The sequence below is a fragment of the Mycobacterium sp. genome (assembly GCF_049647605.1).
In the GTDB taxonomy this organism is placed as follows: domain Bacteria; phylum Actinomycetota; class Actinomycetes; order Mycobacteriales; family Mycobacteriaceae; genus Mycobacterium.
In genome coordinates this window covers 1-56205 of record NZ_JBARXZ010000230.1, presented here as the reverse complement: position 1 = coordinate 56205, position 56205 = coordinate 1, and the positions used below count along the sequence as shown (strand labels likewise).

General features: G+C 66.0%; 56 protein-coding genes and 1 pseudogene (1 of these 57 only partly in view). 32 read left to right on the top strand and 25 right to left on the bottom strand.

Annotated features, from left to right (window positions below; all coding sequences use genetic code 11):
• Window positions 1-348, top strand: the end of a protein-coding gene (locus WBB07_RS28220; protein ID WP_526312836.1) for a GlxA family transcriptional regulator. It extends 618 nt beyond the left edge of the window; only the last 348 of its 966 coding nucleotides appear in the window; the start codon falls outside the window, past its left edge; the stop codon is at window positions 346-348.
• 121 nt (window positions 349-469) lie between these two features.
• Here WBB07_RS28220 and WBB07_RS28215 read toward each other — a convergent pair whose 3' ends face one another.
• Entirely contained in the window at window positions 470-1408 is a 939-nt protein-coding gene (locus tag WBB07_RS28215; RefSeq protein WP_526312834.1) for an iron-sulfur binding domain-containing protein, read from the bottom strand.
• Between WBB07_RS28215 and WBB07_RS28210 the strand changes: the two genes are divergently transcribed.
• Complete coding sequence (locus tag WBB07_RS28210) at window positions 1407-2024, top strand: carbonic anhydrase (RefSeq protein ID WP_526312833.1); 618 nt, start codon at window positions 1407-1409, stop codon at window positions 2022-2024. The two genes, WBB07_RS28215 and WBB07_RS28210, sit on opposite strands and share 2 nt — an antisense overlap.
• An 82-nt stretch (window positions 2025-2106) precedes the next feature.
• A complete protein-coding gene (locus tag WBB07_RS28205) occupies window positions 2107-2904 on the top strand; it encodes a hypothetical protein (RefSeq protein WP_526312831.1) in 798 nt (265 codons plus the stop codon).
• A gap of 26 nt (window positions 2905-2930) precedes the next feature.
• Here WBB07_RS28205 and disA read toward each other — a convergent pair whose 3' ends face one another.
• Genes disA through WBB07_RS28190 form a run of 3 tightly spaced genes read right to left on the bottom strand, consistent with a single transcriptional unit; the run spans window position 2931 to window position 6129 of the window.
• Entirely contained in the window at window positions 2931-4013 is a 1083-nt protein-coding gene (disA, locus tag WBB07_RS28200) for a DNA integrity scanning diadenylate cyclase DisA (RefSeq protein ID WP_526312829.1), read from the bottom strand.
• Entirely contained in the window at window positions 4010-5497 is a 1488-nt protein-coding gene (gene radA / locus WBB07_RS28195) for a DNA repair protein RadA (protein WP_526312827.1), read from the bottom strand. The genes disA and radA overlap by 4 nt, the downstream gene beginning before the upstream one ends.
• Window positions 5498-5553: 56 nt before the next feature.
• The gene (locus WBB07_RS28190; protein WP_526312825.1) at window positions 5554-6129 is read right to left on the bottom strand and encodes a copper chaperone PCu(A)C domain-containing protein; all 576 of its coding nucleotides are present in this window, start codon (window positions 6127-6129) and stop codon (window positions 5554-5556) included.
• A gap of 337 nt (window positions 6130-6466) precedes the next feature.
• Between WBB07_RS28190 and carD the strand changes: the two genes are divergently transcribed.
• From carD to WBB07_RS28160, 6 genes are read left to right on the top strand one after another with little or no spacing between them, the layout of a single operon-like run.
• Window positions 6467-6955 (top strand): RNA polymerase-binding transcription factor CarD, encoded by a 489-nt coding sequence (carD, locus tag WBB07_RS28185; protein WP_526312862.1) that lies wholly within the window; start codon window positions 6467-6469, stop codon window positions 6953-6955.
• A 5-nt stretch (window positions 6956-6960) separates the two neighbouring features.
• Complete coding sequence (gene ispD, locus WBB07_RS28180; RefSeq protein WP_526312823.1) at window positions 6961-7650, top strand: 2-C-methyl-D-erythritol 4-phosphate cytidylyltransferase; 690 nt, start codon at window positions 6961-6963, stop codon at window positions 7648-7650.
• Window positions 7647-8132, top strand: a complete 486-nt coding sequence (gene ispF, locus WBB07_RS28175) for a 2-C-methyl-D-erythritol 2,4-cyclodiphosphate synthase (protein ID WP_526312821.1) — start codon at window positions 7647-7649, stop codon at window positions 8130-8132. The genes ispD and ispF overlap by 4 nt, the downstream gene beginning before the upstream one ends.
• A 23-nt stretch (window positions 8133-8155) precedes the next feature.
• Window positions 8156-9601 carry a cysteine--tRNA ligase gene (cysS, locus tag WBB07_RS28170; protein WP_526312819.1) on the top strand — a complete coding sequence of 482 codons (1446 nt, stop codon included), beginning with the start codon at window positions 8156-8158 and terminating at the stop codon, window positions 9599-9601.
• Window positions 9601-10545 carry a 23S rRNA (guanosine(2251)-2'-O)-methyltransferase RlmB gene (gene rlmB / locus WBB07_RS28165; RefSeq protein WP_526312817.1) on the top strand — a complete coding sequence of 315 codons (945 nt, stop codon included), beginning with the start codon at window positions 9601-9603 and terminating at the stop codon, window positions 10543-10545. The genes cysS and rlmB overlap by 1 nt, the downstream gene beginning before the upstream one ends.
• Window positions 10546-10559: 14 nt before the next feature.
• Window positions 10560-11483 carry a glycerophosphodiester phosphodiesterase gene (locus WBB07_RS28160; RefSeq protein WP_526312815.1) on the top strand — a complete coding sequence of 308 codons (924 nt, stop codon included), beginning with the start codon at window positions 10560-10562 and terminating at the stop codon, window positions 11481-11483.
• Here WBB07_RS28160 and WBB07_RS28155 read toward each other — a convergent pair.
• Complete coding sequence (locus WBB07_RS28155) at window positions 11476-12720, bottom strand: SLC13 family permease (RefSeq protein ID WP_526312860.1); 1245 nt, start codon at window positions 12718-12720, stop codon at window positions 11476-11478. The two genes, WBB07_RS28160 and WBB07_RS28155, sit on opposite strands and share 8 nt — an antisense overlap.
• Window positions 12717-13643: an MBL fold metallo-hydrolase gene (locus WBB07_RS28150; RefSeq protein ID WP_526312813.1), complete on the bottom strand. Its 927-nt coding sequence runs from the start codon at window positions 13641-13643 to the stop codon at window positions 12717-12719. Before WBB07_RS28150 ends, WBB07_RS28155 begins: the two co-directional genes overlap by 4 nt.
• Window positions 13644-13714: 71 nt before the next feature.
• On the opposite strand from WBB07_RS28150, the pseudogene WBB07_RS28145 reads away from it, so the two are divergent.
• Window positions 13715-13982, top strand: a pseudogene (locus WBB07_RS28145) (hypothetical protein); the annotation flags it as partial.
• A 115-nt stretch (window positions 13983-14097) separates the two neighbouring features.
• Here WBB07_RS28145 and WBB07_RS28140 read toward each other — a convergent pair.
• A complete protein-coding gene (locus WBB07_RS28140) occupies window positions 14098-14856 on the bottom strand; it encodes a LamB/YcsF family protein (RefSeq protein ID WP_526312811.1) in 759 nt (252 codons plus the stop codon).
• A gap of 4 nt (window positions 14857-14860) precedes the next feature.
• Window positions 14861-15505, bottom strand: coding sequence for a zinc ABC transporter ATP-binding protein AztA (gene aztA / locus WBB07_RS28135; RefSeq protein WP_526312809.1), 645 nt, complete (start codon window positions 15503-15505; stop codon window positions 14861-14863).
• 51 nt (window positions 15506-15556) lie between these two features.
• Between aztA and aztB the strand changes: the two genes are divergently transcribed.
• The 3 genes from aztB to aztD are packed head-to-tail and all read left to right on the top strand — an operon-like array spanning window position 15557 to window position 19629.
• On the top strand, window positions 15557-17476 hold the full coding sequence (gene aztB / locus WBB07_RS28130) for a zinc ABC transporter permease AztB (RefSeq protein WP_526312807.1): 1920 nt from the start codon (window positions 15557-15559) through the stop codon (window positions 17474-17476).
• Window positions 17473-18375 (top strand): metal ABC transporter solute-binding protein, Zn/Mn family, encoded by a 903-nt coding sequence (locus tag WBB07_RS28125; protein ID WP_526312805.1) that lies wholly within the window; start codon window positions 17473-17475, stop codon window positions 18373-18375. The genes aztB and WBB07_RS28125 overlap by 4 nt, the downstream gene beginning before the upstream one ends.
• A 48-nt stretch (window positions 18376-18423) precedes the next feature.
• Window positions 18424-19629, top strand: coding sequence for a zinc metallochaperone AztD (gene aztD, locus WBB07_RS28120; protein WP_526312803.1), 1206 nt, complete (start codon window positions 18424-18426; stop codon window positions 19627-19629).
• A 24-nt stretch (window positions 19630-19653) separates the two neighbouring features.
• On the opposite strand, the gene WBB07_RS28115 is transcribed toward aztD, so the two are convergent.
• A complete protein-coding gene (locus WBB07_RS28115; protein ID WP_526312801.1) occupies window positions 19654-20793 on the bottom strand; it encodes a GTP-binding protein in 1140 nt (379 codons plus the stop codon).
• Between the two features lie 77 nt (window positions 20794-20870).
• Here WBB07_RS28115 and WBB07_RS28110 point away from each other — a divergent pair, with 77 nt between their 5' ends.
• From WBB07_RS28110 to WBB07_RS28095, 4 genes are read left to right on the top strand one after another with little or no spacing between them, the layout of a single operon-like run.
• A complete protein-coding gene (locus WBB07_RS28110; protein ID WP_526312799.1) occupies window positions 20871-21896 on the top strand; it encodes a metal ABC transporter solute-binding protein, Zn/Mn family in 1026 nt (341 codons plus the stop codon).
• Window positions 21883-22674: a metal ABC transporter ATP-binding protein gene (locus WBB07_RS28105; protein ID WP_526312797.1), complete on the top strand. Its 792-nt coding sequence runs from the start codon at window positions 21883-21885 to the stop codon at window positions 22672-22674. The genes WBB07_RS28110 and WBB07_RS28105 overlap by 14 nt, the downstream gene beginning before the upstream one ends.
• The gene (locus WBB07_RS28100) at window positions 22674-23534 is read left to right on the top strand and encodes a metal ABC transporter permease (protein ID WP_526312795.1); all 861 of its coding nucleotides are present in this window, start codon (window positions 22674-22676) and stop codon (window positions 23532-23534) included. The genes WBB07_RS28105 and WBB07_RS28100 overlap by 1 nt, the downstream gene beginning before the upstream one ends.
• Window positions 23535-23560: 26 nt before the next feature.
• Complete coding sequence (locus WBB07_RS28095; RefSeq protein ID WP_526312793.1) at window positions 23561-24658, top strand: Rv3575c family transcriptional regulator; 1098 nt, start codon at window positions 23561-23563, stop codon at window positions 24656-24658.
• On the opposite strand, the gene otsB is transcribed toward WBB07_RS28095, so the two are convergent.
• Both otsB and kstR read right to left on the bottom strand, forming a co-directional pair.
• On the bottom strand, window positions 24655-25398 hold the full coding sequence (gene otsB / locus WBB07_RS28090) for a trehalose-phosphatase (RefSeq protein ID WP_526312791.1): 744 nt from the start codon (window positions 25396-25398) through the stop codon (window positions 24655-24657). The two genes, WBB07_RS28095 and otsB, sit on opposite strands and share 4 nt — an antisense overlap.
• Window positions 25399-25425: 27 nt before the next feature.
• Window positions 25426-26031, bottom strand: coding sequence for a cholesterol catabolism transcriptional regulator KstR (gene kstR / locus WBB07_RS28085; RefSeq protein ID WP_526312789.1), 606 nt, complete (start codon window positions 26029-26031; stop codon window positions 25426-25428).
• Window positions 26032-26314: 283 nt separating this feature from the next.
• Here kstR and WBB07_RS28080 point away from each other — a divergent pair, with 283 nt between their 5' ends.
• Window positions 26315-28429: an acyl-CoA dehydrogenase family protein gene (locus tag WBB07_RS28080; protein WP_526312788.1), complete on the top strand. Its 2115-nt coding sequence runs from the start codon at window positions 26315-26317 to the stop codon at window positions 28427-28429.
• Window positions 28430-28470: 41 nt separating this feature from the next.
• Here WBB07_RS28080 and WBB07_RS28075 read toward each other — a convergent pair whose 3' ends face one another.
• Together WBB07_RS28075 and WBB07_RS28070 are read right to left on the bottom strand one after the other, a co-directional pair.
• Complete coding sequence (locus tag WBB07_RS28075; RefSeq protein ID WP_526312786.1) at window positions 28471-29043, bottom strand: hypothetical protein; 573 nt, start codon at window positions 29041-29043, stop codon at window positions 28471-28473.
• Window positions 29044-29064: 21 nt separating this feature from the next.
• The gene (locus WBB07_RS28070) at window positions 29065-30135 is read right to left on the bottom strand and encodes a 2Fe-2S iron-sulfur cluster-binding protein (protein ID WP_526312784.1); all 1071 of its coding nucleotides are present in this window, start codon (window positions 30133-30135) and stop codon (window positions 29065-29067) included.
• Between the two features lie 180 nt (window positions 30136-30315).
• Between WBB07_RS28070 and hsaA the strand changes: the two genes are divergently transcribed.
• The 4 genes from hsaA to hsaB are packed head-to-tail and all read left to right on the top strand — an operon-like array spanning window position 30316 to window position 33869.
• Window positions 30316-31500, top strand: a complete 1185-nt coding sequence (gene hsaA, locus WBB07_RS28065) for a 3-hydroxy-9,10-secoandrosta-1,3,5(10)-triene-9,17-dione monooxygenase oxygenase subunit (RefSeq protein WP_526312782.1) — start codon at window positions 30316-30318, stop codon at window positions 31498-31500.
• A gap of 13 nt (window positions 31501-31513) precedes the next feature.
• On the top strand, window positions 31514-32404 hold the full coding sequence (gene hsaD, locus WBB07_RS28060; RefSeq protein ID WP_526312780.1) for a 4,5:9,10-diseco-3-hydroxy-5,9,17-trioxoandrosta-1(10),2-diene-4-oate hydrolase: 891 nt from the start codon (window positions 31514-31516) through the stop codon (window positions 32402-32404).
• A complete protein-coding gene (gene hsaC / locus WBB07_RS28055) occupies window positions 32401-33300 on the top strand; it encodes an iron-dependent extradiol dioxygenase HsaC (protein WP_526312778.1) in 900 nt (299 codons plus the stop codon). Before hsaD ends, hsaC begins: the two co-directional genes overlap by 4 nt.
• Before the next feature lie 2 nt (window positions 33301-33302).
• Window positions 33303-33869: a 3-hydroxy-9,10-secoandrosta-1,3,5(10)-triene-9,17-dione monooxygenase reductase subunit gene (gene hsaB, locus WBB07_RS28050; RefSeq protein ID WP_526312776.1), complete on the top strand. Its 567-nt coding sequence runs from the start codon at window positions 33303-33305 to the stop codon at window positions 33867-33869.
• A gap of 8 nt (window positions 33870-33877) precedes the next feature.
• Here the strand turns inward: hsaB and WBB07_RS28045 are convergent, their stop codons facing one another.
• Together WBB07_RS28045 and WBB07_RS28040 are read right to left on the bottom strand one after the other, a co-directional pair.
• Window positions 33878-34114, bottom strand: a complete 237-nt coding sequence (locus WBB07_RS28045) for a fibronectin-binding protein (protein WP_526312774.1) — start codon at window positions 34112-34114, stop codon at window positions 33878-33880.
• A 9-nt stretch (window positions 34115-34123) separates the two neighbouring features.
• Window positions 34124-35026, bottom strand: a complete 903-nt coding sequence (locus tag WBB07_RS28040) for a LysR family transcriptional regulator (protein WP_526312772.1) — start codon at window positions 35024-35026, stop codon at window positions 34124-34126.
• A gap of 118 nt (window positions 35027-35144) precedes the next feature.
• Between WBB07_RS28040 and WBB07_RS28035 the strand changes: the two genes are divergently transcribed.
• Complete coding sequence (locus WBB07_RS28035) at window positions 35145-36503, top strand: MFS transporter (protein WP_526312770.1); 1359 nt, start codon at window positions 35145-35147, stop codon at window positions 36501-36503.
• Window positions 36500-37246 carry a 3-hydroxybutyrate dehydrogenase gene (locus WBB07_RS28030; protein WP_526312768.1) on the top strand — a complete coding sequence of 249 codons (747 nt, stop codon included), beginning with the start codon at window positions 36500-36502 and terminating at the stop codon, window positions 37244-37246. Before WBB07_RS28035 ends, WBB07_RS28030 begins: the two co-directional genes overlap by 4 nt.
• Here the strand turns inward: WBB07_RS28030 and WBB07_RS28025 are convergent.
• The 5 genes from WBB07_RS28025 to fadD3 are packed head-to-tail and all read right to left on the bottom strand — an operon-like array spanning window position 37243 to window position 42995.
• Window positions 37243-38394 carry a pyridoxal phosphate-dependent aminotransferase gene (locus WBB07_RS28025; RefSeq protein ID WP_526312766.1) on the bottom strand — a complete coding sequence of 384 codons (1152 nt, stop codon included), beginning with the start codon at window positions 38392-38394 and terminating at the stop codon, window positions 37243-37245. The two genes, WBB07_RS28030 and WBB07_RS28025, sit on opposite strands and share 4 nt — an antisense overlap.
• A gap of 5 nt (window positions 38395-38399) precedes the next feature.
• Window positions 38400-39368: an acyl-CoA dehydrogenase IpdE2 gene (ipdE2, locus tag WBB07_RS28020; RefSeq protein ID WP_526312764.1), complete on the bottom strand. Its 969-nt coding sequence runs from the start codon at window positions 39366-39368 to the stop codon at window positions 38400-38402.
• The gene (locus WBB07_RS28015) at window positions 39361-40320 is read right to left on the bottom strand and encodes an acyl-CoA dehydrogenase family protein (protein ID WP_526312762.1); all 960 of its coding nucleotides are present in this window, start codon (window positions 40318-40320) and stop codon (window positions 39361-39363) included. Before WBB07_RS28015 ends, ipdE2 begins: the two co-directional genes overlap by 8 nt.
• The gene (locus WBB07_RS28010) at window positions 40317-41459 is read right to left on the bottom strand and encodes an acyl-CoA dehydrogenase family protein (RefSeq protein WP_526312760.1); all 1143 of its coding nucleotides are present in this window, start codon (window positions 41457-41459) and stop codon (window positions 40317-40319) included. Before WBB07_RS28010 ends, WBB07_RS28015 begins: the two co-directional genes overlap by 4 nt.
• Window positions 41460-42995: a 3-((3aS,4S,7aS)-7a-methyl-1,5-dioxo-octahydro-1H-inden-4-yl)propanoate--CoA ligase FadD3 gene (gene fadD3, locus WBB07_RS28005; RefSeq protein ID WP_526312758.1), complete on the bottom strand. Its 1536-nt coding sequence runs from the start codon at window positions 42993-42995 to the stop codon at window positions 41460-41462.
• A gap of 111 nt (window positions 42996-43106) precedes the next feature.
• Here fadD3 and ipdE1 point away from each other — a divergent pair, with 111 nt between their 5' ends.
• The 4 genes from ipdE1 to fadA6 are packed head-to-tail and all read left to right on the top strand — an operon-like array spanning window position 43107 to window position 46866.
• Complete coding sequence (ipdE1, locus tag WBB07_RS28000; RefSeq protein ID WP_526312756.1) at window positions 43107-44255, top strand: acyl-CoA dehydrogenase IpdE1; 1149 nt, start codon at window positions 43107-43109, stop codon at window positions 44253-44255.
• Window positions 44252-45040, top strand: a complete 789-nt coding sequence (ipdF, locus tag WBB07_RS27995) for a (5R,7aS)-5-hydroxy-7a-methyl-1-oxo-2,3,5,6,7,7a-hexahydro-1H-indene-carboxyl-CoA reductase (protein ID WP_526312754.1) — start codon at window positions 44252-44254, stop codon at window positions 45038-45040. The genes ipdE1 and ipdF overlap by 4 nt, the downstream gene beginning before the upstream one ends.
• A gap of 41 nt (window positions 45041-45081) precedes the next feature.
• Window positions 45082-45696 carry a TetR family transcriptional regulator KstR2 gene (gene kstR2, locus WBB07_RS27990; RefSeq protein WP_526312752.1) on the top strand — a complete coding sequence of 205 codons (615 nt, stop codon included), beginning with the start codon at window positions 45082-45084 and terminating at the stop codon, window positions 45694-45696.
• Between the two features lie 21 nt (window positions 45697-45717).
• Window positions 45718-46866, top strand: coding sequence for a steroid 3-ketoacyl-CoA thiolase FadA6 (gene fadA6, locus WBB07_RS27985; RefSeq protein WP_526312750.1), 1149 nt, complete (start codon window positions 45718-45720; stop codon window positions 46864-46866).
• 9 nt (window positions 46867-46875) lie between these two features.
• On the opposite strand, the gene ipdC is transcribed toward fadA6, so the two are convergent.
• The 4 genes from ipdC to echA20 are packed head-to-tail and all read right to left on the bottom strand — an operon-like array spanning window position 46876 to window position 50325.
• Window positions 46876-47946: a (3aS,4S,5R,7aS)-5-hydroxy-7a-methyl-1-oxo-octahydro-1H-indene-4-carboxyl-CoA dehydrogenase gene (ipdC, locus tag WBB07_RS27980; protein ID WP_526312748.1), complete on the bottom strand. Its 1071-nt coding sequence runs from the start codon at window positions 47944-47946 to the stop codon at window positions 46876-46878.
• Window positions 47946-48692 carry a cholesterol ring-cleaving hydrolase subunit IpdB gene (gene ipdB / locus WBB07_RS27975; RefSeq protein WP_526312746.1) on the bottom strand — a complete coding sequence of 249 codons (747 nt, stop codon included), beginning with the start codon at window positions 48690-48692 and terminating at the stop codon, window positions 47946-47948. The genes ipdC and ipdB overlap by 1 nt, the downstream gene beginning before the upstream one ends.
• Window positions 48689-49570 carry a cholesterol ring-cleaving hydrolase subunit IpdA gene (ipdA, locus tag WBB07_RS27970; RefSeq protein ID WP_526312744.1) on the bottom strand — a complete coding sequence of 294 codons (882 nt, stop codon included), beginning with the start codon at window positions 49568-49570 and terminating at the stop codon, window positions 48689-48691. Before ipdA ends, ipdB begins: the two co-directional genes overlap by 4 nt.
• Window positions 49567-50325 (bottom strand): (7aS)-7a-methyl-1,5-dioxo-2,3,5,6,7,7a-hexahydro-1H-indene-carboxyl-CoA hydrolase, encoded by a 759-nt coding sequence (echA20, locus tag WBB07_RS27965; protein ID WP_526312742.1) that lies wholly within the window; start codon window positions 50323-50325, stop codon window positions 49567-49569. Before echA20 ends, ipdA begins: the two co-directional genes overlap by 4 nt.
• Window positions 50326-50414: 89 nt before the next feature.
• On the opposite strand from echA20, the gene WBB07_RS27960 reads away from it, so the two are divergent.
• The 4 genes from WBB07_RS27960 (at window position 50415) to WBB07_RS27945 (ending at window position 55897) form a co-directional block, all read left to right on the top strand.
• Window positions 50415-51173: an SDR family oxidoreductase gene (locus WBB07_RS27960; protein WP_526312858.1), complete on the top strand. Its 759-nt coding sequence runs from the start codon at window positions 50415-50417 to the stop codon at window positions 51171-51173.
• A 14-nt stretch (window positions 51174-51187) separates the two neighbouring features.
• Window positions 51188-52093, top strand: coding sequence for an SDR family oxidoreductase (locus WBB07_RS27955; RefSeq protein ID WP_526312856.1), 906 nt, complete (start codon window positions 51188-51190; stop codon window positions 52091-52093).
• 475 nt (window positions 52094-52568) lie between these two features.
• On the top strand, window positions 52569-52997 hold the full coding sequence (locus tag WBB07_RS27950; protein ID WP_526312740.1) for an MmpS family transport accessory protein: 429 nt from the start codon (window positions 52569-52571) through the stop codon (window positions 52995-52997).
• On the top strand, window positions 52994-55897 hold the full coding sequence (locus WBB07_RS27945; RefSeq protein WP_526312738.1) for an MMPL/RND family transporter: 2904 nt from the start codon (window positions 52994-52996) through the stop codon (window positions 55895-55897). Before WBB07_RS27950 ends, WBB07_RS27945 begins: the two co-directional genes overlap by 4 nt.
• Before the next feature lie 78 nt (window positions 55898-55975).
• On the opposite strand, the gene WBB07_RS27940 is transcribed toward WBB07_RS27945, so the two are convergent.
• A partial coding sequence (locus WBB07_RS27940; protein WP_526312736.1) for a DUF5078 domain-containing protein occupies window positions 55976-56205 on the bottom strand: 230 nt, incomplete at its 5' end.

The following is a 56205-nucleotide window of genomic DNA, read 5'->3' as shown; positions in this document are numbered from 1 at the left end:
CGTCATTCGGAAGGCTTTGCCCCCCAACTCGATTGGATCATGCAGAACCTTCAGCATCCGCACACCGTGGCCTCATTGGCGGCGCGAGCGCACATGTCGGCGCGTACCTTTGCGCGCCGCTTCGTCGAAGAAACCGGGCGCACTCCGATGCAGTGGGTCACCGATCAGCGGGTGCTCTACGCCCGGCGGTTGCTCGAGGAGACCGGCCTGGACATCGACCGGATCGCCGACAAAGCCGGATTCGGTACCGCCACGCTGCTGCGGCACCATTTCCGTCGAGTCATCGGGATCACGCCGTCGGATTACCGGCGCCGGTTCGCCTGCGAGGACTGCCAAGCCACTGCCTGAGCGGTCAGCTCAGCCGCCTCGTCCCTCCTCGGCATCGGCGCCTTCGGTGTTGTTTGCTCGGCTTCTCAGCCGCCTCGTCCCTCCTCGGCATCGGCGCCTTCGGTGCTGTTTGCTCGGCTTCTCAGCCGCCTCGTCCCTCCTCGGCATCGGCGCCTTCGCCCGCCAGCGCGAACCGGCCGTCGTCGGTCTGCTCCACCAGCCCGTCGACCAGGAGCGAGTCCAGCGCCCGGTCGCGTTGAGCGGTATCGGTCAGCCAGGCGACGTCGAGCTGCCCGCGGGTCACCGGGGAATCGTTGGCCCGCAACACATCCATCAGCCTGCCCCGTACCTGCCGGTCGGTGCCCGCATACTTCTGCACCCGCTTGGCCGGGCCGGTCGACGGTGGAAATCCGGCTGTCCGCCAAGCGCATTCCGATAACGGGCACAAACCGCAGCGCGGGTTCCGGGCAGTGCACACCAGCGCCCCGAGTTCCATCAACCCGGCCGAGAACCGCGGCGCTGTCTCTTCATCGGGGAGCAGCGCGGCCACGTCGGCCTCATCGCGTTTTGCCGACGGCGATCCGGCGTCGGCCAGTCCGTGCACCGCGCGGGCCACCACGCGCCGGACATTGGTGTCGACCACCGGCACCGACTGCTGATAGGCAAAACAGGCGATCGCCCGAGCGGTGTAGCTACCGACACCGGGCAGACTCAACAGGACCTCGACATCATCGGGCACCACGTCGCCGTGCTCGGTGGCGATCACGGTGGCGCATTCGTGCAACCGTTTGGCGCGTCGCGGATACCCCAGCTTTCCCCACGCTCGCAGCACATCGGCTGCACCTGCGGCGGCGGTGGCCGACGGAGTGGGCCAGCGGGCGATCCAGTCCAGCCAGATCGGTTGCACCCGGGCCACCGGCGTCTGCTGCAGCATGAACTCGCTGACCAGGATCTGCCAGGCGCTGACGGCGGGTTGCCGCCACGGCAGGTCCCGTCGTTCGCGATCAAACCAAGCCACCACTTCGGTGGCGCGAATACTCACTGGGTCCAGCCGGCTTTCGCAGGGCAGAATGTCGCCCATGCCGAACACAAACCCCGTGACCGCTTGGAAAGCACTCAAGGAGGGTAACGAGCGTTTTGTCGCAGGCCGGCCTCAGCACCCGAGCCAGAGCATCGAGCACCGAGCCAGCCTGGCGGAGTCGCAGCGGCCGACGGCGGTGGTGTTCGGATGCGCCGACAGCCGGGTCGCAGCCGAGATCATCTTCGACCAGGGGCTCGGCGACATGTTTGTGGTCCGCACCGCGGGTCACGTCATCGATTCCGCCGTGCTGGGATCCATCGAGTACGCGGTGATGGTGCTCAACGTGCCGCTTGTTGTGGTGCTCGGTCATGACAGCTGCGGTGCGGTCAAAGCCACCCTGGCAGCTCTGGACGGGGGATCGGTACCCGGCGGCTACGTCCGGGATGTCATCGAACGCGTCACGCCCTCGATCCTGCTGGGCCGGCGCGACGGGCTGCAGCGGGTAGATGAATTCGAGGCCCGCCATGTCGTCGAGACGGGTACGCAGCTGGTGGGCCGCTCCACCATGATCTCGGAGCGGGTGAAGTCGGGAAGCCTCGCGATCGTGGGTCTGACCTACCACCTGACCGACGGCAAAGTGGCGTTGCGCACCCACTTGGGTGACATCGGCGAATAGCACACCAGGGGAGATCCGGCCGGGCGGCGACACGCCGCTCCAGGTCGGACAGCTAGCAGTGACCTCGGCTTACCGTGTGAATGTGTTGGAATCCGAACCGCATCGTGAACTACCGGCGGAGATCTACCGTCGGCGCCGGTTCCTGGCGTTGGGCATCGCGGCGTTTGTTGTCGTCGTCGTTGCTGCCATCGTGCTGGTCATCGTCAGTGGCGGATCCAGCACCGAACCCCAGAACAATTCAGACGATCAGCCGAACACGGCGCAGGGCCCGCTGGCGCCGACACCGACACCCGAGGTGAAGTCCCCGGTTGTTCCGCCGGCTGAAGAAGCCCCGCAGCCCACGCCGACTCCGACCATGGCCGTTGTTCCGCCGCCGGTGCTCCAGGAGGGCGACGACTGCCCCGACTCGACTCTGGCGGTCAAGGGCATCACCAGTGAGCCGAACTACAGCATCGGCGATCAGCCCAAGTTCACCATGGTGGTCACCAATATCGGACTGGTCGGCTGTAAGCGCGATGTCGGCGCGGCGGTGCTCGCCGCCTACGTCTACTCGCTGGACAACCAGCGGTTGTGGTCGAACCTCGATTGCGCGCCGTCGAACGAGACGTTGGTCAAGACCTTTCAGCCCGGCGAACAGGTCACCACCGAGGTGACGTGGACCGGTATGGGTTCTGAGCCGCAGTGCCCGCTGCCTCGCCAGCCGATCGGCCCCGGTACCTACAACCTGGTGGTGCAACTGGGCAACCTGCGGTCGGCGACCGTGCCGTTTGTCCTGGCAGATCCCAATGCCGCGCCGCCGCCGGGAGATGTGCCGCCTCCGCCGGATGCCCTGCCGCCGGCTCCTGCACCCGGCGATCACCTGCCGCCTCCGGCGGGCTGAACCTGTCTCCAGCCGGCTGAGACCGCTCAGACCAATCGGTCGGCGATCGTGGATTCAGCCAGCTGCGACAGGCCCTCACGGACGTGGCGGGCCCACATGGCGCCGATACCTTCGACGGACTGCAGGTCGGTGGCGCTGGCAGCGAGCAATCCCTGCAGCGATCCGAACGTTCTGACCAGCAGGTCGACATGGGCGAACTGCAGCCTCGGTATGCCGGCCATCGCACGGTATCCGCGGGCCGACAGGGCGGTGTCCTGGGCTTCGGCGGTTGCCGGATAGCCGAACACTCCCGCCAGTGCGGTGAAATCGAGCAGTTCGGCGTCCGACAGGCTGTCCAGCGCGTCGAGGGTGTTACCCACCTGCGCTTTCGATGGCGGGTCGGGGTGTGCGTGGTAATCCCGCATGATCAGCTCCCGCGCGGTGTCATTGCCGCCGAGCAGCTCCTCGAGCTGCAGTCGGAGCTGGCGACCGTCGGTACCGAGCTCGTTGGTGTCGTTGTCGATCTCCAAGCCGATACGCCGTACCAACTCCAGCCGTTGGACGACGGTCATGACGTCGCGCAAGGTCACGAAGTCCTCGATCTCGGCGGTGGACAGCTGCCTGCTCACTTCGTCGAGGCGGGCTTTGTACCGCTCCAGTGTGGCGATGGCTTGGTTGGCGCGCGACAGGATGGTCGCCGAATCCGCCACCACATGGCGTTCGCCGGCGACGTACACCGTCACGATGCTCATCGAGTGGCTGACCGAGATCACCGGATAACCGGTCTGGATGGCCGAGCGTTCCGCTGAGCGGTGTCGGGTTCCCGACTCGTCGGTGGGGATGGACGGGTCCGGAACCAGCTGGACGTTGGCCCTCATGATCCGGCTGCCGTCGGTGGACAACACGACCGCACCGTCCATCTTCGACAGCTCGCGTAGCCGGGTGGGGGCGTACCGTACGTCGATGGCAAAACCGCCGTCGCAGATCGCCTCGACGTTGTCGTCGTAGCCGAGCACGATCAACGCGCCGGTACGGCCGCGCAGAATGCGCTCCAAGCCGTCTCGCAGCGCGGTACCGGGTGCCAGGCGCCCGACCGTTTCACGCAGTGTCGGCTTGTTGATCGGCGTCACAGCCAGTCATTGTCCCCTGTACCGCGGTTGTCGTGACCACCGTCCACCACTTTGAGCTCGGGCCGGGCTCCCAGCCGAACCTCCGGAGGTTTGCTGCTCGGCTGTACCGCGATGCTCAGCATCGCGCGCAGCGCTTCGCTCATCGTGGCGACCTCCATGGTGTGTATGGTCTTCGGCCCTTTTGCCCCGGGAGGTACCAACGCTCTGTTGAACCCGAGGCGGGCTGCCTCGGCGAGCCGCCGGTCCATGCCGGTGACGCGTCGCAGATCACCGGCCAACCCCACTTCGCCGATGACGACCGTGGCAGCCGGCAGGCACAGTTGCGCGTACGACGTCGCCATTGCCATGGCGACCGCCAGATCCGCGGACGGATCGGTGAGCCGCATCCCGCCGACCGTCGAGAGGTAAATGTCGCGGCGGCCGATGGCCAGTCCGGCGCGTGCCTCCAGGACCGCGGCGATCATCGCGACGCGGGACTGGTCGATTCCGCTGACCGCACGTCGCGGCGACGGCACCTCCTGGCCGATGAGGGCCTGGATCTCACCTATCAGCGGGCGCTTGCCGTCCAGCGCCACGGTGACCGCAGTGCCGGGAACCGGCTCGGGACGTTGGTCCAGGAAGAGTCCCGATGGGTCGGCTACTCCTTCGATTCCATTGTCGTGCAAGACAAAACAACCTACTTCGTCAGCAGCGCCGAACCTGTTCTTGACGCCACGGACCAGCCGCAGGGTGGTGTTGCGGTCGCCCTCGAAGTGCAGCACCACATCGACGAGGTGCTCCAGGGACCGGGGTCCGGCAATGGCACCGTCCTTGGTCACGTGGCCCACCAGGATGATCGCCACTCCGGGGCCGGCCGCGGATTTTGCATAGCCGGTCAGCGCCGTGGTGATGGCCCTTACTTGCGTCACCCCGCCCGTGACCCCGTCGGTGTCGGTGGTCGACAGGGTCTGCACGGAGTCGATGATCACCAGTGACGGCTTGACCTGTTCGACGTGCGCCAGCACCGTGTGGAGATCGGATTCGGCAGCCAGGTACACCTCGTCGTGGGTGCAGCCGGTGCGTTCGGCGCGCATCCGAATCTGGCCAGCGGATTCCTCGCCGGAGACGTAGAGCGCGCGCCTGCCCGACTGTGCCCACCGGTGCACCACCTCGAGCAGCAGGGTGGATTTGCCGACGCCGGGCTCACCGGCGAGCAGTACCACCGAGCCTCCGACGATCCCGCCGCCGAGTACGCGGTCGAGTTCGCTGACGCTGGTGGGAACGTGTTTGGTACGTGACGGATCGACGGCACTGATCGGCACGGCGGCCGATGTCGGCGCTATCGCACGGTGGGACGAACCGCCGAGAGCGGACAGCACCGCAACCTCGTCGACGGTGCCCCAGGTGCCGCACTCCGGGCAGCGGCCCACCCATTTGGCGGTGACATGCTGGCACTCCGAACAGCGATACTGAGTCCGCGTTTTGGTACCGCTGCCCTTAGCCACGCCGTGACCGTAGCTGGCCGGTGTGACAAGACACCGGCCGGACACGCACGCGCCGACTAGTGGCCGCTGCCGCTTCCGACGCCGGTGGAGGCCTGCCGCGGTGCGTTACCGGCCGAGATCGGAACCTGGATGACCTTCTCGCCGGCCTCCTCGAAGGTGAACGTGAAGGCGTAGGTCAGGCCGTTGCTGATCGGTTCCGTCAACGCTACGACGGCCTCGGCGCCGTCGGCGTCCTCGGGTAGCGCCACCAGCTGGTCGATGCCGTCGGGAAGGCCGACCTCGAGCAGCCCGTTGGCGGGCACATCGGTGTTGCCGGAGAGCGTCACCGTGCCGACATCGGTGGTGATGTTCATCAGTCGGTCGTTGATGTAGGGCGACTGGTTGGTCGCATTGAACATCAGCTGCACATCGGTGCCCGGCTGCAACGCATCGGTGGCCTGGATCGCCTCGATGTGCACGTTGCGCAGCATGATGTGCTCGATGGTGCCCGCGTTGCCGTTGGTTGCCGGCTCCTGTGTGGCGACCTGCGAGACCTGACCGGCGCCACAGCCCACCAAGGCGGCGGCCGCAACTGTCGTCAGGCCCGCCGTCAGCAGAGACGTCCGGAAGGTCTTCTTGATGGGCTTGTCCATCGGTACTCGGAGCCTCCTGTTAGCGACCGCCACGATTCAACTATGGAGAGTAGTAGGTGTCTCGCAGCTCTGGTAGGTCGGGCGGTGTCCAAGGGTTGCCAGCACGGGGCAACAGTCACCGGCGACGGCTGCATTCGCGTGGGGAAAGCTGCTCGGAAATGGTGTCGGAGAGGTCCGGAACGGGCCCTGAAATGGCTGGAAATCGGGCCGCTCGTTGCATGGTTTCTAGTCGCTGTCAACCCCCATGGGTGGCTGTTGAAGCCCCTGACCTGCGGAGTTGGAACACACTCGACCACGGCCCGTGATACCCTGGAGTGGCGAAAGGGGCTCGAATCAAATGGATTTTAAGGTCGGAGACACCGTTGTCTATCCACATCACGGTGCTGCATTGATCGAGGCGATCGAAACCCGAACCATCAAGGGCGAGCAGAAAGAATATCTCGTTCTGAAGGTGGCGCAGGGCGATCTCACGGTTCGTGTTCCCGCTGACAATGCCGAGTACGTCGGTGTGCGTGATGTTGTTGGACAGGAGGGCCTGGACAAGGTCTTCCAGGTGCTACGGGCCCCTCACACCGAGGAGCCGACGAACTGGTCGCGTCGTTACAAGGCCAATCTCGAGAAGCTCGCCTCTGGCGACGTGAACAAGGTCGCAGAGGTTGTGCGTGACTTGTGGCGTCGTGATCAGGAGCGTGGTTTGTCCGCAGGCGAGAAGCGGATGCTTGCCAAGGCCCGCCAGATTCTTGTGGGTGAGCTCGCGTTGGCTGAGAACACCGATGACGCCAAGGCCGAGATCATCCTCGACGAGGTTCTGGCCGCCGCTTCCTGACGGCCGTGCGCACCGTAGCGATAGTGCCGGCAGCCGGTTCCGGTGAGCGGCTGGCGGCCGGCATGCCCAAGGCGTTTGTGCACCTGGGGGGCAGCACCCTCATCGAGCGTGCACTTGTCGGGTTGAAAGAGTCCGGGGTGGTCGACGCGGTTGTGGTGGCGGCTCCGCCGACCCGCACCGATGAAGCCTCACTGATCCTCGGTCTCCCCGATTTTCAAGTCACCGTGGTGGCCGGTGGTGCCGACCGCACCGAGTCGGTTCGTAATGCGCTGGATGCCGTCGGTGATGCCGACTACGTCCTGGTTCACGATGCCGCTCGGCCCCTGACACCCCCTGCCTTGATCGCGCGGGTGGTGGCGGCGCTCGAAGCGGGCAGCACCGCGGTGGTACCCGCGCTGCCGCTGGCCGACACCATCAAGGCGGTCGACGCCAATGGGGTGGTGCTCGGCACTCCGGAGCGCGCCGGTCTACGCGCGGTCCAGACCCCCCAGGGATTCACCACGGCGGTTCTGCGACGGGCCTACGGCCGGTCCACCTCGGATGTCAGCGGTTTCTTCACCGATGACGCGTCACTGGTGGAAAGCATCGGTGGACAGGTGCAGACCGTCGTGGGTGATCCGCTGGCTTTCAAGATCACCACCGCCATGGATCTGCTGCTGGCCGAGACCATGCTCGCTGCTTCGGAGCGGCCATGACGATCCCCAGGGTCGGCATCGGCACCGACGTCCACCCGATCGAACCGGGCCGCCCGTGCTGGCTACTTGGGTTGCAGTTCGCCGGCGCCGATGGCTGCGCCGGCCATTCCGACGGCGATGTTGCATCACACGCATTGTGTGATGCCCTGCTGTCCGCTGCCGGCCTGGGTGACCTGGGGTCGGTCTTCGGCGTCGACGATCCTCGCTGGGCCGGTGTCACCGGCGCTGACATGCTCCGGCACGTCAGCTCCCTGCTCACCGAACACGGTTTCCGGATCGGCAACGCCGCCGTGCAGGTGATCGGGAACCGGCCCAAGATAGGACCGCGTCGCGACGAGGCGCAGCTGCTGCTGTCCGGCCTGCTCGATGCACCGGTATCGGTGTCGGCGACCACGACCGACGGCCTGGGGCTGACGGGGCGTGGGGAGGGCCTGGCCGCGGTCGCGACCGCGCTGGTGTTGCCGATGGCGGTCGGGGCCTGAACGGCCCGGTAAGCTGGCACGTCGTGACCGAACGCGCGAGCTCGGCCGAAGGCCAGCAGGAAGGCCGGCGGGAAGCCCTGAGACTTCACGACACCATGACTGGTGCCGTGCGTGATTTTGTCCCGGTTCGCGACGGCCACGTCTCCATTTATCTGTGCGGTGCCACGGTGCAGGGGCTGCCGCATATCGGTCACGTGCGCAGCGGCGTCGCTTTCGACGTGCTGCGACGTTGGCTGATGGCCAAGGGTTACGACGTTGCGTTCGTGCGCAACGTCACCGACATCGACGACAAGATCCTCACCAAGGCCGCCGCTGCGGACCGGCCGTGGTGGGAGTGGGCTGCCACTCACGAGCGGGCGTTTTCGGCTGCCTATGACGCGTTGGGCGTACTGCCGCCGTCTGCCGAGCCGCGGGCAACCGGGCACATCACCCAGATCGTCGAGCTGATCGAGCGGCTGATCGAACGCGGGCACGCCTACGCCGGCGGCGGCGACGTCTACTTCGATGTGCGTAGCTGCTCGGATTACGGCGCCTTGTCCGGTCACCGTATCGACGACGTGCATCAGGGGGAGGGGGTGGCCACCGGCAAGCGCGATCAGCGGGACTTCACTTTGTGGAAGGGCGCCAAACCCGGAGAGCCGTCGTGGCCCACCCCGTGGGGGCGCGGCCGCCCCGGTTGGCATTCCGAATGTGTTGCGATGGCCCACGAGTACTTGGGTTCCGAATTCGATATCCATTGTGGCGGAATGGATTTGGTGTTTCCGCACCATGAGAACGAGATCGCGCAGGCCCGTGCGGCCGGCGACGAGTTCGCCCGGTTCTGGCTGCACAACGGCTGGGTCACGATGGGCGGCGAGAAGATGAGCAAGTCGCTGGGCAACGTGTTGTCCATTCCGGCTGTGCTGCAACGCGTCCGGCCTGCCGAACTGCGTTACTACCTCGGAAGCGCGCACTACCGTTCGATGCTCGAGTTCACCGAGATCGCATTGCAGGATGCGGTGAAGGCCTACACCGGTATCGAGGAGTTCCTCCATCGGGTGCGCACCCGCGTCGGTGCGGTGTCGCCGGGCACTTGGACCGAGAAGTTCGCTGCCGCCCTCGATGACGACCTGTCGGTGCCGATGGCGCTGGCAGAGGTGCACGCCGCCCGGGCCGAGGGCAACCGGGCACTCGACACCGGTGACCACGCCGGCGCCATGGCTGCCGCACAGTCGATCCGCGCCATGATGGGCATCCTGGGCTGTGATCCGCTCGACGAGCGGTGGGAGCTGCGCGACGAGACGTCGGCGGCACTGGCTGCGATCGATGTGCTGGTCAAGTGGGCGCTGGACGGCCGTGCCGAGGCCCGCGCCGCCCGCGACTGGGCTGCCGCCGACCAGATCCGGGATCGACTCAAAGAAGCGGGTATCGATGTCACCGACACCGCCGATGGACCACAGTGGTCACTGCTTGATGGAGATTCCAGATAATGGCCGGTAATTCGCAGCGCCGCGGCGCCATCCGCAAGGCCGGTACCAAAAAGGGCCCGACCGTCGGCTCGGGCGGTGTCCGCCGCCGTGGCCTGGAAGGACGCGGCGCCACCCCACCCGCGCATGAGCGGCCGCATCACCCCGCGGCCAAGCGCGCCAACAAGGCGGCCAAACAGCAGCAGGGCCGGCCCAAGAAGAAGACCGACGACACCGAGATCGTGCTGGGCCGCAACCCGGTGCTCGAATGCCTGCGTGCCGGGGTTCCCGCGACCGCGCTGTGGGTTGTGCTGGGGGCCGAAGCCGACGAGCGGCTCACCGAATCCGTCACCCGGGCCGCCGATATCGGGATCCCCATCCTCGAGGTGCCACGCACCGATCTGGATCGGTTGAGCACCAACGGTTTACACCAGGGCATTGCGCTGCAGGTACCGCCCTACATCTACGCGCATCCCGATGACATGTTGCGCTCCGCCACCAAGGACGTCCTGCCGGCGCTGTTGGTCGCCCTCGACAACATCACCGACCCGCGCAATCTCGGCGCGGTGGTTCGGTCGGTAGCTGCCTTCGGAGGCCACGGTGTGGTCATCCCACAGCGGCGGTCCGCCTCCGTCACCGCTGTCGCATGGCGCACCAGCGCGGGGGCTGCTGCCCGGCTGCCGGTGGCGCGAGCCACCAATCTCAACCGCACCCTGAAGGACTGGGCCGACGCCGGTCTGCAGATCATCGGCCTCGACGCCGAAGGCGACACCACGATCGACCAGCTCGACGCCAGCGGACCGCTGGTCGTTGTCGTCGGTTCGGAAGGAAAGGGTCTGTCGCGGTTGGTGCGTCAGCACTGCGATTCGATCGTCTCGATTCCGATGGCCGGCCCCACCGAGTCGCTGAACGCGTCGGTGGCCGCAGGTGTTGTGCTCGCCGAGATCGCCCGCCAGCGCCGCGGTTAGACGGCCGGCAGTCGGTGACACCTCACCACGGCACCCGGCCGGTGGGCTTCGATCTGCAGTCGCACCGTGGCGGGCGCGGCGAGACCACCGAGGAGTCGTTGCGGGCCTTCGCGAAATCGATCGAGCTCGGTGTCAGCACCCTCGAGCTGGACATCGTTGTCTCCGCCGATGGGCAACCGATGGTCTGGCACGACCCGGTGATCCAGGCCGACAAGTGTTCTGACACCGCTCCGGCTTTCCCCGGGGATCCGCAGTATCCGTATGTCGGCAAGCTGGTGGTCGATCTGACGGCGGCGCAACTGCGCACCCTGGACTGCGGCAGGCCGCTGCCGGGCTTCCCCGACGCCGAAGTGGTACACGGCAATCGGATTGCCACGTTGCCGGAGGTCTTTGCCCTCGTCGACGCCTACGGTGCGGACGTCCGGTTCAACATCGAGACCAAGGTGGAGGCCGACAAACCGGAGAAATCGGCGCCGCCGCAGCAGTTCGTCGACGTCATCCTGGCCTCGGTGCGGCCGGCGAACAAGGTCGCTGCCGTGGCGATCCAGAGCTTCGACTGGCGGACCCTGCCGATGGTACGGGCGGTCGAACCGTCGATCCCGTTGGTTGCGCTCTGGGACGACACCACCTGGGTGCCCGGGTCGCCGTGGCTGGCTGGGGTGGAACCCTCGGCCGCCGGTGATCCGATCGCCGGGGCAGAGGCGGTGGGAGCCGACATCGCCTCCCCGGACCACAAGTTGGTCGACGCGGCGCTGGTCGAACGGGCTCATGCGGCCGGTATGGCGGTGATTCCCTGGACTGTCAACGATGCCGAGACGATGCGCGTCCAGATCGCGATCGGTGTCGACGGCCTCATCACCGACTATCCGACCGTGCTCCGGCAGGTGATGGCTGATCTCGGGATGCCGCTGCCGCCCGGTTACCGGCGGCTCAGTTGATGCCCAGAAGCTGAACCCCGCCCCACAGCGCGACAACGGCCAGCACCAGCGTGACCGGCACCGTCAGCAATCCCAGCAGGCTGAATTCGACGGCATCGGTGGACGCGCCCCGACTGTTGAGAACACGGCGCCACAGCAGATTCGACAGCGATCCCACATAGGTCAGGTTGGGGCCGATGTTGACGCCGATCAGCACCGCCAGTATCGCGGCGGGCCCGCTGGCTGCGACCAGCGGCAGCAGCACCAGCACCGCGGGCAGATTGTTCACCAGGTTGGCCAGGACGGCGGCGATGGCGGCGATACCCAGCAGGGCGGCCAGGCCCGTCCCTCCCGGCAGCACCCGGCCCATCGCAGATTCCAGGCCGGACTGCATCACCGCCTGCACCACCACCCCCAGCGCCAGGACAAATGCCAGGAATGTGACGTTCGCCGAGCGGGCGATACCGGCCACCGAGATGTCCCGGCGCAACAGCGCGCGGCCGCCGAGCACCACCACACCCGCCAGCGCCGCGAATACCGGGTCGATGCCCAAGAACGAGGTGCCGGCGAACCCGGCCAGGGTCAATCCCAGCACCACCAGGACAAAAATCGGCAGTTCGGGTTTGTCCACCGGGTCGGCGTCGGCGACCGGGGCCAGGTCCTTGCGGAACACGAATCGCAGGATCACGTACTCCGCGGCGATCACCACCAGCCAGGGAACCGCCATCAACAGGGTGAACTGCACGAAGGACAGATCCATCATGGCGAATGCCAGGAGGTTCGTCAGATTCGACACCGGTAACAGCAGGGAGGCGGTGTTGGACAGGTGCGCCGTGGCGTAGGTGTGTGGCCGGGCCGGTAGCCGCAGCGCGGCAGCGGTGGCCAGCACCACCGGAGTCAGCAACACCACGGTGGCATCCAGGGACAGCACGGCGGTGGTGCCGGCGGCGACGAGGAACACCTGGCGCAGCAGTCGAGGTGGTGAACCGGCGCTGGCCCGGGCCATCAGGGCCCCGAATGCCTGGAACAGCCCCTCGGCATCGCACAGCTTCGCAAGCACCAGCACCGCAGCCAGGAACGCCACGACCGGTAGGAGCCGTTGGGCTTCGGCTATCGCATCGTCGACCGAAACCGCACCGATGACGATGAGCAGCAGCGCCGCAGGAACCGCGGCGGCGGCTTCCGGCCAGCCTCGTGGACGGGCGATGGCGAAGCCGAGGACCACCACCAGCAATGCCAGCGAAAAGATCAGGGTCACGGTCTGGCCCACGGGTCCGCGCGTTGCCAGGCCGTGGGCAGTAGCAGCGAGACCCCGTCGGCGTCGGCGAGGCGCTGTAGGACTCGTATCGAGGTGTCCAGGTCGTCGAGGGCAAAAGGTAATGCACGCAACGGTTTCGACAGCGGCCGGAAGAAGTCGTCCCAGTGCACGCCGATGACGGTCTGGGCGCCGACTGCTCGCACGGTGTGCTCCCAGTATTCGTGCAGGTAGGTCTCCGACAGCATGCCGAGGAGTCCGATGCCCAGATAGGCGATGTCGGCTTGGTGCCCGGCCAACGCCTCGGGTAGGTAGCCGGCAGTGCCCTGGATCAGCAGACGCCGATTTGTGGGGCGGTGCAGCAGCAACATCGACCAGGCTTCACCGCACCGATAGGCCGACACACGTGCCGGGGTGGCCAGCGGCGTGGTGATGACCCCGGGGAAACGGTCGGGTGGACAGTGGTGCGAGGCGACCAGGGTCAGTTCGAAGGGGCCGACGTCGAGAGGCGTCCCGGAGTCGGCGACGACGATCCGCTGGTCCGGCAGACCGTGACCACGGCCGATGTTGGCCGCTGACTCGCCGCCGATCAGCAGCGCGCCGGTGCGGTCGGCGACAAGTGCGCTGTCCAGCGCATGGTCGAAGTGGGTGTGTACCGGGATCACCGCGTCGAGGTGCCGGATCCCGGCCCGGGTCAGGCAACCTTCCACCCTGGGGACCGAGGGTTTGACCCGCGTGAGGGCCACCCGCGCCACGCTGGGCCGGGAGAAGTAGCCGTCGGTGAGTAGCGCCGAGGTGCCGTCGTCGACCAGCAATGTCGACACTCCCAGCCAGGTGACCGTCAACGGCGACTGTGCCGATGCGAGGGGCACCGCGAACTTTCCGGCGTGCCGCGAGATTTCGGGTCTGCCCGCACGCAATCGCACCAGACGACCTTACGGCCCGTGGGCCGGTGAGCGTACGGGGCCGGCGGTGGTGGCAGTCGGACGTCACCGATTATCCATTCCTGCGCGGCGGCACGGCGGGTACCGACCTGCTGGTCTCGGCGGCCAATGTCGCGAGCCTGGTGCTGCGGGAGAACGTTGTTGCGCTGACTGTGCTGTGGACCCCGCCTCGACGTTGGTGGCCGACGGGGCCGAGGTTCAGGTGCCATCGAGACGGTCGGGGTCGGTGACCTCGCGATCGTGCACGCGCAGGTCGAGGAGGCGCAGCGGCACCGGGCCCCGATCCAGACAGTGGGGGAGAACTTCTCCCGCCGCTTTGTCTCACCTGGAAGAAGCCGGCCTCTCGGGGGCAAAAGATCGTCGGTGTCGGCCGCGTCGCTGTCGGCGTCACTACGCTGAATCGTGCTGGTATGCAGTGAACTGGGGCGGCTCGACGCTAGCTGAACGGCGTCAACGTCAGTCCGGCAGTGTCGAGGCGGTCCCGGACCGCGGCGGCGATCGCCACGGCACCCGGTGAGTCCCCGTGTACGCACACCGATTCCACGTTGACGGCGATGATGGAGCCGTCGACGGCGGTGACCCGCCCGGTCTGGACCATGGTCAGGACGCGCTCGGCGATCTGGGTCGGGTCGTGGAGCACCGACCCTGGTTCGCGGCGGGACAGCAGATGGCCGTCGGGGGTGTAGGCGCGGTCGGCAAACGCCTCGGCGACGGTCCGCAGTCCCAGCCGCTGGGCCTCCTCGAAGAACACCGAGCCGGCCGGCCCGAGGACGGGCAGGTCTGGGTCCACCGCTGCCACCGCGGCGGCGACCGCACGCGCCTGTTCTCGGTGGGTGACGATCGTGTTGTACAGCGCACCATGCGGTTTCACGTAGCTCACCCGGGAGCCGGCGGCCTGGGCGAGCGCCTGGAGCCCGCCGATCTGGTACATCACGTCGGCGGTGAGGTCGGTGGGTTCCACGTCGATGAAGCGCCGCCCGAAGCCGGCGAGGTCGCGGTAGCTGACCTGTGCGCCGATCCGTACCCCGTCGGCGGCGGCGGCACGGCAGGTGCGGGCCAGCCGCGCCGGATCGCCGGCGTGAAAGCCGCAGGCGATATTCGCGCTGGTGACCACGGCGAGCATGGCGTTGTCGTCGCCGAGTTCCCAGATGCCGAAGCCCTCACCGAGGTCGGCGTTCAGATCGACTGAATCCACCTCATCAGGGTAGGCCCGGGGTGACAACGGAGCCGCGTTCGAGGTGCACACCACAGTGATAGCGGCGGGCCAGGTCCCGGTCGTGGGTGCTCACCACCACGGTGCATCCGGTGTCGACAAGCTCGTCGATGCCGGCGATGACCCGGTCCTTGGATGGGGCGTCCATGCCGGTGGTGGGCTCGTCGAGCGCCACGATCGGCGCCTGCTGCGCGAAGGCCTGTGCCACCAGTGCCCGTTGGCGTTGGCCGCCGGACAGTTCTCCGATGGGGCGCCGGCGCAGTTGATCGAGGCCGAGTGCGGTGATCCAGTGGTCGACGAGGTGGCGGTCGGCAGCCGTCATTCGTTTGAGGAGTCCCAGCCGGCGCCATCGCCCCATCGCCACCACCTCGGCCACCGTGATGGGGAAGTTCTCGCTGACCTGACTGTGCTGTGGCGCCAGCGCCACCTCCCGCGCGCCGCCGAGATCGATTCGGCCCTCCAGTGGCCGGAGTACGCCGGCGATCAATCCGAGCACCGTCGACTTCCCGGAGCCGTTGGCGCCGGTGATCACGGTTGCCGCGCCGGCTGGGATTCGCAGGCTGAAATCCGACAACACGCGAGTGTTGGTGTAACTGAACGACACTGATTCCAGAGTCACGGGGTTGGCCACATCATGCAGTCTAATTGATAATGGTTGTCATTACCGACTATGGTTCATGCTGTGCTCGGCTTGCTCACTGAACCCTTCCAATCCGATCTCGTCCGGCAGGCGTTGATCGCCGGTCTGATCGCCGCGATGATCTGCGCCGTCGTCGGCACCTGGGTGGTCCTGCGCGGTGCCGCGTTCCTGGGCGAGGCCATGGCCCACGGGGTGCTGCCCGGCGTTGCCCTGGCTTCGGCGCTCGGTGGCAACATCGTGTTGGGCGCGCTGGCGGCCGCATTGGCGATGGCCTACGGGGTCTCGGCTCTCGGCTCGTCGACTCGGCTGTCACCGGACACCAGCATCGGGCTGCTGCTTGTCGGCATGCTGGCCCTCGGTGTCATCGTGGTATCACACTCACGCAGTTACGCAACCGATCTGACGGCGCTGCTGTTCGGTGACGTCCTTGCCGCGACAGATGGTGACATCACCGGACTCGCTGCGACGCTTGTTGTCGTCGCGGTGGTGGCCTTTGTCGGCAGGCGCGCTTTTGTGGCCGCCACCTTCGATGTGCGTAAAGCGCAGACGCTCGATCTCCGGCCGTCCGTGGCGGTGGCCGCGCTGACCGTGCTGATCGCGGTGGCGATAGTGGCGTCCTTCCAGGTGGTCGGCACGCTGCTGATGTTGGGCCTGCTGGTGGCTCCGCCCGCGGCCGCATTGGTGTGGGCGCACAGCATTCCGCAGATCATGGTGGGCGCCGCCGCTGTCGGCGCGCTCGCAGTGGTGACGGGTTTGGTGGTGTCCTGGCATGTCGGGACCGCGGGCGGGGCCACCATCGCGATCACCGCAGTGGGGTTGTTCTTTGCCTCGCTGCTGGGCCGGGCCCTGTTCACCCGGTTCCGTGCACTGACGGCGGTGGCGGCAGCCGCCGTGACGGTGGTCGGTTGCGCCGGGGAGTCGCCGCCGGCCCCAGAGCCGCCGACGTCTGTTGTGGCCGCCGAACCGACTCCGCAGCCGGGTGTTCGCGAGCTTGCCGATGCACCCACCCGACTGGTGGTCGTCGACTCCAGCAGTGGTGCAACGGAAATCCTGGACGCTCTGGATGAGACAGGGGTGACTGTCGGCAAATTCGGGCCGGTGCGAGGCCTTGTCGGCGATGGTCGGTTCGGCTACTTGCTCGGCGAAAACGAGTTCACCGTGGTCGATTCCGGAGCCTGGACCTTCGGTCACGGTGATCACAACCACTACTACGCCACGTCACCATCGGTGCCCGGTGTCGTGGATGCAGACGCGCTGCTTGATCGAAAGTCATTGGAAGACGGACAGATCGTGGTGATTCCGGGCGTGCCGCGCGGGCGGGCCGCCATTGCTCACGGTGATGTGACAGTGGTGGCGACCGACGACGGGGAACTGCGGGCCGTCGGTCCCGACGGAACGGTGTCGGTGCTACCGGTGCGCTGTGAGATGGCCGCCGGCGCGGCGACCACCCGCAGTGCCGTGGTGATGTCCTGTCGAGACGGCGCTGTCCGAATAGCGGGTGGCAGCACGCCCGAGGTGACGAGCATTCCCTTCCCGGCCACCGAGCAGCCGGTACTGGGCGCGCTGAAGAATCGCGGGCGGGAGGGCACCTTGGTGGGTCACGACGGCGCCCGGGTCTGGGTACTGAACAGCACTGAGAAGACCTGGACGGCGGTGCCGGTGCCGGGCGTACTCGCGGCGAACTCCGCAGGCGACGGCCAGATCTTGGCGCTGACTCGCGATGGAGTGCTGCGGCTGCTCGATACGGCGACGGCCACCCAGACTGCTGAGCTGCCCCTGTTCGCGGCGGGGATGGATTCCGGTATCCCCGCGCCGGTGATCGAAGTGGACACCGATCGGGCCTATGTCAATGACGCTGCCGCCCAAGCGGTATACGAGATCGACTATCGAGATGGGCTGCGGCTGGCGCGCACGCTGCGGACCTCGGTGGCCCCGGATCTGATGGTCGAGACCGGGCGATGAGATTCTGCTGGGTTGCACTGCTGGTGCTGGTGCTGGTGGGTTGCGGCACGGATACCCGTCGCGATGGTGGTGAGCACATCGTCGTGACGACAAACATCTTGGGTGATGTCGTGAGCAATCTGGTGGGCGAGTCGGCCGATGTCACGGTGCTGATGAAGCGCAATGCCGATCCGCACTCCTTCGAACTGTCCGCTCAGCAGGCCGACGCCGTCTCCCGGGCCGAGCTCATCGTCTACAACGGCTTGGGGCTGGAAGAAGGCGTGCAGCACCACGTCGATGCCGCCGCGGGACGCGGGGTGGCGACTCTTGCGGTCGGCGATCGCATTGACGCCATCTCGTTCTCCGGTGGCGACACCGAGAATGCACCCGATCCGCATTTCTGGATGGACCCCGAACGAATGATCGCCGCGGTCGACGTCATCGAGGCGGCCTTGGTCGAGCGGCTACCCGGCGCAACCCGGATTCCGGCCAACGCGCAGGCCTATCGAGAACAGCTGCGTGAGCTGTCAGACCTGATGACACAACGTTTCTCAGAGATTCCGGAGGATCGGCGGGCACTGGTGACCAACCACCACGTGCTCGGCTACCTCGCCCGGCGGTACGGATTGACCGTCGTCGGTGCCGTCGTCCCCAGCGGGACGACGCTGGCCTCACCGGCGCCCTCGGACCTCGAAGCGCTGTCGGCGGCGATCCGGCAGACCGGGGTCAAGACGATCTTTGTCGACACCTCCCAGCCGGACCGGCTGGCTCGGGCGCTGGCGTCACAGTCGGGTGTCGATGTGGACGTGGTGTCGCTGTACAGCGAATCGCTCGACGAACCCGGCACTGCGGCCGGGACTTATCTCGACATGATGACCGCGAACACCGACACGATCATTGCCGGGCTCTCCGGCAACTGACGTCGGATCTCGCCACTATGCCTGCACCACAATCAGATAGGAGAAAACATGTCCGAACGTAATCAGGTGGCACTTGTCTCGGGGGCGGTGTTGACCGCGCTGGTGCTGGCCGGCTGTGGCGGCGGAGCCGCCGAGGATTCCCAGACTCCTGCCGCCGGTTCTGCGGCACCGGGGGCGCCTGCCGAGCTCACCGTCACCGAACCGCTGGTGGTGACGTACGACGGAGGGGTCGCGGTTCTCGACGGCGAGACCCTCGAACTCAAGAACGAGATTCCGATGGACGGATTTCTGAGGGTGAATCCGGCAGGCGACGACAGCCACGTGCTGATCTCGACCGGTGACGGTTTCCAGGCGCTCAACGCCACCACCGGCCGGCTCACCGATGTCACGTTCCCGGCCGCGGAACCCGGTCATGTGGTGGTCCACGGTGAAACCACCGCGCTGTTCGCCGACGGTACCGGCGAAGTCACGATCTTCGACGCTCACGAGCTGAGTGACGGTGTGCCGCAGACCGAAAAGTTCAACACTCCGACGGCCCACCATGGGGTGGCCGTGGTGCTCGACGACGGCACCCGGGTGGTCAGCGAGGGTACCGAAGATGGCCGCACCGGCGCCGTCGCCCTGGCCGCCGGCGGCACGGAGATCGCCGCCAGTGACCAGTGTCCCGGCCTGCACGGTGAGACGGTTGTCGCCGACGAGGCAGTTGTCTTCGGTTGCGAGAACGGGCCTTTGGTCTACCGGGCGGGCGTCTTCACCAAGATCCCGAGCCCGGACGCGTACGGCCGCACCGGCAACCTGAAGGGCAGCGCCGACTCGCCGATTGCACTAGGGGACTACAAGACCGACCCGGACGCCGAGCTCGAGCGGCCCAATCAATTCGCGCTGATCGACACCACCTCCAACCAGCTTCGGCTGGTGTCGCTCCCGGCCGGCGTCAGCTACTCGTTCCGGTCCCTGGCAAGGGGTCCGCACGCCGAGGCGCTGATGCTCGGTACCGACGGCAGACTTTACGTGGTCGATCCTGCTACAGCCGAATTCGTTCGCAGCATCGACGTGGTGGGGCCGTGGACCGAACCCGACGAATGGCAGCAGCCGAGGCCCACGGTGTTCACCCGCGGTCATGATGTCTACGTCACCGATCCGGCGTCCAACGAGATCAAGTTGGTGGATGTCGAGACCGGCGAGGTCACCGAGACCGCAACCCTGCCCAACACCCCCAACGAGATCAGTGGCCCAGCCGGTCACGAGCACTGAGTCGACACTCGGGAGTGAACTGAATCAGTGCGAGTGGCCTTGTGTCACACCCCATTCGGGCAGCGGATCGGGGTAGCTGGCCCACACGGACCGGCCTTGGGTCAGTTCGTCGTCGGTCAGGAGCGCAGCTTGCAACATGGTGTGGACGGCACCGCGGTCGAGCCGGATTCCGATCAGGACAACCTCCTGGCCCGGCTCGATCTCGGTGTGCGACCAATACTGGGCCGGTTCGATGACCAGGTTCGGCCCGGCCTGCGACCAGATTGCCGCGATGTCCGGACGGCTGGCGATCCAGCAGAATCCCTTGCTGCGCAGCACACCTCGTAACTCGCCGAGCGTCTCGCCCAGTCGCTGAGGATGAAACGGGCGGTCGGCGCGAAAAGTCATCGAGCTGATTCCGTACTCCTCGGTCTCGGGGGAGTGGCCACCCGCGATCTCCTCGTCCCAGCCGGGCGATTCGGCTGCTGCAATGGGGTCGTATCGCCCGGTCGAGAGCACCTTGGGCAGGTCGACGATGCCGTGGTCGGTGCGGACGATCTCGGCGCGGGGGTTGAGCCGGCGCAGTACCGTCTCGACGGCGCCGAGGTGGGCCGGGCCCACCAGATCGGTCTTGTTGAGCAGGATGACGTCGGCGAACTCCACCTGGTCGACCAGCAGATCGGAGATGCTGCGGGAGTCGCCTTCGCCGGCGCTCATATCCCGTTCTTGCAGTGTCTGCCCCTTCGCGACCTCAGGCAGGAAGGTCGATGCGTCGACCACCGTGACCATGGTGTCCAGCTTCGCCAGATCGCCGAGCCGGAAGCCGTCCTCGAACTCCCACTCGAATGTCGCAGCGACGGGCATGGGCTCGGAGATGCCGGTGGACTCGATGACCAGGTGGTCGAACCGGTGCTGCCGCGCCAGCGTGCCCACCGCTTCGATGAGGTCTTCCCGGAGGGTGCAGCAGATACAGCCGTTGGTGAGTTCGACGAGCTTTTCCTGGGTGCGATCAAGATGGCCCTGACCGGCCACCAGTGCGGCGTCGATGTTCACCTCGCTCATGTCGTTGACGATGACGGCCACCCGGCGGTCCTCCCGGTTGGCCAGGATGTGGTTGAGCAGCGTCGTCTTGCCGGCACCCAGGAAGCCGGAGAGGACGGTGACGGGCAGGGGGGATCGAGTCATGCTGTTAATGGTAATGATTTCTAATAACGGAATCCGAGTTGGGTTCGTATTGATGCAAATGGTTATCATTACCGCCCATGGGAGTCTCGAAGTTCCGCACGCTCACCCTCTGCACTGCGCTGGCGACGCCGCTGGTCCTCGTGGCCTGTTCCAGCGGGCAAGGTGGGTCCCCGTCCTCCACCTCGGCCAGGGAAATGGCGAGCAGTTGTCCGGTGACCCCGGTCGAGGTTGTCGTCAGCGTCGACCAGTGGGGCGACATCGTCTCCGAGCTGGGTGGTGACTGCGCCCGGGTCACCACGGTGCTGGCTTCGTCGTCGGTGGATCCACACGACTACGAACCGGCCCCGTCGGATGCGGCGACCTTCGAGGGAGCGCAGCTGATTGTCGTCAACGGCGGCCACTACGACGAATGGGCCACCAAGCTGGCTGCCACCTCGGCGCCCAACGCCCCCGTCGTCGACGCGCTCGCAGCTGCCGGGACACCCGAAGACGAGCACGGCGCGGACGACCACAGCCCCGACGAGCACGGCGCCGACGAGCACGACCACGACGGCCACGACCACGACGGCGGGACCAACCCCCACGCCTGGTACAGCCCGACGGCTGTCACCGCGGTCGCCGATGCCGTCACGGCTCGACTCAGTGCGCTCGCCCCCGACGTCGCCGACTACTTCGATCAGCGGCACACTGCCTTCGAGAGCTCGCTTCAGCCGTATTTCAGCACCATCGACGCCATCAAGTCGGGCTCGGCCGGCAAGAGCTACGCAGCCACCGAGAGTGTCTTCGACGACATGGCCGCCGCCGTCGGGCTGACCAACCGGACACCGGTGGGATTCCAGGCCTCGAGTGCCAACGAAACCGACCCGTCGCCCGCCGACCTCGACGCGTTCCTGCGATTGCTCGGGGACAAGGAGGTCGACGTCTTGATCTACAACACGCAGACCGAAGGCTCGGTGCCGCAACAGCTACGCGCGGCGGCCGAGTCCGCGGGCATCCCGGTGGTCGAGGTCACCGAAACGGTGGCGCCGGGCACTGATTCGTTCGAGGCTTGGCAGGTGCAACAACTCGACTCGCTGGCCGAGGCGCTCGGTGTCAGGATCTGATCCGGCACCCGGCGCCCCGGCGGCTGCGCTGTCCTTCGATGACGTCAGCGTGGTGCGCGGTGGCCGACTGATCTGGTCGGAGGGCACCTTCGAGGTGCCCATCGGTGGCATCACCGCGGTCATCGGTTCCAATGGGTCGGGCAAGACCACGCTGCTCCAGGTGGTGCTCGGTCTGATCCGGGTGGCCTCGGGCACGGTCAGGGTGCTCGACCGGCCGCCCGGGCAGGCCACCGACCTGATCGGCTACGTCCCCCAGCACTATGCGGCGGCCGCCGGTAACACGATCCGCGCTTCGGACGCGGTCCTGCTGGGTCTCATCGGGAACCGTTGGGGTTTTGCCCGCCCGACCGCCGATCAGCGGCGCCGGGTGTCGGAGACGCTGGCGGCCGTCGGCGCGTCGGAGTTCGCCGGCCGCAGGCTCTCGGAGCTCTCCGGCGGGCAACGGCAACGGGTGGCGATCGCCGAGGCCCTGGTCAGCCAACCCCAGCTGCTGATCCTCGACGAACCCCTGGCGGCCATCGATCTGCGTAACCAGCGTGAGATCGTCACGCTTCTCGGTCGGATCCGCGACGAGTTCGGAGTGAGCATCTTGGTGGTCGCCCACGACCTCAACCCGTTGCTCGGCGTCCTGGACAGCGCGATCTATCTTCTGGACGGCCACGCTCATTTCGACGTGATGGGTGAAGTGGTCGATGAGAAACTCCTCAGCCACCTCTACGGGACGTCGATCCAAGTGGTGCACACCCCGCAGGGTGACCTGTACATGAGGAGCGTGTAGTGACCACCGAGTTGATCGCGCTTGGCTACCAAGAGAACTGGTGGCAGATCCTCACATCGGCCTTCATGCGAAACGCCCTCGTCGGAGGAACGCTGGTGGCGCTGGCCGCCGGTCTGATCGGCTACTTCATCGTGGTCCGCAACACCGCTTTTGCTGCGCACGCGTTGGCGCACATCGGGTTTCCGGGCGCCACCGGCGCGGTGCTGCTGGGAGTTCCGGTGACCCTGGGGCTGGGGGTGTTCTGTATCGGCGGCGCCCTCGTCATCGGGGCGCTGGGCAAAAAAGCCGAAGACCGTGAGATCGCCACCGGGACGGTTCTGGCCGCGGCCACCGGACTCGGGCTGTTCTTCAGTTCGCAGGCCACCAAGAGCAGCAGCACCGTCACCAACGTGCTGTTCGGGAATCTGCTCGCGGTGACCCACGACCAGTTGCTGATCTTTGCGGTCCTGGTTGCGGTTCTGGCGGTCACCATCGCGGCGATCTTCCGGCCGTTGCTGTTCGCCTCGGTCAACACCGACGTCGCCGAGGCCAAAGGGGTGCCGGTTCGGGCCCTGTCGATGGTGTTCATGGCGCTGCTGGGACTGGCCGTCACCATGGCTGTGCAGGCGGTGGGCACGCTGCTGTTGTTCGCCTTGGTGGTCACCCCGGCCGCCACCGCGATCATGCTCACGGCGCGTCCTGTCGTGGCGATGCTGGTGTCGACGGCTCTGTCGGTGGCTGCGGTCTGGGTGGGCCTGGTGATGTCATCGGTGTTCGATCTGCCCCCGAGCTTTGTCATCGTCACGATCGTGTGCCTGGTCTGGTTGGCGGTATGGGGGATGGCGCAGCGACCCGGATCGGTGGCCAAAGCCGGAGTCTGACGGCGCATCGGCTAACGTCACAGAGCATGCCGAGAAGCCCCGCCCCGCGTCGGCGGGCCACTTTGGCCTCACTCGCCGCCGAACTCAAGGTGTCTCGGACCACCATCTCGAATGCCTACAACCGGCCCGATCAGTTGTCCGCCGATCTGCGGGAGCGGGTGTTCGCCACCGCCAAACGGTTGGGTTACGCCGGCCCGGACCCGGTGGCGCGGTCGCTGCGCACCCGCAAGGCCGGAGCGGTGGGGTTGGTGATCACCGAGCCGCTGACCTATTCGTTCTCCGACCCGGCCGCACTGAACTTTGTGGCCGGGCTGGCCGAATCCTGCGAAGAGGTGGGGCAGGGCCTGCTGCTGGTTGCCGTGAGTCCCGGCCGCGATGTGGCAGAGGGATCCAGCGCGGTGTTGTCGGCGGGAGTCGACGGCTTCGTGGTGTATTCCGCTGCCGAGGATGATCCTTACCTGCGTTCGGTGCTGGACCGTCGGCTTCCGGTGGTGCTCGTCGACCAGCCGCGCGACATCCCTGGCACGTCGCTGGTGTGCATCGACGACCGAGCCGCCATGCGGGAGATCACCGAGTACGTGATCGGTCTCGGGCACCGCGAGATCGGGTTGCTCACCATGCGGTTGGGACTGCAGCCGGCCGAGGGCGGATCGCCCACGGTCGCCAGCCCGGACCGGTTGGACTCCAAGCTCTTCCATGGGCAGAGTGAACGCATCGGCGGTGTCCGCGATGCGATGGCCGCTGCCGGTCTGGACCCGGCCGACCTGATAATCGTGGAGAGCTTCGAACACGGGCCCACCTCAGGCGGTGCCGCCGCCGAACTGGCGCTGACGGTCAACCCGCGGATCACCGCGCTGATGTGCACCGCAGACGTGCTGGCGCTGTCGGCGATGGATCACCTGCGGGCCCGGGGCATCTACGTGCCCGGACAGATCACGGTGACCGGGTTCGACGGGATCCCGGAGGCCATCAAGCGGGGTTTGGCCACGGTGGCGCAGCCGAGTCTGGAGAAGGGCCGGCGGGCAGGCTCCTTGCTGCACAGCCCGCCGCGCGACGGGCTACCGGTGATCGACGTGCTTCCCACAGAGCTGATCCGCGGCCGCACCGTCGGACCGCCCGGCTAACGTCGCTGTTCCACCAGGATCTGCAGCGCCTCGGCTACCTCGTCGGGTGATGAGATCCGGTATGCCGCGGCGGTATCGCCCGGACCGACCTTCACGCCCAGGTCCGTAGCGTGCAGCCTGAGGAAGGCCTTCTCGTCGGTGACATCGTCGCCGAAGAACACCACGGCGTCGGCGTTGTCGCGCCGGCGCAGGATGTCGATCGCTTCACCTTTGTCGGTGGTGATCACCGCAAATTCGAGGACCGCTTTGCCTTCGGTGACGTGGGCGTCCCAGCCCGCCGATCGGGTCCGGACGGCATCGAGGGCGGCATCGGCGTCGGCCGGTGTGGCATTGCGGACGTGTAGTGCCACACTGGCCGGTTTCGGCTCGACGGTGACGCCCGGATAGCGGTTGGCGATCACCGTCAACTCGTCGACGATCGTTTGCAGCAGTGCGCTGTCGATCTCGTGGGCGAATCCGGTGTCGAACTCGGCGCCGTGGCTGCCGACCAGGTTCACCGCACCGACGAGTCCGGACAGCGTCTCCAGGTCGGCCAGGGCACGTCCCGAGATCAGGGCCGCCGATGTGGCCGGCAGCTGGGCCAGGGTCCGCAGTGCTTCTGCGGCGGCCGCCACCGGACGGGCATCGGCGGGGTGGTTCACGATCGGTGCCACGGTGCCATCGAAATCCGAGGTGACCAGTAGCACCGGGACCTGCGCCACCTGGCGCAGAGCGGTCAGGACGTCTTCCGGGAGGCTCACCCGTCAGATCTTAGGGGTGAGGCCCCTTTAGATCTTGGAGTCTTCCTCGCTGCCGATCAGTAGGCGCACCGCCAGATCCAGGCGTTTGCTCACATCGGTGGCGGAGGCTCGCCGGGTCAGCCAGGCGAGCAGGTTGGACAGCCACACATCGGAGATCACGCGGGCGATGTGGAACTGGTCTTCGCTGGGATTGCCGTCGGCGATCGCGCGGGCGAACATCGAGTCGATGATCTTCTCGACGTGATCAACCTCACCGGCGGCCGAGGCATCGGCGAACACGTACGCCCGCGTCATCGCCTCGGTCAGCAGCGGGTTGCGCTGCATCGCCCGGTTGAGCTTGCTCACCATGAAGTTCAGTCGTTCGTACGGGCTGCTGCCCGCGACCGGGCTGCGATCGGTCTTTGCGTCGATTCGCTCGAACTCCCGGCCCAGGGCGGACACCAGCAGGTGAACCTTGGAGGGGAAGTAGCGGTACAGCGTGCCGACGGCCACATCGGCACGATCGGCCACGGCGCGCATCTGGACGGCCTCGTAGCCCCCTTTGGAAGCGATGGCCATCGTGGCGTCGAGGATGCGTTTACGACGCTCGCGCTGAGCTTCGGATCCGAGTTCGGATTCGGCGAGGACTGCCACGGTGGTTACCTCACGCGGTTGTGCCGCGGACCTCTGGTCCGGCTTGCTTTGTGCTGACATAGGCGCCTGGGACATGCGGCCGGCAGCTCCTTCTTCTCACGGACCGAACCAAACGATACGCATCGCGGACCTGAATATCTCACCTCCGGGCCCTCGAGACTTCCGTGAGTGTCGCCTGTGTACTGCTGTGGCGGCGGTCGACTTGACGGTCGATCACTGTCACTATTAGAACACGTTCTAGTGGGTCGCATCGGCCTTCTGACGCGAAACCGAGGAGTGTGCGGTGTCTGGAGTTGCTGGCAGTACGGCTGCTGAACAGTTAGCTGCCCGGGAGCTGGTTCGGAGTTGGGCGGCCACGTCGGGGGCCATCGCAGCGATCCGCGATATCGAACAGGGCAAGCCGCAGGCGTGGCGTCCGGTGTTCGCCGCGTTGTCCGAACTCGGGCTTTTTGGTGTCGCCGTCTCCGAGGATGCCGGCGGTGCCGGGGGCAGCATCGGTGACCTGTGCGCGATGGTCGATGAAGCGGCCGCCGCCCTGATCCCGGGTCCGTTGGCCTCGACGGCGGTGGCGACGTTGGTGGTGGAGGACCCGGCGCTGTTGGAGGCCCTGGCCGCCGGTGAGCGCTCCGCCGGGCTCGCCCTGTCTGCGGACCTGGACTTCGACGGCAGGCTGGTCTCGGGTCGCGCGGATTACGTGATCGGCGCCGACACCGACTCGCTGCTGCTCCTGCCCGCCGGCGACCGCTGGGTGCTGGTCGACGCGACGACCGGCGGTGTCGACGTGGAGCTGCTGGCCCCCACGGACTTCTCCCGACAGCTGGGCCGGGTCACGTTGACCGGCGCGGCGGCGGTGCCGTTGCCGGTGGCCGGCGACCGGCTACGGGATCTGACGGCCACCGTCTACGCAGCCGAGGCCGCGGGAATCGCCCGCTGGGCCCTGAACGTCGCGACCGAATACGCCAAGGTGCGTGAGCAGTTCGGCAAGCCGATCGGCAGCTTCCAGGCCGTCAAGCACATGTGCGCCGAGATGTTGCTGCGGTCGGAGCAGGCGGCCATCACCGCCTCGGATGCGGCGCGGGCCGCCGCGGATTCCGATCCCGATCAGCTGTCCATCGCGGCTGCCGTGGCCGCCACCACCTGCATCGATGCCGCGATCCGCAATGCCAAGGACTGTATCCAGGTACTCGGCGGGATCGGCTTCACCTGGGAACACGACGCGCATCTGTACTTCCGCCGTGCCTACGCGATCGCGCAGCTGCTCGGTGGCCGTGAGCTCTGGTCACGCCGGGTGGCGGAGCTGACCTTGGGCGGGCTGCGCAGACGGCTCGGCATCGACCTCAGCGACGTCGAGGATCAACGCGCCGGGCTAGCCGCGGACATCGCCGGGATCGCCGCGCTGCCCGAGGATCAGCGTCAGGCGGCACTGGCCGAAGCAGGCTTGGAGGCGCCGCATTGGCCCACTCCGTACGGCCGCGACGCCTCGGCCGCGGTGCAGTTGCTCATCGATGAGGAGCTTGCCTCCGCCGGAGTCGATCGGCCCGACATCTCCATCGGCTGGTGGGCCGCACCCACCATCCTCGAGCACGGCACACCGGAGCAGATCGAGCGGTTCATCCCGGGCACGCTGTCCGGCGAGGTGTGCTGGTGCCAGCTGTTCTCCGAACCGGGTGCGGGTTCGGATTTGGCGGCACTGCGCACCAAAGCTGTTCGCACCGAGGGTGGTTGGTTGCTCACGGGGCAGAAGGTCTGGACGTCGAACGCCCAGCGCGCCAACTGGGGGGTGTGTCTGGCTCGTACCAATCCCGACGCTCCGAAACACAAAGGCATCACCTACTTCCTGGTGGACATGAGCGCCCCGGGTCTGCTGATCCGGCCGCTGCGTGAGATCACCGGCGAGGCGTTGTTCAACGAGGTCTTCCTCGATGACGTGTTTGTGCCGGACGACCTGGTGGTCGGCCCGGTCGACGGTGGCTGGCCGCTGGCGCGGACCACGCTGGCCAATGAGCGGGTCGCCATGGGCGGTGGGGGGAAACTCGACAAGGGCATGGAGGACCTGTTGCACGCGGTCGGCTCTGCCGATCTCGACGTGGCCGAACGGGATGTGTTGGGCCAATTGATCGTTGCTGCTCAGATCGGCTCGTTGCTGGATCAGCGGATCGCCGAGATGGCTGTCGGCGGCCGCGATCCGGGTGCGCAGTCGAGCATGCGCAAGCTTGTCGGGGTGCGCTACCGACAGGCATTGGCCGAACGCGTCATGGAGCTCACGGCCGGACGTGGGCTGGTCGACAATCCCGAGGTGCGTTACTTCCTCAACACCAGGTGCCTGACGATCGCCGGCGGCACCGAGCAGATCCTGCTGACACTGGCCGGTGAGAGGCTACTGGGACTGCCACGCTGACCATTCGGGGTATCTGACCCGGCATCGTCGGCGGTGCCGGGTCAGAACCTCGTCTGCGCGCAGGCCCCCCGCGACGTCACATTGTGGCCGCCGTAGACCACCTGGATCTGGGAGCAGACGATGAAGTCGGCGACGGTGTCGGTGCGGCCGCTGACCCAGTCGGTGGGCACCGAACTGCCGTCGACCCGGAAGCGTTCGAGCGGTCCACCTCCGAAGTAGGTCACCGATATCTCGACGCCGCTGACGTTTTTCAGCATCCGGGACAGCACGTTGTCGTGATTGGCGCCCTTGGTTTCCCGTGGCATTCCCGCCGGGGCGCTGTACTCGGCTTGCTGCCACACGTTGCGGTCGGTGCTGCGCACCGTGATGGTCTGCCGAGCCCAGAAATCGCCGGGGAACCCGGCGGGCCCGTTGGGTGTCATCAGGTTGGCCTGGGTATCGAAATAACACCTGCCCTCGGCGGCGACACAGTTGGCGTTGACGTGCATCTCCAACTGGGTCACCGGATCCACCGGGATGGAGGCGAAGCCCGAGTCGGCGGCCGCTGCGGCCGCCCCCGGATTCACGAGGGCCGCCACAAACAGTGCTGCGATACCTGACGTCAGCCGCTTCATCTGCACGAAAGTATCCGTTCGCTATTCGTCGTAGGTCACTTCGACGGAATCCGTTGTGGGAAGCGCCTGGCAGCCGAGGATCAGGCCCTCGTCGAGATCTGACTGCTCGAGGACATCGTTGATCTCCATGGTCACTTCACCGCTTTTCATCAGCACCGCGCAGGCGCCGCAGTGGCCCTCCCGGCAGGAGAACGGTGCGTCGAGCCCTTTGTCGAGCAGCACGTCGAGCAGTTTGGTGTTTCGGGGCCAAGTCAGCTCGTGGGTGGTGCCGTCGAGTGTCACCACCGCGGTGGCGGGAGGCTGGTAACCCTCGGCGTCCTCGTCGATCTGTTCGATCTTCACCGCGGCGAACGGGTCGGTGTCCAGGGATCGGAACACCTCGACGTGGACCTGACTGTCCGGCATGCCCAAGGAGGTGAGTGCCTGCTGGGCGGCGGCCATGAAAGGGCCGGGTCCGCAGATGAACGCTTGCCGGGCGGTGTGTGCCTCGGCCAGTCGGGTCAGTGCTGCGACCGAGGGCAGGCCCTGAACCGATTCCAGCCAGTGGATCACCGACAACCGGTCGGGATACTCGGCGGCCAGGTCGCGCAGCGCATCGGCGAAGATCACCGAGTTCTCGTTGCGATTGGCGTAGATGACGGTGACCTGACCGGTGCCCTGCGACAGCGCGGACTTGCAGATCGCGAGCATCGGTGTGATTCCGCTGCCTGCGGCCAGGAGCAGGAAATCGCCGTCGAGCGATTTCGGCACAAATGTGCCCGACGGAGCCAGGACATGCATCTTCATGCCGGCGTGCGCGTTGTCGCACAGCCAGTTCGAGGCGTAGCCGTCGACGGTGCGCTTGACGGTGACGGTCAGCGCGGAGTCGGTGTGCGGTGAACTGCACAGCGAGTAGCAGCGAGCCACCGAACCGGTGCGGTCGCTGGGTACGCGCAGCGTCAGGAACTGTCCCGGCGCGTACCGTAGCCGCGATGAGTCGACTTCGGCGCCGGCGGGCACTTTGAAGACCAGCGACCGGGCGTCGTCGGTTTCGGCGACGACTTCGGCGATCTCGAGTTCCAGTACGTGGCTTCCGAGCGGCTCGTCCGTCACAACTACGTCCTCCTCGTTGCCGTGTTGCACAACTGGTCCATCATAACTAGAACAGGTTGCAGAAATGGGCCTTCGCAGGTCCAACGCCTGCATGTCGGCGGTTCTCGACACAAATCGTAACGTGTTCTAGTCTTGACCCCAGATCTTTACGGGTCTCCGCACCCCCCGGGAGGAAATGCAGTGACTTCCATTCAACAACGTGACGCACAATCGGTCTTGGCCGGCATCGACGATCTGCTACCCCAGATCCGTGAGCGCGCCCAAGCTACCGAGGATCTGCGCCGGATCCCCGACGAAACCGTCGCGCAGCTCGATGAGGTCGGGTTCTTCAAGTTGCTCCAGCCCGAGCAGTGGGGCGGGCTGCAGACGGATCCGACGCTGTTCTACGAGGCAGTCCGTCGGATCGCCAGTGCCTGCGGTTCCACCGGTTGGGTGTCCTCGATCATCGGCGTGCACAACTGGCATCTGGCGCTCTTCGATCAGCAGGCCCAGGAAGATGTCTGGGGTGGGGATCCCACGGTGCGGGTGTCCTCGTCCTACGCCCCGATGGGCGCAGGCACTGTCGTCGACGGCGGATATCTGGTCAGTGGCGCCTGGAATTGGTCCTCGGGCTGCGATATCGCCACTTGGGCGTTCCTCGGTGGTCCGGTTCTCAAAGACGGCCGGCCGGTCGACTTCGGCAGCTTCTTGATTCCGCGCACCGAGTACGAGATCGACGATGTGTGGCATGTGGTCGGCCTGCGTGGCACCGGCAGCAACACGGTGGTCGTCAAGGACGTCTTTGTTCCCACCCACCGCTTCCTGTCCTACAAGGCGATGAACGACGGCACCGCGGGCGGCTACCGGACCAACACCGCCCCGGTGTACAAGATGCCCTGGGGCACTGTGCATCCCACAACGATCTCGGCGCCCATCGTCGGGATGGCATACGGCGCCTACGATGCCCACGTCGAGCATCAGGGCAAGCGGATCCGTGCGGCCTTCGCCGGGGAGCGGCCCAAGGACGACCCGTTTGCCAAGGTCCGGATCGCCGAGGCGGCCAGCGACATCGACGCCGCGTGGCGGCAGCTGATCGGCAACGTGGGTGACGAATACGCACTGCTGAGCGCGGGCAAGGAGATTCCGTTCAGCCTGCGGGCCCGGGCACGTCGCGATCAGGTGCGGGCCACCGGGCGGGCGATCGCCTCGGTGGATCGGCTGTTCGAGGCCTCCGGTGCCACCGCGCTGGCCAATGATGCTCCGATCCAGCGCTTCTGGCGTGACGCCCATGCCGGCCGAGTGCACGCGGCCAACGAGCCCGAGCGTGCCTACCTGATCTTCGGAAACGACGAGTTCGGCCTGCCGCCCGCCGACACGATGGTGTGAGTGGGACCGGCCGATGACTTCCTTCATTCAGGAAACCGAATCCCAGTCCGAGATGACCTTCGAGTCGACGTCGCGGTATGCGCAGGTCGCCGACGACATGAAGCTGCACTACCACGAGGCCGGGCAGGGTAACGGTCCGACGATCGTGCTGCTGCACGGTGGTGGACCCGGGGCCTCCAGTTGGTCCAACTTCGGTCGCAACATCCCGGTGCTGGCCAAGAGCTTTCACGTGCTGGCTGTCGACCAGCCCGGGTATGGCCATTCGGACAAGCACACCGAGCACGAGCAGTACAACGCCTACAGTGCCAAGGCGCTGCTCAACCTGTTCGACCACCTCGGAATCGAACGGGCTGCCCTGGTGGGTAATTCGCTCGGTGGTGGCACCGCGGTGCGGTTTGCGCTCGACAATCCGAAGCGGGCCGGTCGGCTGGTTCTGATGGGCCCGGGCGGGCTGAGCGTGAACCTGTTTGCCCCGGATCCCACCGAAGGGGTGAAATTGCTCGGCCGGTTCGCTGCCGACCCCACCCGGGAGAACATCGAGAAGTTCTTGCGCATCATGGTGTTCGATCAGAGCCTGATCACTCCCGAACTCGTGGAGGAGCGGTTCCAGATCGCCAGCACTCCGGAGTCGTTGGCGGCCACGAAGGCGATGGGGAAGTCGTTCGCGGGCCCGGATTTCGAGCTGGGCATGATGTGGCGCGAGGTCTACAAGCTGCGTCAGCCGGTGCTGCTGATCTGGGGCCGGGAAGACCGGGTGAACCCGCTCGACGGAGCCTTGGTGGCGCTCAAGCAGATCCCGCGCGTTCAGCTGCACGTGTTCGGACAGTGTGGACACTGGGCACAGCTGGAGAAGTTCGACGAATTCAACAAGTTGACCATCAATTTCCTGGGAGGCTCCCGATGAGCATCCGGTCTCTGGGTTACCTGCGTATCGAGTCCACCGACGTCGCCGCCTGGCGGGAGTACGGGCTCAAGGTGCTCGGCATGGTGGAAGGCAAGGGCTCGACGGAGGGCGCGCTCTATCTGCGGATGGACGAGTTCCCGGCGCGCCTGGTCATCGTTCCCGGCGAGCACGACAAATTGCTGCAGTCCGGTTGGGAAACCGCAAACGCCGAAGGTCTGCAAGAGATCCGCAACCGTCTGGATGTCGAGGGCACGCCGTACAAAGAGGCCACCGCCACCGAACTCGCCGACCGGCGCGTCGATCAGATGATCACCTTCGACGACCCGTCCGGCAACACGCTGGAGATCTTCCACGGGGTGGCGCTGGAGCACCGCCGGGTGGTCAGCCCGTACGGTCACCGGTTTGTCACCGAGGAACAGGGCCTGGGGCATGTTGTCCTGACAACCCGCGACGATGCGGAAACGCTGCACTTCTATCGGGATGTCCTGGGGTTCAGCTTGCGTGACTCGATGCGGCTGCCGCCGCAGCTGGTCGGCCGGCCCGCTGACGGGGCGCCGGCGTGGCTGCGCTTTCTGGGCGTGAACCCTCGTCACCACAGTTTGGCGTTCATGCCCGGCGAGACTCCCAGCGGCATCGTGCATCTGATGGTCGAGGTGGAGAGCGCCGACGACGTGGGCCTGTGCCTGGATCGGGCGTTGCGCCGCAAGGTCAAGATGTCGGCAACTCTGGGCCGTCATGTCAACGACAAGATGCTGTCGTTCTACATGAAGACCCCGGGCGGCTTCGACGTCGAATTCGGTTGTGAAGGGCTCGAAGTCGAGGACACCAGCTGGGTGGCGCGGGAGAGCACCGCGGTCAGCTTGTGGGGGCATGACTTCACCGTCGGCTTCAAATAGCGATGAGCGCTGAACAGATCGACCCGCGCACCTTTCGTCATGTGCTCGGGCAGTTCTGCACCGGGATCACGATCATCACCACGATGCACGACGACAAGCCCGTAGGTTTTGCCTGCCAGTCGTTCGCCGCGTTGTCTCTGGATCCTCCATTGGTGTTGTTCTGCCCCACCAAGGTGTCGCGGTCATGGCAGGCGATCGAGGCCAGCGGCAGTTTCTGCGTCAATGTCCTGACCGAGAAACAGAAGGACGTCTCGGCTCGTTTCGGCTCCAAAGAGCCCGACAAGTTCGCCGGAATTGACTGGTATTCAGGCAGACTCGGCACCCCGGTCATCGAGGGTTCGCTCGCGCACATCGAATGCACCGTGGCGTCGGTGCATGACGGCGGTGACCATTTTGTGGTGTTCGGTGCGGTGCAGTCGTTGTCGGAGGTACCGAAAGTCAAGCCGCGGCCACTGCTGTTCTATCGCGGCGAGTACACCGGCATCGAGCCGGACAAGAATTCGCCCGCGCAGTGGCGTGATGATCTGGAGGCGTTCATCACCGCCACCACGCCCGACACCTGGTTGTGAGCTCGATGTCAGATGCAGCCCAGTGCGCAGGGATCGGCGAACTGGGTTTCGGGTAGCGAGTTGGCCGGTGGGACATCGTGGTCCAGGTTGATGTCGTGATCGAGATCCGGCATGGCGGGCAGCATGCCGCAGATGAAGGCCAGCGCGAGCTCGCATTGGGGCATCGGTTCTGCGGGCGCCGGCGCGGCCAGTACGGCGCCGGTCAATGCCAGCGCACCCGTGAGAGCCGCGATCCGTACCAGCATCGGGTGAGCCTACCGGATCCCCAGCAGGACATCGTGCTGGTCACGAACTCGCTCCCGGACGGCGTCGACGTACGCGGCGACCTCCGGTCTGCGTAACGTCTCGGCACGTGCCACCAGCCAGTAGCTGAGCTGGATCGCGACCGTGTCGGTCAATACCCGGGTCAGATCGTGGTGTCGGTCGGCCATGAAGCAGGGCAGCAGACCGAGCCCGGCCGCCGAGCGGGTCGCTTCGACATGGACGAAGACGTTGGTCGAGGACACCGATTCCCGCATGATGGGCGCAAAAGTGCGGGCCACGTCGAGGTCGTCGACCTGCAGCATGGAGTCGATGAAGTAGACCAGCCGGTGCCCGGACAGGTCTTTGACAGTCTGTGGTGCCCCGCGGGTATCGAAGTAGGCGGCTGCCCCGTACAGGCCGAGCCGGTAGTCGCCGAGCCGGATTGCTTCGGCCCGATGTACCTGTGGTTCGCCGACCACCACTTCGATGTCGAGCCCCGAGCGGTGCTGGGTGGCGCGGCGGGTGGCGGCGACGATCTCGACGGCGACACCGGGGTGGCGGCGTTGCATCGCCGCGGCAGCCGGGGCGGCGATGTAGGCGCTGAAGCCGTCGGTGGCCGACATTCGCACCACACCCTCGAGGGAGCGCCCGTCCGGTGCCGACAGTGAGCGCACCGCGGATTCGACCGTTTCGGCGGCCGACAGTGCCTGGCGGCCGAGTTCGGTCAACTCCCAGCTGCCCGCGGCCCGGGCCAGTACCCGACCGCCGACGGCTTGCTCCAGTGCGCCGATCCGGCGGGCGACGGTGGTGTGGTTGAGATCCAGTTCGGCGGCGGCGGTGGTGTAGCGGCCGGTCCGTCCGACGGCAAGAAGGATCAGGAGATCGTCAGCGCTGATCCGCTGGTTACCAGACATATCTGCATTTTTGCAGACGCAGGATGCGTGTTTGGTCATTGCACACGGCGGGAACCTGCACCAATACTCGAATTTCCTGTGGTGGGCATCACAGGTTCTGGTGGGGCGAGGAGTAGCGATGAGTCAGCCGAAATCTCAACCCGTGCCGAAGGGGTTGCGCCGGGTCGTCGCGGCGTCGATGGCCGGCACCGTGGTGGAGTGGTACGAGTTCTTCCTGTACGGGACCGCAGCGACGTTGGTGTTCAGCAAGGTGTTCTTCTCGGAGACCACCAGTGAGCTCAACGCGATCTTCCTGGCGTTTGCCACCTATGCGGTCGGGTTTGTCGCCCGCCCGCTCGGCGGCGTGGTTTTTGGTCATTACGGCGACAAGTACGGCCGGAAGAAACTGCTGCAGTTCAGTCTCCTGCTGGTGGGTGCCGCCACTTTCCTGATGGGCTGTCTGCCCACCTACGGACAAATCGGCTACTGGGCTCCGGGCCTGTTGGTGATGCTGCGCTTCATCCAGGGATTTGCCGTCGGCGGCGAATGGGGCGGCGCGGTGCTGCTGGTGGCCGAGCACAGCCCGGACAAACAGCGCGGATTCTGGGCGAGCTGGCCGCAGGCGGGTGTTCCCGCAGGAAACCTGCTGGCGACCATCGTGCTGCTGGCGCTGACGAGCACCCTCTCGGATGCGGCGTTCTTGTCCTGGGGTTGGCGGGTGGCGTTCTGGCTGTCGGCGGTGGTGGTGCTCGTCGGCTATTACATCCGGACCAAGGTCACGGACGCGCCGATCTTTGTTGCCGCGCAGGAAGAAGCCGAGCGGATCAAGGCGACGTCGTTCAGTGTCGTCGAGGTGATCAAGCGCTACCCGCGCGGTGTTGTCACCGCGATGGGTCTGCGGTTCGGTGAGAACATCATGTATTACCTGGTGGTCACGTTCTCGATCACCTATCTCAAGGTGCACGTGGGCGCCGATACCTCCTCCATCCTGTGGTATCTGCTGGTGGCGCATCTGGTGCACTTCGCGGTGGTTCCGCTGGTCGGTCACCTCTCGGATCGCTTCGGGCGCCGACCCGTGTACCTGGTCGGTGCGATCGTCGGATCGACATGGGGTTTCTTCGCCTTCCCGATGATGGACAGCGGCAACTACGTGGTGGTGACCGCCGCGGTCACCATCGGCCTGGTGTTCCACGCGCTGATGTATGCGCCCCAGCCGGCGATCATGGCCGAGATGTTCCCGACGCGGATGCGCTATTCCGGTGTCTCCCTTGGCTATCAGGTCACTTCCATCGTGGCGGGGTCGCTGGCTCCGCTGATCGCGGTGAAGCTGCTGGACATCTACGGTTCCTCGGTACCGATCGCGATCTACCTGGCGCTGGCCTGCTTGGTCACGTTGATCGCGGTGTTGTTCGTTCGTGAGACCAACGGACTGGACCTGAAGTCGCTTGACATCGCCGATGCCGCCGATGTCAAGGCTGATCCGAAGGCGTTCGCATGAGCGATCTGGACGGCCGCACCGCGCTGGTGACCGGCGGAGGCAGCGGGATCGGCGCGGCCTGCGCCCGTGAACTGGCCGGCCGCGGCGCCGCCGTCACCGTCGCCGATGTCGACGAGGTGGCGGCCAAATCGGTCGCCGACGAGATCAACGGAACCGCCTGGGCCGTCGACCTTCTCGATGTGGCAGCATTGGAGGGGCTGACGCTGCAGGCCGACATCCTGGTCAACAACGCCGGCGTGCAGAGCATCAACCCGATTCAAGATTTCGAACCCAAGAGATTTCGCACCCTGCTGGCGCTGATGGTGGAGGCTCCTTTCCTGCTGGTGCGCGCCGCCCTTCCGTACATGTACGACAACGGGTTCGGGCGGATCATCAACGTCTCCTCGGTGCACGGGCTGCGGGCCTCGGAGTTCAAGGTCGGGTACGTCACCGCCAAGCACGGACTCGAAGGGCTGTCCAAGGTGACAGCACTCGAAGGTGGTCGGCGCGGGGTGACGAGTAACTGTGTCAACCCCGGATATGTGCGAACCCCATTGGTGGCCAGCCAAATTGCCGATCAAGCTCGAACTCACGGAATCGGCGAGGATGAGGTGCTGGCCAAGATCCTGCTCACCGAGAGTGCGATCAAGCGGCTTGTTGAACCCGAAGAGGTTGCGGCCCTGGTGGGTTGGCTGGCCTCCCCGATGGCCGGCATGGTGACCGGCGCTTCTTACACGATGGACGGCGGCTGGTCGGCGCGCTAGATCCAGGTTCCGATGCGCTCGAGCGCCGTGTTGATGTCGGCTGTGGGGCCGGCGAACGACAGTCGCACGAATGAGTTGCCAACGGTGGGGTCGAAATCGATGCCGGGTGCGATCGCCACACCGGTATCGGCCAGCAGACGTTCGCAGAACGCCAGCGAATCATCGGTCAGGTGGGACACGTCGGCATACACATAGAAGGCGCCATCGGTGGGTGCAAGCTTGTCGATTCCCAGCTGCCGCAAGCCGTTGAGCACCAGGTCCCGGTTTGCTCCGTAATGCTGCAGGTGGTCATTGGATTCGGCGATCGCCTCGGGGGTGAACGCCGCCACCGCCGCCCGTTGCGACAGCACTGGCGGACAGATGGTGAAATTGCCGGTCAGGCGGTCGACGGCGCGTTGCAGTGACTTCGGCACCACCAGCCAGCCGAGCCGCCAGCCCGTCATCGCAAAGTATTTCGAGAAGCTGTTGACGACGACGGCGTCCCGCGACGTCGACCACGCGCAACTGGTCTGCGGCGCTCCGGGATACACCAGGCCGTGATACACCTCGTCGCTGATCAGCCGAACCCCGGTCGCAGCGCACCAGGAAGCTATCGCCGCCAACTCTTCGGGCGCTATCACCGTCCCGGTCGGATTGGCGGGGCTGGCGACGATCACCCCGTCCAGTGGCGGGTCGATGTCGGCCAGCATTGCTGCAGTCGGTTGGAACCGGGTCTGCGGGCCGCACGGGAGGTCGACCACCTCGCAGCCGAGCGCCGTGAGAATGTTGCGGTAACACGGATACCCGGGGCTGGCCACCGCTACTCGGTCGCCGACGTCGAAACAGGCCAGGAACGCCAGCAGGAAGCCGCCGGAGGAGCCTGTTGTCACCATCACGTCGTCGGCGTCGATGGCGACACCGTGGGTTGTGGCGTAGGACGAGGCGATCGCTTCCCGCAGTTCCGGGAGGCCGAGGGCCACCGTGTAGCCCAATTGGCCGGATTCCAGCGCAGCAGCTGCGGCGGTCCGGACCGGCCCCGGCACGCCGACGCTGGGTTGACCGGCCGAGAGGTTCACCAGGTCGCCGTGGGTGCGCTGGCGTTCCGCCGCGGCCAGCCAGACGTCCATGACATAGAACGGCGGGATGCCCGCCCGCAGCGCGGTCTTCATCGTGTTCAGATTACGGGCAGGTCCGAATCCATCGTGAGTACGTCCTGCTCCAGTCGACGGAGTTGGTTGCGCGCCGGCCCGAGGAGTTGTGCGGTGCTGTGGGACCGTTTGAAATACAACTGGATGTCGTGCTCGGCGGTGATCGCGATCCCGCCGTGCATCTGGATCGCCTCGCCCGCGACGTCGGCGAACGCCTCGCTGGCGATGACAAACGCCAGTGCGGCCGCTGACGGGGAGGGCTCCCGGATGGCTTCGTCCACGACGGCCCCGGCGGTCTGCACCTTCACGTACATGTCGGCCATCCGGTGCTTGAGCGCCTGGAAACTGCCGATGGGCCGGCCGAACTGCACCCGCTCCTTCGAGTAGTCGACCGTGAGCTCCAGCGCCCTGGTGGCCGCGCCGACGGCCTCTGCGGCCAGCAGCAGCGCAGCCATGTCGGCCAGACCGGGATCGGGACCGAGCGGCCGGCGCTGGAGTGGTTCGATCCGGGCCAGTCTGCGGGTCGGATCCATGGTGGTCAGCGGGTGCGCGGTGAATTCGGTCCACCGAACCAGCTGACCGTCCTCGACGGCGATGACGATCTCGGCGGTGTAGCCGTTGATGACAAAACCCGGGTCCAGGACCGCCGCGCCGGTGGTCTCGCCGGCAGCCAGTGCTTCCAGCACCTCGGCATCGGGATCGTCGACCGACAACAGTGCCAGCTCGGCCAACAGCGTCCCGAGCAGCGGTGTCGGTACCAGGTTGCGGCCCAGTTCGGTCAGCACCGCCGCGGCATCGCCCAATTCACCGCCTGCTCCGCCGAGCTCCTCCGGTACCACCAGTGCGGCCACCCCGACCTGCTCGCACAACAATTGCCAGAGCCTGGTGTCGTATCCCGGCTCCGAGTCCATCGCCGCGCGCACCGCTTCGGGTCCGGCGTGTTTGCCGACCAGGTCGCGCACGGTCCGGGTGAGCAGTTCCCGTTCCTCAGACATCCAGCACCTCCAGCAGCCGCCTGCGATGGGCAGCCGGATCTCCCCAGGCCGATCGGAGCGCCTGAACACGCAACAGCCACAGCGACAGGTCATGTTCGGAGGTGAACCCGATGGCGCCGTGGGTCTGCAGTGCCGACCGAGCCGCCAGCAGGCCGGCATCGGAGGCGGCGACCTTGGCGGCGCTGACGTCGCGGGCCGTTTCCGGGGTGGATTCGGCCAGCGACAATGCGGCGCCGTACACCAGCGGCCGCGCCAGCTCCAACGCGATGTGCACGTCGGCCAGCTTGTGTTTGATCGCCTGGTAGGACCCGATGATCCGGCCGAACTGGCTGCGTTGCTTGGCGTATTCGACCGACATTTCCAGCATGGCCTGCCCGGCACCGACCAGCAGCGCCGCGGTGGCCAGAGCGCCGAATTCGGCGGCACGGTCGACGTCGGCGGTCCACGCCGGGCCGGTGACGCTGACATCGGAGAGGGTCCGGCTCAGGTCGACGGAGCGATGCGATGCGCCGGCGACGCCGGCGTGGACCTGGGTCCCTTCGCCCACCAGGATCAGTCCGGCGAAGTCCGTGTCCACCGCGCGTGGCATCACCCCGGGCACGGCGACGGTGGCGATCAGTTCACCGGAGGCCAGGGCGCCGCTGCGCTCGTCGTCGGCCAGCAGGACCGGCGCCACCGCCAGGGATTCGGCAACCGGACCGGGCACGCACCACCGTCCCAGCCGTTCCAGTGCCACCACCAGGTCGACCGGGTGCGCCCCGATTCCACCCTGTTCCTCGGGCACGGCCAGGGCGGTCACCCCGAGGTCGGTCAGGGTGGCCCATACCGAGCGGGCAGGGCCGGGGTCGCCGGCCGACCAGGCCCGCACTGCGGCGGGCAGGTCAGCCGAACCCAATGCGGCGTCGATGCTCTTGGCGAAATCGCGCTGGCCTTCGTCGATCTCGAAGTTCACTTTGCGGTCCCCTTGCTCTCCCGCGGCAGGCCCAGCAGCCGTTCGGCGATGATGTTGCGCTGGATCTCGTTGGTGCCGGCGTAGATCGGGCCGCCGAGTGCAAACAGATAACCATCGGTCCAGGAATCCGCCAGCTCACCGTCGGCACCTCGCAGGTCCAGTGCGGTCTGATGCAGCTCTACGTCGAGCTCCGACCAGAACACTTTGGTCACCGACGATTCGGCGCCGAGTTCACCGCCACCGGACACCCGGGTGACGGTGCCGAAGGTGTGCAGGCGATAGGCCTGGGCCTTGATCCAGGCATCGGCCACCCGATCGGTGAATTCCGGACGTGGGTTGGACTTCCACTCGGCGACCAGTCGCTCGGCGGGTGCCACGAAGCGCGCCGGGCTCCGCAGCGACATGCCGCGTTCGTTGCTCGACGTGCTCATCGCGGCTTTCCAGCCTTCGTGGGGAGCGCCGATGACGTCCTCATCGGGTACGAACACGTCGTCGAGGAAGATCTCACCGAAACCGGTGTCGCCGCCGAGTTGGGCGATGGGGCGCACGGTGATGCCGGGCGCGGTGAGGTCGAACATGAAGTAGGTCAGTCCCCGGTGCCGCTGTGCCTCCGGGTCGGAGCGGAACAGCCCGAATGCGCGTTCCCCGAACGGGGCGCGGGAACTCCAGATCTTCTGGCCGTTGAGTTTCCATCCGCCGTCGGTCTTGGTGGCCGTGGATCGTAGCGACGCCAGGTCGCTGCCGGACTCGGGCTCGGACCAGGCCTGGGCCCAGATCTCCTCGCCGCTGGCCATTTTGGGCAGCACTCGGTCCAGCTGTTCTTCGGTGCCGTGGGCGAACAGGGTGGGCGCGAGCATGGAGATGCCGTTGGCGCTGGCGCGGCCGGGGGCTCCGGAGCGGAAGTACTCCTCCTCGTAGACCACCCATTGCAGCAGGCTGGCATCCCGGCCGCCGTAGCGCTGCGGCCAGGTGATCACCGACAGGCCGGCGTCGAACAGGACCTGGTCCCAGCGGCGGTGCTGTTCGAAACCCGCTTTGGTGTCGTAGGACTCGGTGGGGAAGTCGGCCCGGTGGTCGGTCAGGAAGGTGCGCACCTCCCTGCGAAAGCACTCCGTGGCGTCGTCGAATTCCAGATCCATCTACGCTCTTTCTCTCAGCTGGGGTTTGACGACCTTGCCGCCGGGATTGCGGGGCAGTACGTCGAGAAACTCCACCGACCGTGGCGTCTTGAAGTTCGCCAGATGTTCGCGGGTGTAGGCGATGACCGTCGGTTCATCCAGTGTTGCACCAGGTTTGATCACCACGAATGCCTTGCCGACCTCACCGAGGCGTTCGTCGGGCACACCGATCACTGCCGCTTCGGCCACTCCGTCGAGCCGGGCCAGCACTTGTTCGATCTCGGCGGGGTACACGTTGAAACCGCCGCAGATGTACATGTCCTTCAGTCGGTCGGTGATGCGGAGATTGCCTGCGGCGTCGACGGTTCCGATATCGCCGGTGTGCAGCCAACCGTCGGTGTCCACGGCGGCCTCGGTGGCTGCCGGGTCATCGAGGTAGCCCAGCATCACATTGGGTCCGCGCAACAGCACCTCGCCGGGTTCTCCGGGGGTCTCGGATGCGATCTCGAGTTCGAAGTCGGCGATCGGGCGTCCACAGGTGGTCGCAACAGTGACGGCGTCGTCGTCGGCCCGGCACATGGTGCCGAAACCGCTGGCCTCGGTGAGGCCGTACGCGGTCAGCACGATGTCGATGTCCAGTTCGGATTGCATGCGCTCGATCAGGACGACGGGAACGACGGCTGCCCCGGTCACCGCGAACCGCAGCGAGGACAGGTCGTATGCGCTGCGACGGGGATGATCGAGCAGCGTCTGGTAGATGGTGGGCGGCCCGGGCAGCACGGTGGCACGGTGTTCGGCCACGGCCTTCATGGCTTGTTCGGGATCGAACGTGAGCATCGGGATCAGGGTGGCACCGGTCTGCAGGCAGGCCAGGATGCCGGCTTTGTACCCGAAGTTGTGGAAGAACGGATTGATGCACAGGTAACGGTCGGCGCTGGTCACCTCTCCGCAGGCTGCCCATGCGGCGGGCGCCGACAGCGATTGCCGGTGTGCGCACAGCACGCCTTTGCTGCGGCCGGTGGTGCCCGAGGTGAACAGGATGTCGGAGATGTCGTCGGGTCCCACGGCCGCGGCACGAGCGTCTGCGGCCTCCAGGTCGGTTCCGCGCGCCATGAACTCGTCCCAGGTGTCGTCCTGTCGGTCCAGGGGCACGCGCACGATGTGTTGTAGCGCCGGGAGCGCCGCCCGGTCGAGATCGGCTATCCGGTCGGAGCCCAGGAACTCGCCCATTCCGATGAGCAGTGGTGCTTCGGTGCGGGCCAGGATGTCGGCGGCCTCACTGGCGGTGTAGCGGGTGTTCAGCGGCACCACGACGGCTCCGGCGTAGTGGGTGGCAAGGCAGGCCACCACCCAATGCCAGGTGTTGGGGGACCAGATGGCCACTCGGTCACCCGGATTCACCCCGAGCTCGATCATCGCTGCGGCGGCCCGGCGCACCTCGGCGCGCAGTTCGGCGAAGGTGAGGGTTTTCTCGGCGGTGACCAGTGCGTGGTGCTCGGGCAACTCGCGTGCGATCCGGTCCAGCACCGCAGGGGTGGTCTGCGGGGTGCTCGTCATCGATGCCTCTCGGTCTGACTGTCGGCTCGTCTTCCTGCCGCTCCACAAGTCCGGGGGCGGGATTTGTCGGCCGAGCAACAAAGCAAGTGCTTGGTAGGTTAGCCTACAGATGTGGAGGAGGTCCAGAAGTTCCGGGCGGAGGTCCGCGAGTGGCTGGCCGACAATTTGGTCGGCGAGTTCGCGGCGCTCAAAGGCCTCGGTGGCCCGGGACGTGAACATGAGGCGTTCGAAGAACGCCGGACGTGGAATCAGCATCTGGCCAAGGCGGGGTTGACCTGTTTGGGCTGGCCCGTCGAGCACGGTGGACGAGGGCTGTCGGTGGCGCATCGCGTCGCGTTTTACGAGGAGTGCGCCCGGGCGAACGCTCCGGACAAGGTGAATCACTTCGGTGAGGAGCTACTGGGGCCGACGCTCATCGCGTTCGGCACTCCCGCTCAGCAGCAACGGTTCCTGCCGCGCATCCTCGATGTCACCGAGCTGTGGTCGCAGGGCTATTCCGAGCCGGGTGCCGGTAGTGACCTGGCGAATGTGTCGACGACGGCGGTGCTCGACGGGGACAGCTGGGTGATCAACGGCCAGAAAGTCTGGACGTCGCTGGCACATTGGGCGCAGTGGTGCTTTGTGGTGGCCCGCACCGAGAAGGGATCGAAACGGCACGCCGGCCTGTCGTATCTGTTGGTGCCGCTGAACCAGCCCGGTGTCGAGGTCAGGCCGATCGTTCAGTTGACCGGCGACTCCGAGTTCAACGAGGTGTTCTTCGACGACGCCCGGACCGACAAGGACCTGGTGGTGGGGGAGCCGGGCGACGGCTGGCGGGTTGCCATGGGCACGTTGACCTTCGAGCGTGGGGTGTCCACGCTGGGCCAGCAGATCCGTTATGCACGTGAACTCTCCGGCATCGTCGAGATGGCACAGCAAAACGGGACCGTCGAGGACCCGGTGATCCGGGAGCGCCTCACTCGGGCCTGGGTGGGGCTGCGGGCGATGCGGTCATACGCCCTGGCCACCATGGACGTCGAGCGCCCGGGGCAAGATTCGGTATCAAAACTGTTGTGGGCCAACTGGCATCGTGGACTCGGTGAACTTGCCATGGACGTGATTGGCAAGGACGGGCTGACGCTCGACGGAAACGAGTTCGACGAGTGGCAGCGGCTGTTCCTGTTCTCCCGCTCGGACACCATCTACGGCGGATCGAACGAGATCCAGCGCAACATCATCGCCGAGCGAGTGCTCGGACTGCCCAGGGAGGCAAAAGGATGAGTTTGGCGGAAGCTCCACAGGAGATCGACGGCCACGGACTGCTCCGGGGCCGGGTGGTGCTGGTGACGGCTGCGGCCGGCACCGGAATCGGCTCGGCCACCGCGCGGCGCGCTCTTGCCGAAGGCGCCGACGTGATCGTCTCCGACTATCACGAACGCCGGCTCGGTGAGACCCGCGAGGAACTGGCGGCGCTGGGTCTGGGCAAGGTCGAGGCGGTGGTCTGTGATGTGACGTCCACGGCCGCTGTCGACGCGTTGATCACCGAAGCGGTGGCCAAAGCGGGGCGATTGGATGTGCTGGTCAACAACGCCGGTCTCGGCGGCCAGACCCCGGTGGTCGACATGACCGACGACGAGTGGGACCGCGTTCTCAATGTCACACTGACGTCGGTGATGCGCGCCACCCGTGCCGCACTGCGCTATTTCCGCGAGGCCGACCACGGTGGTGTCATCGTCAACAACGCCAGCGTGCTCGGGTGGCGCGCACAGCACTCACAGTCGCATTACGCGGCCGCCAAGGCCGGGGTGATGGCGTTGACTCGGTGCAGCGCGATCGAAGCCGTCGAGTTCGGGGTGCGGATCAATGCTGTTTCGCCCAGCATCGCCCGGCACAAGTTCCTGGAGAAGGCCAGCTCAGCGGATCTGTTGGACCGATTGGCCGGTGACGAGGCGTTTGGCCGGGCCGCCGAGCCGTGGGAGGTGGCGGCTACCATCGCGTTCCTGGCCAGCGACTATTCCAGTTACCTCACGGGTGAGGTCATCTCGGTCTCGAGCCAGCATCCCTGATCCGGTTCGCCAAGCAAGTGCTTGGTAGGTATCCTGCAGAGATGGCCAATGCCGCGCCCACCCGCCGCGAAGAGTTGCTGGCGCTCGCCGCGACCATGATGGCCGAGCGTGGTCTACGGGCGACCACCGTCCGGGACATCGCCGATGCCGCCGGCATTCTGTCGGGAAGTCTGTATCACCATTTCAAGTCGAAAGAAGAAATTGTCGACGAGGTGTTGCGGACCTTCCTGGACTGGCTGTTTGCCCGATACCAGGAGATCATCGACACCGAGCCGAATCCACTCGAACGGCTCAAGGGGCTGTTCATGGCATCCTTCGAGGCCATCGAGCACCGCCACGCACAGGTGGTGATCTACCAGGACGAGGCCAAGCGGCTGTCCTCACAACCGCGTTTCGCCTACGTCGAGGAACGTAATCGTGCGCAGCGCAAGATGTGGGTCGACGTGCTCACCCAGGGGATCGAGGAGGGCTACTTCCGGCCCGATATCGACGTCGACCTGGTCTACCGCTTCATCCGCGACACCACCTGGGTCTCGGTGCGCTGGTATCAGCCCGACCGCGGCAACGGCCTGACGGCGCAACAGGTTGGTGCCCAGTATCTTTCGATCGTCCTCGGCGGCATAGCGGCCGAAAAGAACTCAGCAGTCGAAGAGTAACCATCTGAGAAGGAGTCTGACATGCCCGAGGCGTACGTCGTCGAAGCCGTGCGTACCGCGGTCGGAAAGCGGAACGGATCGCTGGCCGGTCTGCATCCGATAGACCTCGGTGCCGCCGCATGGCGCGGAGTGTTCGATCGTGTCGACGTCGACCCCGGTGCGGTCGACGATGTCATCGCCGGCTGTGTCGACGCCATCGGGGGGCAGGCGGGCAACATCGGCCGGCTGTCGTGGCTGGCGGCCGGTTATCCCGAAGAGGTGCCGGGAGTCACCGTCGACCGGCAGTGCGGATCGAGTCAGCAGGCGATTTCCTTTGGTGCGCAGGCAATCATGTCGGGCACCGCAGATCTGATCCTGGCCGGCGGTATGCAGAACATGAGTCAGATCCCGATCTCGTCGGCGATGACCGCCGGTGAGCAATACGGTTTCACGTCACCGACCAACGAGTCCAAGGACTGGCTGCACCGGTACGGCGATCAGGAGATCTCGCAGTTCCGCGGCGCGGAGATGATCGCAGAGCGCTGGGATCTGTCTCGTGAGGAGATGGAGGAGTTCGCCCTGGCGAGTAACCAGCGTGCGCTGGCGGCCATCCGTGGCGGACACTTCGACAACGAGATCATCCCGATCGAGGGGTTCGGCGTCGACGAGTGCCCGCGGGAAACCACTCTCGAGAAGATGGCCGGGCTGAAGACGCTGGTCGAGGGCGGTCGGCTGACAGCCGCCCTGGCCAGTCAGATCTGCGATGGTGCCTCGGCGGTGCTCCTGGCCTCCGAGCAGGCGGTCAAGGACCACAATCTGAAACCGCGGGCGCGGATCCACCACATCAGCGCCCGTGGCGCCGACCCGGTGCTGATGCTCACCGGCCCGATCCCGGCGACGCGTCACGCGCTGGCGAAGACCGGATTGACGATGGACGACATCGACACCGTGGAGATCAACGAGGCGTTTGCACCCGTGGTGCTGTCGTGGATCAAGGAGCTGAAAGTCGATCCGGCCAAGGTGAATCCCAACGGCGGCGGGATCGCGCTGGGGCACCCGCTGGGGGCCACCGGCGCAAAGCTGTTCGCCACGATGCTCAACGAGTTGGAACGCACCGGCGGCCGCTACGGCCTTCAGACCATGTGCGAGGGTGGCGGCACCGCCAACGTCACCATCATCGAACGCCTGTAGTCGCCGAGATCAGCGGATGAAGCGAGTGGCGGCCTGTAGTTGCGCCACCGCATCGGCCACGATCGTCGGGACCAGCTCGGCACATGACGGCAGATCCTCGATGATCCCGGCCACCTGGCCCGACGCCAGCACGCCTGCGGAGGTATCACCTTCCACCAGACCGGCTTTCAGCAACATCGGGGTATTGGCCGCCATCACGACCTGGGACCAGGTGAGATCCTTGCCGTGGCGCATCGCCAGGCCGTCGGTCACCATCGACTTCCACGTCATGCCCGTCATCTTCTTGAACTTCTGGGCGTTGCGGATCGCGGCGGAGAAGCCACGCACCGGCGACCCGCTCTCGAGTTTCTCCACCAGGCCGGTGCGCAGCACCCGATGCGGCATGCCGTCGACCCGGGTCGACACCACGGTTCCGTCGAGAGCCGCGGCCAGGTAGCGCTGTTTCACCGCGTCGGGCACTGTCGAGTCCGACGTCAGCAGGAAGCGAGTTCCCATCGCGACGCCGGCGGCGCCGTAGGACAGCGCTGCTGCCAGCCCGCGGCCGTCGAAGAAACCGCCGGCGGCGATGACGGGCATGCCGGTATCGGCCACCGCGTCGAGCACCGAGGGCAATAGCAGGGTGGTTGCTATCGGACCGGTGTGACCGCCGCCCTCGCCACCCTGCACGATCACCGCATCGGCACCCCAGCCGGCCACTTTCTTGGCGTGTTTGGCCAGGCCGACCGACGGAATGACCACAACGCCGGCATCTTTGAGCTTGGCGATCAGATCCGGCTTCGGCGCCAGCGCAAATGATGCGACCTTCACCCCTTCCCGGATCAGCAGGTCGACGCGGTCGTTCGCGTCGCCGGCGTCGGCGCGGATGTTGATTCCGAAGGGCTTGTCACAGGTCGCTTTGACCTTGGTGACGGCGGTCCGCAGCTCTTCGAGCGTCATGGTCGCCGACGCCAGGATGCCCAGCCCGCCGGCGTTCGAGGTCGCGGCGACCAACCGGGCCCCGGCAACCCAGCCCATACCGGTCTGCACCACCGGATGGGTGATGCCCACCAGCTCGGTGAGGGGTGTGACCAGTTGTGTCATCACCGGATCTCTCTGTTCCGCAGCGCTTTCGGGTCGATGACCTCCTGCAACAGCTGCAGTTCCTCGGAGGTGGGCAGCCTGGTGGTCTCGGCGGATTCCAGTCCGTGCACCTCGAAGGAGGTGTTTTCGGCGACTTCCGCGGCGTCGACACCGGGATGCAGTGACACGGCGCGCATCTGGTGCTCAGGGCCGTCGAAGTCGAATACGCCGAGGTTGGAGACCACGCGATAGATGTTGGCGAACCGATAGGCAGGGTTGGCGGGATCGACCTTGTCCCAGCCGATGCCGGAGACGATATCGACCGACTCGCCGAACACCCGGGAGGTGTGGTTGCCGACCCAGTAGCTGGTGGCGTGGTTGATGCTGTTGCCGGGTGCGCCGCGGACGCCGAACATCTGCCGCTTGGGATGCTGGATCGGGCCGAAGGCCGAGAGGTTCTGGTTGCCGTAGCGGTCGATCTGGTTGGCGCCCATGACCACATGGCGGCGTCCCCATGCCAGTGTCTCGAAGACTCGGGAGAACGGCATCCAGCCCTCGATGTCCCCGACAACGCCGAGCGCCGGGGTGTCGGCCAGGATGCGGGCTTCGCCGTCGGTGAGCAGGATGTCGGGTGCGAAGGTCAGCCGTGCCAGGCGCGCTCCGACCGAGACCATGTTGGCCATCGGGCTGACCATGATCTCGCCGGCGTCGCGGAACAGTTCCGCGCAGGCGATGGCGCACACGTCGGCGCGGGTGGCGGTGGTCATTTGGTGGCCTCCTTGGCGAATGTCTGCACCGCAGCCTGGTAGTCGTCTTCGCTTCCGGACAGGTAGGTCGACACGAACTCCCGCCACCCGTCCTCGGTGCTCGCGGCCTCGGCGTAGTGCCGTTGAAAGCGCTCGTCGCGCTTGTAGTCGGGTTCCGCGGTGGTGAAGTGGGCACCGCCGGGCGCCTCCACCACGCTGTCGACCATCATCCTGTTGACCAACAGCGCTTGCGGGGGAACGGATTTGACCAGTTCTTCGGTGGTCACCAGCTTGTCGACACTGAGCAGCCGCCGGTCCGCTGCCATCAGGAACAGCTCGTCGAAGTACGGGTCGATCCCGGTGTAGGCGGCGTTGCCCCTGGCATCGCCGATGTTCAGATGCGCCAGGGCCACGTCCAGTCGGAGCGCGGGCATCGCGAGCAGCTCTTCGTAGCCGTCGCCGGTGGGGTACGGGGATGTCACAGTCTTGAGTTCGTCACCCCAGAAGGTGCGCACGTCGCTGCCCAGGCCGGCGCGGATCGGCAGGAACGGCAGTCGTGCGGCAGCTGCCTGCAGTCCGCAGCGCAACATGCCCTCGTCCATTTCGCGGGCTTCGATCGCGCCGGTGGTGCGGGCCTTGGCGAACCACGGGTCGTAGAACGGCGGTGAATCCAGGGACACGAAGCCGTAGTAGGCGCGCTTGACCTTGCCGGCCGAGCACAGCAGCCCGAGATCGGGTCCGCCGTAGGTGACGACGGTGAGGTCGGTGACGTCGGTGCGCAGCAGCGCCCGCACCAGGGCCATGGGTTTGCGCCGTGAGCCCCAGCCACCGATACCGATGGTCATGCCGCTTTCGACGTGGGCGACTGCCTCGTCGAGAGTTGTTGTCTTGTTGCTCATTTGCCGCCCTTTTTGTCGGTCCCCGCGAATGCGTCGCGGTGTTCGTCGGCGACGCCCGAGAGGTTGAGTTCGAAGGTGAAGCCCTGTTCCATCCGGTAACTGGAGTTGACCTTCTGGACGTCGATGAGGTTGAGGGCCTCCTTGGCGGCCCGGATCACCCTGGTGTCCTTGACGGCGATGTCACGGGCGACGCGCAGCGCCGCCTCGTCGAGATCGGCGCGGGGTACCACCTCGTGAATGGATCCGAAATGGTGCAGGGTGGTGGCGTCGACGGTCGCCGCGGTATAGAAGAGCCGCCGCATCATGTGCTGGGGCACCAGTCGCGACAGGTGGGTGGCGGCACCGAGGGCGCCGCGCTCCACCTCGGGTAGGCCGAAGACCGCGTCATCGGAGGCGACGATGACATCGGAGTTGCCGACAAGTCCGATGCCTCCGCCGACACAGAATCCATTGACTGCGGTGACAACCGGTACCGCACATTCGTAGACCGCCCGAAATGCTTCGAAGCAGCCACGATTGGCGTCGATCAGAGCGGTGAAGCCGACCGTCCGTTGCATCTCCTTGATGTCCACGCCCGCGTTGAAGCCGCGGCCTTCGGCTCGAAGGATCACCACGTGGGTGCTCTGGTCGCGGCCCACCGAGGTGATGGTGTCAGCCAGTTCGAACCATCCCCGAGAGGGGATCGCGTTGACCGGCGGGTAGTCGACGGTGACCGCGATGATGCCCGGCTCGACGGTCTTTGAGGAAATCGTCATGCGCTACTCCAGCTGGTTCTGGGGGGTCTGTACCTAAGCAAGCACTTGCTTGGTACGCTAGCACAGTGACCGATGCCACTGACAGTGCACTGGGGACCGTCCGGCTGGGCCTCGATGGCCGGGTTGTGCTCGTCACCGGCGGGGTTCGCGGCGTGGGTGCGGGGATCAGCGCCGTGTTCGCCGCACAGGGTGCGACGGTGGTGACGTGCGCCCGGCGCCCGGTCGAGGGGCTGACCTATGAATTCCTTGCCTGCGATGTCCGCGACGACGAGTCGGTGCGTGCCATGATCGACGCGATCGTGGCGCGGCACGGCAGGCTCGATGCGGTGGTCAACAATGCGGGCGGGTCTCCCTTTGTGGCTGCCGCCGAGGCCTCGCCGAAGTTCAGCTCCAAGATCTTGGAGCTCAATCTCCTTGGACCGCTCTCGGTTTCCCAGCATGCCAATGTGGTGATGCAGAAACAGGGTGGCGGATCGATCGTCAACATCTCCAGCGTCAGTGGGCATCGCCCCACCCCGGGTACCGCTGCCTATGGTGCCGCGAAGGCCGGACTGGACAATCTGACGGCCACCCTGGCGGTGGAGTGGGCCCCGAAGGTGCGGGTCAACTCCGTCGTGGTCGGCATGGTGGAAACCGAACAGTCCGAACTGTTCTACGGTGATGCCGAATCGGTTGCCGCTGTCGCGGCCACCGTCCCGCTGCGGCGGTTGGCCAAGCCTGCTGATATCGGTTGGGCTGCAGCATTTTTGACCTCCGAGGCGGCGTCGTACATCAGCGGCGCCACGCTCCAGGTGCACGGTGGCGGCGAGCCGCCGTCCTACCTGGATGCTTCCAGCGCGAACAAGTGAAGGAGTCGATGAATATGGGACTGGTCGACGGCCGTGTGGTCATCGTGACGGGCGCTGGTGGTGGCATCGGCCGGGCGCACGCGCTCGCGTTTGCGGCCGAGGGGGCCCGCGTGGTGGTCAATGACATCGGTGTCGGACTGGACGGTTCACCCGCGGGCGGCGGTAGCGCCGCCCAGGCAGTGGTGGATGAAATCGTTGCTGCCGGCGGTGAGGCGGTGACCAGCGGAGCCAACGTCGCAGACTGGGCGCAGGCCGAAGGTCTCATCCAGACGGCGGTGGACTCCTTCGGGGGTCTCGACGTCCTGGTCAACAACGCCGGCATCGTCCGGGACCGGATGTTCGCCAACACCAGCGAGGAAGAGTTCGACGCCGTCATCGCGGTCCATCTCAAGGGTCACTTCGCCACCATGAAACATGCGGCCGCACACTGGCGTGCCAGATCCAAAGCGGGCGACGTCGTCGATGCCCGCATCATCAACACGAGCTCGGGCGCCGGCCTGCAGGGCAGTGTCGGGCAGGGCAATTACAGCGCCGCCAAGGCGGCGATCGCCGGGATGACCCTGGTGGCCGCGGCTGAGATGGGCCGCTACGGCGTCACTGTGAACGCCATCGCACCCTCGGCACGTACCCGGATGACCGAGACCGTCTTCGCGGAGATGATGGCGACCCAGGGCGACAGTTTCGATGCGATGGCCGCGGAGAACATCTCGCCACTGGTGGTGTGGCTGGGCAGCGTCGAATCCCGGGATGTCACCGGCCGGGTCTTCGAACTCGAAGGCGGCAAGATCCGGGTGGCCGAAGGTTGGGCCCATGGCCCGCAGATCGACAAAGGTGCCCGCTGGGATGTCGCCGAACTCGGTCCGGTGGTCGCTGAACTGCTCGCGAAGGCCCGTCCGGCGGTTCCGGTCTACGGAGCCTGACACTCCACCGAACACGTTCAGGTGCTCAGCGCTGAGCTGAGCAAACACGAGATCTCGGTACAAAAAGGGCGGTTCCGTTTCGCGGGGAGCGAAAACGTCCAGTGAACTCCCAGGGGCGGATGCCCAGCGCTCGCCGGGGCGGCGTCTGCAAACCGGTCGGAGTCGCCGTCGGCGATGTCTTCCGCGGACGCTTCTGCTGGCTCGGATAGCGGCTGAACTGTTCCAACCGTGGGCTTTTGTGAGGTGGAACCGCGTCCCGTCGAGTGTGCCGGGGACCGCCGCGGGCAACGGGTACTTGCCGGTGGCTGCCATGGGTTGTCGGTCTAAGTGCGACACGGTGGGCTCCGTCACTCTCACTTGGCGCTATCGGTGATCCAGCCCACAGCTAAAGCCCCAGCCTGGGGGAGACGCCCACTAGTTATATGAACTAATCTAAGCCGACTGTTAGAGAAGGCTGAGAGTGGGACGAGGTTGCATGGCTGGGGCGTTGAAGCGGGCTTGGATCCCGTTGCTCATCGTGGTCGTCCTCTTGATCGCCGGTTTCACCGTCAACAGGATCCGTGGTTTCTTCGCCTCCGACGGCCCGCTGGTGACTCCGGTGAACTTCGCCGACGACCCGGAACCCTTCGAGCCCAAAGTCGTCGAATACGAGGTCTACGGAGCCGGCGGTCACGCCGACATCAACTACCTGGATCTTGACGGAAAACCGCAGCGGGTCGACGGTGCGGCGTTGCCGTGGCACGTCCGGCTCGAGACGACGGCGCCCTCGGCGATGGGCCAGGTGGTGGCCCAAGGTCCTGGCAGCAGCTTGACTTGTCGCATCCTCGTCGACGGCGAACTACGTGAAGAACGCACCGTTGACGGCGTGAGCGCCCAGACCTTCTGCATCGAGAAGTCCGCATGAGCATTTTTGGTGGCTCGAAGAACGACGAGCCGACCACGGATGCTTTTGCGCCCGTGAAACAGCAGCACCGGCCATTTCTCCCACGGATGATCCGCGCGTTTGCGGTGCCGATCATCCTCGCCTGGATCGCTCTGATCGCCGTCGTCAACACCGCGGTCCCGCAGCTCGAAACCGTGGGGCAGCTGCGAGCGGTGTCGATGAGCCCGGACGAGGCGCCATCGGTCATCGCGATGAAGCGTGTCGGAGAGAAATTCAACGAAGGCACTTCCGACAGTGCGGTGATGATCGTGTTGGAAGGCCAGGATCCTCTGGGCACCGACGCACACCGCTTCTACGACGAGATGGTCGTCAAGCTTCGGCAGGACACGGCACATGTCCAGTCGGTGCAGGACTTCTGGAGTGACCCTCTGACGGCACCGGGTTCGCAGAGCCCGGACGGCAAGGCCGCCTATGTGCAGGTGAAGCTCGCCGGCAACCAGGGCGAGGCGCTGGCCAACGAGTCGGTGGACTCTGTCCAGAACATCGTGACCGGTTTGCAGCCGCCCGATGGGCTGCAGGTGTTTGTCACCGGACCGGCGGCGTTGGCTGCGGACCAGCACATCGCCAGCGACCGCAGCATGCGGATGATCGAGGCGGTCACGTTCACGGTCATCATCGTGATGTTGCTGTTGGTGTACCGCTCGATCGTCACGACGATCCTGATGCTGGTGATGGTGGTCCTGGCGCTGTCGGCCACCCGCGGTGTGGTGGCGTTCCTGGGCTATCACGAGATCATCGGGCTGTCGACATTTGCCACCAGCCTTCTGGTGACATTGGCGATCGCGGCGTCGACGGATTATGCGATCTTCCTGATAGGCCGCTATCAGGAAGCGCGAAGTCTCGGTGAAGACAAAGAGACGGCCTTCTACACGATGTTCGGGGGCACCGCCCACGTGGTCGCGGGTTCCGGCCTGACGATCGCCGGTGCCACGTTCTGTCTGAGTTTCACCCGGCTGCCGTACTTTCAGACCCTCGGTATGCCGTTGGCGATCGGCATGGTCGTCGGCATCATCGCCGCTTTGACCCTGGGCACCGCGATCATCACGGTTGCCAGCCGGTTCGGGTTGCTCGAACCGAAACGGGCCATGCGTATCCGGGGTTGGCGCAAAGTGGGTGCCGCGGTGGTGCGCTGGCCCGGCCCGATCCTGATCGGCGCGGTGGCGTTGTCCCTGATCGGGCTGTTGACGCTGCCGGGGTATCGCACCAGCTACAACGACCGCCAGTACCTTCCCACCGACCTACCGGCCAACGAGGGTTATGCCGCGGCCGACCGGCACTTCTCGCCGGCCCGGATGAACCCCGAGCTGTTGATGATCGAAAGCAACCGGGATCTGCGCAATCCCGCCGATTTCCTGGTCATCGAGAAGATCGCCAAAGCGGTGTTCGGCGTGGAGGGTATCGCCCGCGTTCAAGCCATCACCCGACCTCAGGGGCAACCGATCGAGAACACCTCGATCCCGTTCATGATGAGTCAGCAGGGCGTCATGCAGACGCTGAATCAGAAGTACAACCAGGACCGCATGGCGGACATGCTGGTTCAGGCCGACGACATGCAGACCACCATCGACAACATGACCGAGATGTCTCGCATCACCACGGAGATGGCCGACACCACCCACCAGATGGTGGGGCAGATGAAGAACATGGTTGTCGACATTCAGAAACTGCGCGACAACATCGCGACCTTCGATGACTTCTTCCGGCCGATGCGCAACTATTTCTACTGGGAACCGCACTGTTACGACATCCCGATATGTTGGTCGCTGCGTTCGATTTTCGACACCATCGACGGTATCCAGATCATGACCGAGGACATTCAGGCGTTGATGCCGCAGATGGAGCGGCTGGACACCTTGATGCCTCAGATGGTCGCGCTGATGCCGTCGATGATCGAGACGATGAAGTCGATGAAGACCATGATGCTCACGATGCACCAGACGCAATCGGGCATGCAGGAACAGATGCGCATCATGCAGGAGAACGGCACCGAGATGGGGGAGGCCTTCAACGCGGCCAAGAACGATGACTCGTTCTATCTGCCTCGCGAAGCCTTCGACAATCCCGATTTCCAGCGTGGTCTCGAGCAGTTCCTGTCCCCGGACGGGCATGCGGTGCGGTTCATCATCAGCCACGACGGCGAACCGTTGTCCCCGGAGGGCGTGGCCCGGATCGACTCGATCAAGAAGGCGGCAAAGGAGGCCATCAAGGGGACCCCGCTGGAGGGTTCGACGATCTATCTCGGAGGCTCGGCGGCCACCTTCAAGGACATGTCCGACGGCAATGCCTACGATTTGATGATCGCCGGAATCGCTTCGCTGAGCTTGATTTTCATCATCATGCTGATCCTCACTCGGGCGGTGGTGGCCGCTGCGGTGATCGTCGGGACGGTGGTGCTGTCGCTGGGCGCCTCATTCGGTTTGTCGGTGCTCATCTGGCAGCACATCCTCGGTATCGAACTGCACTGGATGGTGCTGGCGATGTCGGTGATCATCCTGCTGGCCGTGGGCGCGGACTACAACCTGCTGCTGGTCTCCCGACTCAAAGAGGAGATACACGCGGGACTGAACACCGGCATCATCCGCGCGATGGGTGGCAGCGGTTCGGTGGTCACCGCCGCGGGCTTGGTGTTCGCGTTCACCATGATGTCGATGGCGGTCAGCGAGTTGACGGTGATCGGTCAGGTGGGCACCACGATCGGCCTGGGCCTGCTGTTCGACACGCTGGTGGTGCGGGCGTTCATGACACCATCGATCGCCGCGCTGCTGGGCCGGTGGTTCTGGTGGCCGCAGAACGTGCGGACCCGGCCGAAGCCGTCGCCGTGGCCGTCGCCGGCTGTCGAGAAGGAGTCGACGGCGGTGTAGCCGGACGGAGATCGGTTGCGCGCCAACGAAAGAGGCCGCCCCCCGAAAGGGAGGCGGCCTCTTTCAGCTATGGCTGGTTCACCAGGTCCAGACGGTTGGGTCGACCGGGGGGTAGTTCATGCAGACGTCGGTGCCGCGGGCGACGACGCCTTTGTTGTTGAAGAACAGTTTGGCCCAGTTTGGCCAGTTCCAGGCCAGGGTCTCGTAGAACGCGTTGGTGGCGGTCTCTTCGGAGTAGGCGCGCCGTCCCGCGAAGTCCATCGAGAAGAACCAGCTGATCCGGTCGCGGGCCCACTGCTGGACCTCGG

Coding starts and splice junctions, on each gene's coding strand:
- WBB07_RS28025 (WP_526312766.1), bottom strand. CDS start 38,394: ATGAAGACCGCGCTGCGGGCGGGCATCCCGCCGTTCTATGTCATGGAC.
- ipdB (WP_526312746.1), bottom strand. CDS start 48,692: ATGACCACCGCCACCCGCGCCGACGTGTGCGCCATCGCCTGCGCGGAA.
- ipdF (WP_526312754.1), top strand. CDS start 44,252: ATGAGTTTGGCGGAAGCTCCACAGGAGATCGACGGCCACGGACTGCTC.
- WBB07_RS28030 (WP_526312768.1), top strand. CDS start 36,500: ATGAGCGATCTGGACGGCCGCACCGCGCTGGTGACCGGCGGAGGCAGC.
- echA20 (WP_526312742.1), bottom strand. CDS start 50,325: ATGACGATTTCCTCAAAGACCGTCGAGCCGGGCATCATCGCGGTCACC.
- WBB07_RS28125 (WP_526312805.1), top strand. CDS start 17,473: ATGAGATTCTGCTGGGTTGCACTGCTGGTGCTGGTGCTGGTGGGTTGC.
- WBB07_RS28095 (WP_526312793.1), top strand. CDS start 23,561: ATGCCGAGAAGCCCCGCCCCGCGTCGGCGGGCCACTTTGGCCTCACTC.
- WBB07_RS28210 (WP_526312833.1), top strand. CDS start 1,407: ATGCCGAACACAAACCCCGTGACCGCTTGGAAAGCACTCAAGGAGGGT.
- fadA6 (WP_526312750.1), top strand. CDS start 45,718: ATGCCCGAGGCGTACGTCGTCGAAGCCGTGCGTACCGCGGTCGGAAAG.
- ipdC (WP_526312748.1), bottom strand. CDS start 47,946: ATGACACAACTGGTCACACCCCTCACCGAGCTGGTGGGCATCACCCAT.
- WBB07_RS28045 (WP_526312774.1), bottom strand. CDS start 34,114: ATGCTGGTACGGATCGCGGCTCTCACGGGTGCGCTGGCATTGACCGGC.
- WBB07_RS27945 (WP_526312738.1), top strand. CDS start 52,994: ATGAGCATTTTTGGTGGCTCGAAGAACGACGAGCCGACCACGGATGCT.
- ispF (WP_526312821.1), top strand. CDS start 7,647: ATGACGATCCCCAGGGTCGGCATCGGCACCGACGTCCACCCGATCGAA.
- ipdE2 (WP_526312764.1), bottom strand. CDS start 39,368: ATGTCTGAGGAACGGGAACTGCTCACCCGGACCGTGCGCGACCTGGTC.
- WBB07_RS27955 (WP_526312856.1), top strand. CDS start 51,188: ATGGGACTGGTCGACGGCCGTGTGGTCATCGTGACGGGCGCTGGTGGT.
- WBB07_RS28190 (WP_526312825.1), bottom strand. CDS start 6,129: ATGGACAAGCCCATCAAGAAGACCTTCCGGACGTCTCTGCTGACGGCG.
- WBB07_RS28115 (WP_526312801.1), bottom strand. CDS start 20,793: ATGACTCGATCCCCCCTGCCCGTCACCGTCCTCTCCGGCTTCCTGGGT.
- WBB07_RS28110 (WP_526312799.1), top strand. CDS start 20,871: ATGGGAGTCTCGAAGTTCCGCACGCTCACCCTCTGCACTGCGCTGGCG.
- hsaC (WP_526312778.1), top strand. CDS start 32,401: ATGAGCATCCGGTCTCTGGGTTACCTGCGTATCGAGTCCACCGACGTC.
- fadD3 (WP_526312758.1), bottom strand. CDS start 42,995: ATGACGAGCACCCCGCAGACCACCCCTGCGGTGCTGGACCGGATCGCA.
- WBB07_RS28010 (WP_526312760.1), bottom strand. CDS start 41,459: ATGGATCTGGAATTCGACGACGCCACGGAGTGCTTTCGCAGGGAGGTG.
- WBB07_RS28035 (WP_526312770.1), top strand. CDS start 35,145: ATGAGTCAGCCGAAATCTCAACCCGTGCCGAAGGGGTTGCGCCGGGTC.
- WBB07_RS27950 (WP_526312740.1), top strand. CDS start 52,569: ATGGCTGGGGCGTTGAAGCGGGCTTGGATCCCGTTGCTCATCGTGGTC.
- kstR2 (WP_526312752.1), top strand. CDS start 45,082: ATGGCCAATGCCGCGCCCACCCGCCGCGAAGAGTTGCTGGCGCTCGCC.
- WBB07_RS28215 (WP_526312834.1), bottom strand. CDS start 1,408: ATGGGCGACATTCTGCCCTGCGAAAGCCGGCTGGACCCAGTGAGTATT.
- rlmB (WP_526312817.1), top strand. CDS start 9,601: ATGGCCGGTAATTCGCAGCGCCGCGGCGCCATCCGCAAGGCCGGTACC.
- hsaD (WP_526312780.1), top strand. CDS start 31,514: ATGACTTCCTTCATTCAGGAAACCGAATCCCAGTCCGAGATGACCTTC.
- hsaB (WP_526312776.1), top strand. CDS start 33,303: ATGAGCGCTGAACAGATCGACCCGCGCACCTTTCGTCATGTGCTCGGG.
- aztD (WP_526312803.1), top strand. CDS start 18,424: ATGTCCGAACGTAATCAGGTGGCACTTGTCTCGGGGGCGGTGTTGACC.
- ipdA (WP_526312744.1), bottom strand. CDS start 49,570: ATGAGCAACAAGACAACAACTCTCGACGAGGCAGTCGCCCACGTCGAA.
- WBB07_RS28075 (WP_526312786.1), bottom strand. CDS start 29,043: ATGAAGCGGCTGACGTCAGGTATCGCAGCACTGTTTGTGGCGGCCCTC.
- carD (WP_526312862.1), top strand. CDS start 6,467: ATGGATTTTAAGGTCGGAGACACCGTTGTCTATCCACATCACGGTGCT.
- WBB07_RS28040 (WP_526312772.1), bottom strand. CDS start 35,026: ATGTCTGGTAACCAGCGGATCAGCGCTGACGATCTCCTGATCCTTCTT.